Here is a 57,671-nt window from a genome sequence, read left to right as displayed (position 1 = left end):
AGACGTTTATCTGGGGTGATCTCCCCTTGATGAGCGAGGTTTTCAGCGTCGCTGCCGAGGGCTTTGACGCCGCGCTTTTCGTGATCGATCAACCGAATCCGAGCCTTTGCGATGTGGCGAGTTTCGAGCCTGCCTTTAACGCGATGATAGGCGCGCGCGCGGCGACCGGGCGACCTGTCTTCGCGGTTTCGACGCTTCAGGAAACGATTGACGAAGGGCTTTCCGGCAGGCTTTTCGAGGGGGGTGTCACGCCGCTTCTGGGGATTGACGATGCTTTGGCCGCCCTGTCGGCTGCTGGTGTGCCCGCGGGGGCGCAAGGCTGGCTGCCGTGGCCCGTCTCGGGCCTGCGGGACGCTGTCTTGTTGGACGAGGTCGCGGCCAAGGCCCGACTGAAGGCTGCAGGGATTGCCGTTCCCAAAGGTGTGCAGGCGGCGGAATTGAGCGGGCTCGACGCGTCTGCTCTGAGCGCGCCTTTTGCTTTGAAGGGGCTTGGGTTTGCGCACAAGTCCGAAGCGGGCGCGGTGCGATTGAATGTCCATTCGCTGGAGCGCCAGGCTCCGATGAGCGGTGCATCGGGTTACCTGTTGGAAGAAATGGTCATCGGCGGGGTTGCGGAAATTCTGATCGGGGGAGCGCGGGATCCGGTCTATGGTGCGACGTTGACGCTTGGTTTCGGCGGAGTTCGCGCAGAGCTCCTGAAAGACACGGTGACACTGGTGGCCCCTGTCACCACGGCCGAGGTCGAGACCGCCTTGCGCCGTCTGGCGCTTTGGCCGTTGCTGGATGGGTTCCGAGGTGTTCCCAAGGCGGATGTGGGGGCGATCGTCGAGGTGGTCCTGACCGTGCAGGCGATGTTGGCGGGCGACGAGAGCCTTGTCGACATTGAGATCAACCCCCTTATTGTGCACCAAGGCGGCGCTGTCGCTGTGGATGCACTGATCCGAATGGAGCTGACATGACCAATCCTTCCATCCACACACGCCGTGACGGTGCCATTCTTGAGGTGACTCTGGACCGGCCGAAGGCCAATGCGATTGATCTCAAGACGAGCCGGGTCATGGGGGACGTGTTTCGCGATTTCCGCGACGATCCGGACCTGCGCGTGGCCATCTTAAGGGCTGCGGGCGACAAGTTCTTTTGTGCAGGATGGGATTTGAAGGCAGCCGCGGATGGAGATGCGGTAGACGGCGACTACGGTGTCGGAGGCTTTGGTGGTCTGCAGGAATTGCCCGACATGAACAAGCCGGTGATCTGCGCGGTCAACGGAATATGCTGTGGTGGTGGTTTCGAGTTGGCCTTGTCGTGTGATCTGATCGTTGCGGCGGATACTGCGACTTTTGCTTTGCCGGAAATACGTTCCGGGACTGTTGCGGATGCGGCGTCGATCAAGCTGCCGAAGCGAATTCCCTATCATGTGGCGATGGATTTGCTGCTGACGGGGCGTTGGATGGATGCAAGCGAAGCTGCGGGGCTTGGGCTGCTGCGCGAGATCGTACCGGCCGAGGATTTGGAGCAGACGATTTGGGATCTTGCCCGGTTGCTCGCTTCAGGACCTCCGCTGGTTTATGCAGCGATCAAGGAGATCGTGCGGGATGCGGAGGACGCGAAGTTCCAGGACGCGCTGAATCGGATCACCTCCCGGACCTTGCCGACGGTGGATCGACTTTATGCGTCCGAAGACCAAAAGGAGGGGGCGCGTGCCTTTGCCGAAAAACGCGAACCTGTGTGGAAGGGGCGGTAGCGGTTCATTCACCGGGTATGGCTGAATGCTTTGACGTGGCGCGGACTTGACGGGCGCGATTTTTGGTATTTGAAAAAGGGTGAATGGGTTGGGTATGCGCGAAATAGACGCCATCATTTTCGACAAGGACGGGACCTTGTTTGATTTTGCGGCGAGTTGGGGCGGGTGGGCCGTTCGGGTTCTGGACCACATCGAAAGTGTCGCGCCGCAATCTGTCGACGCGGTCGAGAAAGCGTTCGGGTTCGACAGGCGCTCGGGGCTGTTCAATCGCTCGAGCGTTGTGATCGCCGGGTCGGCATCGGATGTTGCGGCTGTCGCAGAGCCGTTCTTGCCGGCGGGGTTCGATTTGATATCGCTCATGAACCGCTTTGCGGAAGACATGGTGCCCGTTGCGGTTCCGGGGCTGAATAGGGCGCTGGAGGAGCTTGGGCGTCGTCGCATTCTTGGTGTTGTGACGAATGATTCCGAGGCACCTGCGCGGGCACATCTGGCGGCGCATGATATCTCGAAGCACTTCGAGTTTGTTGCAGGGTATGACAGTGGATACGGGGCCAAGCCGGGGCCGGGTCAGCTTTTGGGGTTTTGTGCGGCGACGGGTGCGCGCGCGGAAAAGAGTGCGATGGTCGGTGACAGCCGGCACGATCTTGAAGCGGGGCGGGCGGCTGGAATGACGACCATCGGTGTCCTGACAGGACTGGCTCTGGCTGAGGAACTGGCCGATCTTGCAGATGTGGTATTGCCCGATATCAGCTATATCTCGGACTGGCTGGCATCTGGCTGAGCGCCATTTGTCGAAAACGACAGAATCTGTCGCTGCTACGTCGGCGGCGCGCCATGGTTTTTTCCAATGATGATCCCAACGATGGGAGAGTTTCATGGGCGACGGCACTGAACGCAGACGCAGATCCGGTGGGCGCGCGGGCAATGCGCGGCGTAGCTCCAGCGATGTGATTTCGCAGGCGCCATGGACCTTGCCGATCAACACGGACCGGCCGACCGAGCCCCTTGATGCGGAGGGGGTCGAGGCGATTCACAATGGCGCCATGCGCATTCTCGAAGAGATCGGCATCGACTTTCTGAACGAGGAAGCGCTGGCCTTGCTCAAGGAGATCGGTGCCAGAGTGAACGGCTCGAATGTGCGGATGGACCGCGAGTGGGTTATGGAGATGGTGGCAAAAGCGCCATCGGAGTTCACCATAACACCGCGCAATCCCGACCGTCAGATCACCATCGGCGGGCGTACGATGGTCTTCGGGAATGTCTCGTCGCCGCCAAACTATTTTGACCTTGAGACCGGCAAGGTGCCGGGAACGCGAAAACAGTGTCAGGATCTGCTGAAGTTGACGCAGTATTTCAACTGTATCCATTTCGCGGGTGGCTATCCGGTCGAGCCTGTGGACGTGCACGCGCGTGACCGGCATCTGGATGTGCTTTTTGACAAGCTGACCCTGAGCGACAAGGTGATGCACGCCTATTCTTTGGGACGTGAGCGTGTCGAGGACGTGGTCGAAATGGTTAAGATCGCGGGTGGACTGAGCGAGGAAGACTTCTGCGCGCGCCCGCATATGTACACCAACATCAACTCGACCTCGCCGCTGAAACATGACCATCCGATGATCGATGGCTGCCTGCGTCTGGTGCGCCGCGGGCAGGCGGTTATCGTGACGCCCTTCACGCTTGCCGGGGCCATGGCGCCTGTCACCATGGCCGGCGCGGTTGCGCAATCGATTGCCGAGGCTCTGGCTGCTATCGCGTTGTTTCAATGGGTGAAACCCGGCTGCCCTTGTGTGCTGGGAACGTTCACTTCGAACGTCGACATGAAGTCCGGAGCGCCCGCCTTTGGCACTCCCGAATATATGCGGGCGACGCAGATGACGGGCCAGATGGCGCGCTTTTACGGGCTGCCATTGCGCTCGTCCGGGTCCTGTGCGGCGAATGTGCCTGACGGGCAGGCGATGTGGGAAACCACCGCATCGCTCTGGGCTGCTGTGCAGTCCGGCACGAACGCTGTCTACCATGCTGCGGGTTGGCTGGAAGGGGGGCTGATCGCGAGCCCCGAGAAATTCGTCATGGACTGCGAGGTTCTTGGCCAGATCATCCGCTATTTCGACCCGATGATCACCGCGACCACGCCGGACGATATTGCGGTCGATGCCATCGCCGAAGTAGGTGGCGAGGGTCATTTCTTTGGTATTCAACACACGCAGGACCGCTACGAGACCGCGTTTTACCAGCCTTTCCTGAGCGACTGGCGCAACTTCGAGGGTTGGGAGCTTGCGGGTGGGATTTGGACCGCAGAACGCGCGCACCGCCTTTTCAAAGAGATCGTGAACAGCTTTGAGGCACCCCCGATGGACATTGCGATACGCGATGAACTGGCGGATTTCGTGACGCGCCGAAAGGCCGAAGGCGGCGCGCCGACCGATTTCTAGATCGCGCTCCAACGGCAGGAGGTGTCGACCGCATGGAGGAATGACGCGGCCGATGATCGCGCCGACATGAGCCAGAAACGGTCGTCGGCAAGGCGGGCGATCAGCACCCCAAGGTGATCCATGACCGTGCGCGAGGCACTCTCATTCGGAAAGACTTCGAGATCCAGATCGAGCGGGCAAATCCGCTCGAGAGCGGCGATGGAGCCCTTGCCCGAAAGCTCTAGGATGACCCAGGCGTCGGTCTGTACCGTAGTGTATCCAATCCCCTCGAGATCTGCCTGAACAGAGGCTTCTGTTCGCTCGTTTTCGGGCGTGAACGCCAGCAGAAACTGGTCGGCGGTCAAGGGTATCGCGCGCAGGCCATTCGCTTGCGTCATCTTGGTTGCGCCCGGCATGTCGAGCGCCCATCGTGCCGAAATGCCTTGGGTAAGCGCGTCTTTGCCCTGTCGCGGGATTGCTATGGAAATCAATGCAATATCAATGCGTTCTGCCAGGGAGCATGTTGCGAAGGTCTGCTGAAATCCGCCCAGAACCGGGGCGGGAACAAGGGAAATATCAGCCACGTTGACGCTCTCCTTCGGGGTCGATGTGATGTGGTGAGCAGACCTCTACCATGACATCCTGGGCACGGATCGGGCTGAAGCTGCGAAGCGTTTCGCCGTGCCGTTCGCTTCCGCGTTTCAGAAATCCCAGACCGATGGAACACCCCAGCTCCGGCGAATAGGCAACCGAGGTCATCCAACCCTGATCGTGCGCCATATCAGCGGGATCACCGGGGTTCAGGAAATGTGCGCCTGCAGTTAGGTTGACGTTTGCGTCAATCGGGCGAAGGCCGACCAGTTGAAGTCCGTCATCGCGGGTTTGCTCGGGTCGGTCAAGCAAGGCGGCGCCAATGAAGTCCTTGTTGCGCGATATCATTTTTCCAAGTCCGATCATCCGTGCATCGGTCTGTCCGTTCAGCTCGTTTCCGGCAACGTGACCCTTCTCGATGCGCATGACACCCAGTGCTTCCGTGCCGTAAGGCGTCAGGTTGAATTCTTCGCCCGCGGCCATCATCGCACGGATCATCGCGTCACCGTATCGCGCCGGAACAGCGATTTCATAGGCCAATTCGCCGGAAAACGAGATGCGGAACAAACGTGCCGGGGTGCCCCCAAATACCGTGCAGGCTGCACAGGCCATGAAGGGAAATGCTTCGTTCGACAGATCCAGATCGTCTACCGCTTTTTGCATCAAGGCGCGGGATTTCGGGCCCGCGACCGAGAATTGCGCCCAAGCGTCGGTCGTTGAAATCAGATGGACATCAAGGTCCGGCCAGAGGCACTGACGTGCAAATTCAAGGTTGCGGAAAACCAAGACCGCGTTGGCCGTGGTCGTCGTCATCACAAAGTGTGTTTCCGACAGGCGTGCGGTTGTTCCGTCGTCGTAGACGGTCCCGTCTTCCCGCAGCATAAGGCCATATCGGACCTTGCCGACCGGTAGTTTCAGGAACGCGTTGGCATATATTTTATTAAGAAATTCAGCGGTATCGCGGCCTTGTATGTCGATCTTACCGAGTGTGGTGACGTCGCAAATCCCGACGCCCGTGCGGGTTGCCTTGACCTCGCGATCGACACTGTCGCGCCACCCTCTTTCGCCGGGGCGCGCATACCATTCAGCGCGAAGCCACGCGCCGGTTTCGACGAAACTGGCACCGTTTTCGCTAGCCCAGTCATGGCTGGGAGTCCGTCGTGTCGGGCGGAAATCCTTACCCCGCGCGCGTCCAGCGAAGGCTCCGATGGGGACCGGGCTATAGGGCGGGCGGAAGATGGTTGTGCCGGTTTCCGGAATAGTCTTGCCGGAGGCCTCGGCCATCACGGCAAGACCCAGCATGTTCGATGTCTTGCCCTGATCGGTGGCCATACCCAAGGTGGTGTAGCGTTTCAGATGTTCGACTGACCGGAAACCCTCGCGATGAGACTGGGTGACGTCCTTGGTCGTGACATCGTTTTGAAGATCGACCCAAGCGCGCTGTTTACCTTTGTTAATGTGCCATATCGGGGCCGTCGCAAAGTCTTCGTCGCTGGCTTTGGGGGGCTCGCCTGTGGGGCCGGATTTTCCAAGGTCTGTCGCGATCCTTTGGGCCGTTTCATGAGCTTCTTTCAAGATTGACGCCAACGTCAACGTGCCATTGGCGGCACCTGCGACAATCATGCCTGGCGGCAATTCCCCGCCCGGAACGAATGCAGCGATATCGTCGCGCCAGATAGGCCGACCTCGGTGGTGACTGCTCAAATGCACATTAGGCGACCATCCGCCCGACACTGCCAGGCAGTCGGCTTCAATCCTGCGACCGTTGTTCAGATGCACGCTTTTCAGACCTTTTCGGCCGGTTGTATTCACCAGGTAATCGCCCTTGCGCGCATCTATGACGGCTGAGACCTCGATGCCTTTGGCGCGCAGATCATCCACTGTGCGAAGGCCGTCGTTATTGTTTGTTAACACGGCCACCCTGCGCCCCGGAGCAACTCCAAACCGGTTGACATAAGCGCGCACGGCGCCGGCCAGCATCACGCCCGGGCGGTCGTTGTTGCCGAAGGCAATGGACCGCTCGGTCGCACCGGCGCAGAGAATGGCGCGCTTTGAATAGACGCGCCAAAGAACCTGTCTGGGTTTGTCGCCACTGTCTGAAAGGTGGTCCGTCATCCGCTCGAGCGCGCCGTAAGTGCCGTGGTCATAGGCGCCGTAGACGGTGGTCCGCGTCATGAGTCGGACGTTGTTCATACTCGTTAATTCACCAACCGCCGCCTGTGCCCATGCGGCGCCTTCCATGTCGCCCACAACTTGGGTTTCGGCGTTCAGACGCCCGCCCATCCGAAAGTCTTCGTCCGCAAGAATTACGCGCAGTCCGGCGCGACCCGCCGCCAAGGCTGCGGTCAGGCCTGCGGGGCCGGCACCGATGATCAGAACATCGCAGTGCAGGTAACCGTGGTCATAAGCGTCGGGGTCCGGCTTGCCGGAAAGCCGCCCAAGCCCGGCGGCGGAACGGATAACAGGTTCATAGATCTTTTCCCAGAACGCACGTGGCCACATGAATGTTTTGTAATAGAATCCAGCACTTAGAAATGGAGACAGCAGATCGTTGACCGCGAGAAAATCATACTCCAACGACCCTCGGTGATTTTGGCTGGTGGCGTAAAGCCCGTCGAAAACCTCGACCGTTGTGGCGCGGGTATTGGGCTCGAGTGCTGCGCCCTTGTGCAATTGGACCAGCGCGTTTGGCTCTTCGGACCCGGCGGAAAAAATGCCGCGCGGGCGGTGATATTTGAATGACCGGCCCACCAGACGCACACCATTTGCCAAAAGCGCCGAAGCGAGCGTGTCACCGGGGTGGGCCGTTAACCATCGTTCATTGAATTGGAACTTCAGGGTCGTTGCGCGGTCGATCTGGCCGCCGTCGATACGGTTTGGCTGATTCATCTCGACCGGCCTTTGCTACGGGCCACATCGCGGGCCAATTCAATCGCGGTGATCTCGTGGGTCAGTGTGTTGCGCGTCACCACCAGCCAGGATCGGTCGCCCTGCTCGTGATACCAAAGCTCGCGGTGCTGACCGGCGGGATTGTCGCGCAGGTAGACGTAGTCATACATCGCGTCTTCGGCGTTCTCGCCAAAACCATCAGGGCGTTCGATCAGGCTGGCATCGCCAAGATAGACGAACTCGGCGGCGTCGCGTGGACCAAGAAGAGGGTGATTAATAATCATGAACGCTTCCCGTCAGTGCAAGTTCGGTTGCGGGCCTGCGCCCTTTTCATCGATGGGCGCACCGCGCCGGAACCGATCGAGACGCAATCGAGTGGCGACCGGATGGGGGGCGTCCTTAGACAATAGATGCGCGTAGCAAAAGCCAGACGCCGGCGTGGCCTTGAAGCCGCCATAGCACCAGCCGCCGTTGAAATAGAGCCCGTCGATATGCGTCCGGTCGATAAACGGCGACCCGTCCATCGACATATCCATAACGCCGCCCCACATTCGCAGCAGACGCGCGCGGCCAATCATGGGCAGGATCGCCATTCCGCCCTCGCAGACGTCCTCGACGACCGGCAAATTTCCGCGCTGCGCATAAGTGTTATAGCCGTCGATGTCACCGCCAAAAACCAGTCCGCCCTTGTCGGATTGGCTGACATAAAAGTGCCCCGCGCCAAATGTGATCACACTTGGAAGGATCGGCTTTAGTCCCTCTGAAACAAAAGCTTGCAGCACATGGCTTTCAATTGGAAGCCGCATTCCAGCAAGCGACATAACTCGCCCCGAAGATCCCGCGACACAGACCGCGACTTTTCTGGCGCGGATCGCCCCGCGCGAGGTTTCGACCCCCCGACACACTCCGTTTTCGATCTGAAAGCCGGTGACTTCGCAGTTCTGCAGGATATCGACACCTTTTTGGTCCGCCCCGCGCGCAAATCCCCAGGCGACCGCGTCGTGTCGCACGGTTCCGCCGCGTGGTTGCCACAAGGCGCCCTTGATCGGGAACCGCGCGTTGTCGAAGTCGAGGTAGGGACATTTCTCGCGGATCTGCACCTCGTCCAGAAGGGCGCCCCCCGAACCGGTCAGATGCATCGCATTGCCGCGCCGCGCATAGGCGTCGCGCTGTGCGTCCGAGTGGTAAAGGTTCAGAATTCCGCGCTGGCTGACCATGGCGTTGTAGTTGAAATCCTGCTCGAGCCCTTCCCAAAGCTTCAGCGACAATTCATAAAACGGCTGGTTGCCTTCCAGCAGATAATTCGCGCGGATCAGCGTTGTGTTGCGTCCGACATTGCCGGACCCGATCCACCCTTTTTCAACCACGGCGATGTTTGTCATGCCGAACTTGTTGGACAGGTAATAGGCTGTCGCCAGACCATGCCCGCCTCCGCCGACAATGACGATGTCATATTCGGGTTTCGGGTCAGGCTCGCGCCAGACCGGAGTCCAGCCCTTGTTGCCTGTCAGGCCCTCTTTCAGGATTTTCAGCGCGTTGTATCGCATCGGGGATCGCCTTGTTTGACACCTCAGCCTACTGCGGTGCAGAGTGAATGGAGATGCAAAAAACAGACGCTGTCATATTAAATAAAGACAATAGCAAACGCCCTTTCCGGGTCGGGATCGTTCCGGTGCCGGGCTTTGCGATCATGTCCTATGCCAGCGTCGCCGATCCCCTGCGGGCGGCCAATCTGTTATCCGGCCTGCGGCTCTATGACATTGTGCATTTCGCCCATGGCCGCCAAGCGCAAAGCTCGGGGTCGGCGGAAATTTCGGGCTGCGAACCCATCGGTTCAAACGCACCGCTGGACCTTCTTCTGGTGATCGCGGGCGGTGACCCGTTTGCTGTGAAGGACCGCGCTTTGTTCGACTGGCTGAAGCGCCGTGCGCGATCGGGGCTGTGGCTGGGCGGTGTGTCGGGCGGGCCGGTGATCCTTGCCAGCGCCGGGTTGATGGAGGGCCGTCGCATGACGGTTCACTGGGAACACGCTGGCGAAATGACAGGCCGTTTCCCTGATCTGATCGTCGAAAAGCGGCTGTACATCATCGACCGGGATCGCGTCACTTGCGGAGGTGGGACGGCGCCTTTGGACTTCATCTACGCGCTCTTATCCGATCACCACGGATCAGGCTTTGCCCGGCGCGTCAGTGACTGGTTTCTGCATACGGAAATCCGTGCGGCGACCAGTCCGCAACAGTCCGGGGCGCTTGCCGGAGCGACCACGCGCTCACCGCATATCCAGCCGGTGGTCGCTGCGATGCAGGACCATATTGGCGACCCGCTGTCACTGGAACAACTGGCGCTGATCGCAGGGATCAGCGCGCGCCAACTGAACCGGATTTTCGTTCAGGTTCTGAAGGTTAGCGCGATGACATACTATCGCCGCCTGCGTCTGGATATTGCGCAAAGGCTGGTGCGAGGCTCGGCGATGAGCGTGGCGGCCATCGCCGAGGCCACGGGGTTTTCCAACGCCGCGCATTTCTCGACCGCCTATGCGGAGCATTTCGGGCGTCGCCCTTCGGCGGATCGAAAATCAGCTGTTTGATCTGAGTCACAGACAAAGCGCACCCCATACCCGAAACTGTCGCGAAATGATGCGACACGAGGACGACATGACCGATGCTTTGGCCAAATACGCGACCCGCAACGTGCCGCGCTATACCAGCTATCCGACCGCCCCGCATTTTTCGGACACCGTTGGTCCGAAGGATTATGCCGCATGGCTGGCGACGCTTACGGATTATGATCCGGTGTCGCTCTATTTGCATGTGCCGTTTTGCCGTCAGCTTTGTTGGTACTGCGGATGCAACATGAAACTTGCGACCCGCGAGGCCCCTATCGCGCAATACGCCGCGACGCTGTGCCGGGAAATCGAACTGGTCGCGTCGCATCTGCCGAACCGCAAGGCGATCTCGCATCTGCACTGGGGCGGGGGGACGCCGACGGCCCTAGTGCCGGACGATCTGGAACTTGCGATGGAGGCCGTGCGACTGGCCTTCGATGTGACCCCATCGGCGGAACTTGCTATCGAAAGTGACCCGCGCACTCTGACGCCCGAGATGATCGCGCGCATAGGTCAACTGGGTTTCACGCGCGCCAGTTTCGGGGTGCAGGAGTTCGATCCAAAGGTGCAGGCGGCAATCAACCGGGTGCAGCCGCCTGACATGGTCCGTGCTTCGGTCGAGGGTTTGCGCGAGGCGGGCGTCGGGGGGATCAACTTCGATCTGATCTATGGGTTGCCGCATCAAACGGTCGGCACGCTTTTGGAGACGGTGCGCCTTTGCGTCGAAATGCGCCCGGACCGGATCGCACTTTTTGGCTATGCGCATGTGCCGTGGATGGCGAAAAAGCAGCGCCTTATCGACGAGGCCGCCTTGCCGGGGCCTGCCGAGCGGCTGCGTCAGGCCGAATTGTCCGCCGAGGCTCTGGTTGCGGCCGGGTATGTCCCGATTGGCCTCGACCACTTTGCGCTGCCCAACGACAGCATGGCCATCGCGTCAACGTCAGGCGAATTGCGCCGGAATTTCCAAGGCTACACCACAGATCGTGCCGATACGATGCTGGGCGTCGGGGCGACCTCGATCGGGAAAACGCCCATGGGCTTTGTTCAGAACACCACCGAAACCGGCGCATGGGCGCGCGCGGTCGAGGGCGGAGTCCTGCCAACCGCCAAAGGCTATGCCCTTCAGGGCGAGGACCGCCTGCGCGCCTATGTGATCGAGCAAGTGATGTGTTCGGGCACGGTCGATCTGGACGAGGCGACACAAAGGTTCGACGCCGACCCCGACTGGTACGTGGAAACGGCGGATGACCTGGCCGAGATGCAGCGCGATGGGTTGATCACCCGCACCGGCAATCGTTTGACGATCACCCGCAAGGGTGGGGTCTATGTGCGGGTTATCGCGGCGGTATTTGATGCCTATCTTGCCACGTCCCGCGCCCGACACGCGGTCACTGTATAGACCCGCAAGGTTCTGGATCGCAGCGCGGCGCGTGGGCGGCGCATCATCGGTGCGAAACAAGATACCATTCACCGATGTTTTCGCGTGTGATGTAGCCGAGGAAAATGCCGTTGCGATCCGTCACGGCGACAGCGGGCGGGCTGCTAAGTGACATTGCGTCCAAAACGTCTTTCATCGGGGCATCAAGTGCCACAATGGGGGCTTCGGATATCATTCTGTCCTGTACCTTGATTCCGCTGCGCGCGTGCTCAGGGGCTGAAAGAATGGCGTTTCGCGTCAGAAATCCGAGAAATCTGCCGTGGTGGTCAAGCACCGGAAATTCCGCCTGCGTGGTCCGGATCACTGATATGGAAGCGGCTTCCAGAGTTTGTTCCGGCGTCACGGTTTCGAACAGGGAAATCATCGCATCGCGTGCTTTGGCGTTTGTGGCGATGCTTCTGAGACTGGCATCTGCACCTTCTGCACCGGCGGCGAAGAAGATGAAAATAGCGATCAGGACCAGAATAGGGCTGCCCCCTATGAGGCCGAGAAACCCGAACAGAAAAGCCATGACCTGACCCATGGATGCCGCGATGCTGGTTGCGCGTGCGCGGTCCATGAACATCGCGAGAGCCGCGCGAAAGATACGCCCGCCGTCCATCGGAAATGCCGGGATCATGTTGAAGACGACAAGCACAAGGTTGACTGACGCAAGTCGCGCAAGGAACGTTTCGGACGGGTCCTCCAGCGAGCTTATGATACCAAGCGAGACGTTTGCATTCAGAAAGAAGGTCAAGACGAACCAGATCATGACGTTGACAGCCGGACCGGCGATGGCGATCAGGATCTCTTCGCTGGGCGCTTCGGGAAAGCGTTCAAGACGCGCCATGCCCCCGATGGGCAACAGCGTAATGTCCGGCGTCTTGATGCCGAAGCGGCGGGCCATTGCCGCGTGACCAAACTCGTGCAGAACAACACAGGCGAATATCGCGATGATGAGGACAGCGTTTTCCAGCGCCGCCCCAAGCCCTTCGGCAATCGAACCCGCAACGACGATCCAGACAAGCAACAGAAAAAACGTGGCATGCACTCTCAGTTGCGTGCCAGCCACGGTTCCCAATGTGACCGACCAGCTCATGTCGTCGGGCCGACGCGACGCCCCTCGGCGTCGAACCAAAGCGCGTCGTCATCGTCGAAGTCCAATGTGACCGGTGCGTCGATCCCGAATTCCTGTTGCCCGACCAGTCGCGCAATAACCGGTGCGCTGCGACCGACATCCAGAACTAGATGCGTGTCGCTGCCAAGCCGCTCGAAATGAAGGATGCGCCCCTTCAGGCGACCCGCTGTGGCAAGCCGCAGGTGTTGCGGTCGCAAACCCACAATCGCGGCGCCGGAAACCGAAAGCAGGTCAGAATCAATGAAGTTCATGGCCGGCGAGCCGAGAAAACCTGCAACGAACTGGTTGACCGGATCATTATACAGCTCGAGAGGAGACCCCACCTGTTCGATCCGCCCTCTGCGCATGACCACGATCCTGTCTGCAAGAGTCATGGCTTCCGTCTGATCATGCGTCACATAGAGGATGCTTGTGCCAAGCGTTCGGTGGATATTGGCGATTTCGATCCTTGTGTTCATTCTGAGAGCGGCGTCGAGATTGGAGAGGGGTTCATCGAACAGGAACAGCTTCGGTTTTCGGACCAGCGCACGCCCCAACGCTACCCTCTGGCGCTGGCCGCCCGACAACTCGGATGGTTTGCGATCACCATACTCGGCGAGCGAAAGCATCCGGAAGACTTCGTCGATACGGTCGCTGATTTCGACCCGCGTGAGGCCCTCGAGTTCCAGCGAAAACGCAAGGTTTTCGGTGACCGTCATGTGGGGATAAAGCGCATAGCTTTGGAAGACCATCGCGACGTTTCGACTGGCCGAGGGCAGGTCGTTCACTACCACGCCGTCCATTTCGATTGTGCCATCGTCAATCTGTTCGAGACCCGCGATAACTCGAAGCAACGTGGTTTTGCCACACCCCGACGGACCGACGATGACGACGAATTCGCCTCCCGGAATGGTCAGGTTGATATCGCAAAGCACATGGTTTTCGCCGTAGAACTTGTCTACCGACGTCAAGCAGAGATCCATCATGAGGACCGTTCCCGCGCCGCGGTGGGATCAATCATTCGGTGCGTGAACGCAGCAGACAAGATATAAACATGCATTACGCTTCTCCTTTTGAGCGCAGTTTAACCAGTCGGATCGTGGTAATCTTGATCTGGGTCACCTCCCGGTTGCGATCCTGATGAAGGGCGAATGGAAAGCGCAATCGCTTCTTGATGCGCAGGTCTACTGTCCTTGGGCGACACACCCGCCGGGGCCGTCCGCAAAGCGTCGACGCCACGATATTCCGACCTGAATCTCTGCGAGAACCGCGTCGGGGCCTGCGCTTGCCGCACGCCGCGAGGCTCAGGCGCGCCACTCGACAGCGGGGCGTGCGCCGTTCAGAGCATAAGCAATCGCCTGAAGAACCACGCCGTTGGTATTGACGTCACTGTAGGAACCGATCTTGACGGTTGGGACGGAAGGCACGCCAGGTGCGAAGCCCAATGACGGGATTGCGGCGTTCTGGCGCACGTGATCGACAAGCTTCGACGTATAGTCGCCGGGGCGCACAAAGTGCCAAAGATACGCGGACTTGGTGTTGACCATGGAAACAGCGCGGCGAAATCCCCGCGTTTTGAATCTGGGCGAGGGGTCCAGTGTTTCGACGGTCCAAGGCACTTCGACGTCGCCTAGCTGGAAGCCCTGATAGATAAACCAGGGTTCCCGGTTGATGGGTGCCTCTGACACGCAGACAAGTTGTCCGGTCTTCTGGTATTCAGCGAATTGCGCGGCAAACAAAGCCTCGCTCATCGAATATGCAGGTTCCGAAAACCCCATTTCCACGGCCTCGAGAAGGTGGGGTTCGGTTCCGATCGGTCCCATCCGTGCGGCCGCATGAAGTACCGCGACTTGGGCATCGAGACCCGACAGACCAGTGCTCACGTCGTAGGGCGAAGCGATTTCAAACCCCCACTGATCAAATCCACGGCCCAGATAGCTCGCATAATTCGAGCGAAACGCGCTTTTGAAACGTAGACCGGACGCCGTTTGCGGCACCCCGTCGCGCAAAGTCATTGCCAGGTCCCATCGCGACACGATCTCCTCAATCGGGAAATCATCGGGCGAATACCCAGCCAGTACCTTAAGCGCCGTCAGAAGCCGCGAAGTGTCGCTTGCATCATAGAGCTTGTCGCCCAGCGAGGTGTCCCTCGTAGAAGAAAGACCCGCCGGAAGGTTCAGGCCCGCAAAAGGCTGATCGGCAAGACTGGCCAGCAAAAGTGTCAGTCTTGAACGGAACTCGACAGTGTCGATCAGCCCGAGGCTATGTGCACTGATCGTGGCCAGAATAACGCTGGCCGTATCCCACATGGTCGCAAAATCGTAGCTTTGGACATTGCCGTCCTCAAGCCAGGCGGTCGCCGGTACCAGTCCGGTGCTGGGATCGGTCAGCCGGTCAAAATACGACCAGGCAAGCCGGGCGTCGCGCATCAGGCTTTCGGTCGAACCGTCGCCTGCCACGTCCGAAATCAGCTTGGTTGGGATGCGTCTTGCCGCCTTCAGCAACGCGGCAGCCTGATCCCGAACGGTGACTGCTTCCACATATCCGGCAACATCCGTGACAGTGACATCCTCGCTTGCGCTGAGGGACTTCAGGGCCGAAACGGCGGTCTCAATCTCCTGCGCGCTGTTGAACGCATCGCTTTGCAGAAGGATGATTGCATCGCGCAACGGTTCGAATGCGTCGCCGTCCAGCAGGCCAAGTCTTCGCATTGTTCCGCCCGCGACAAGCTGCATCTGTGCAGGAAGGCGCAGGATGCCGTTGGCATCAAGCCCCAAAGCTCCATGCCTTTCGGGGACCAAGTCGATCAATACATCAAGGCCCTGAAGCGGTTCTGTGTCCGTGGCGCTGGTACTCTCGCCAATTGCGAGACAGGAGAGGTCCAGTCGGTCTGCTTCACGGGCGGTGCCCGCCGCGCGGGCAATCACGGCATCGAGCAATTCTTCTGGTGTTTGCTGACGATCCGACGCCGCAAGCCAGCACGTTGGCGCGCTGCCAGAGGTGTCCGGACTCTGGTCGCCGTTATGTTCAAGATCCCGCAGCAAGGTGTATTTCAGCCCCTGCGCGGTCAATGCGTCGGTCAGCGATTGCGCCCCTTCATCCGTTCCGGAATCGCGCACGCAAAGGACAATGAATCGCCGGAAGAGGTCTCCCGATTTCAGCACAAGATCGGATGGCAAAGTCTGAAATGCTCCGCCATTGGCCAAGGCAAGTGACACTCCGTCGCCCAATGTAGCACCTGCCCGGAAATAGCCATCGTCGCTCAGGTCGCGTTCTTTGGGAAACCCCGCGACAACAACCACCGTGTCGGACGTCTCGATCTCGCGCAGGACAGCCTCGGTGATTGCGGTCCGGCCCGGATTAGCCGCAAGACGCAGTCCACCCTGGACCTGCTGCACACCATCCGCATTCAACCAAATGCTCGATGCGGACGCGGTCCGGGGAAGCAGCAAGACGCTGCGAAAGCCCGCCGAACGGACACCGCGAATGACCGGAAGCGTTCCGTCCGGCAGATCAGTGGCAATCGTCAACAATGGGTCGGGGGGTATGTCGCCCGATAAAGGTTCAACAAGGCGCAGGTAGGCGGATTGGACATCGCCGGCCAGACGCATTTGCATATATCCGGTCTGCGCACCCAGATCAGGGGCATAGGGGATCAGTTGCGTCAGGCCGGGATAGTCAGCCGTCAGCGTGAGCAATTGTGCCAGCAACTCCGGGTTCTCTTGCAGGGCCAGTTGTGACCTTGCGTCGAGACGAACGAGGCAACCAACGGCGATGTTCAGCGACAGGATCGGATCGAGGAACGAAAACAACTGCGAAGCCGAGGTGTCTGGCGGGATGTCGTCCAGCAAGACCATAACAGGCTTTGATCCCGCCGAAAGCGCACGTCCGGGCGGGATCGCCAGCCCCAGCGTTGCCCCCGAAAGGGCTGTTCCCATGAAGTGGCGGCGCGTAAATATCAATCGATCCTGCATAGATGCCCTCCACAACGGCGCATTTCGTCCCTTCGCCTTTGCAAAGATAGACGCAATAGACGTCCGGCAATTTGATACAAAGCAATTTGGCTTGGATTTGATTTGGTTAGAATTGACGCCTGTCCTTGAAAAACTGGACCCACGTCCACCGCGGAGAGACCTTGAAGAAACCTGACCAGCCTGGAAACCACCGAAAGGTGCGACCCGTCTTTTTCGATCCGACGTCGCACAGGCTGACGGTTGTCTCGGTCTTGTTCTTCGCTTTCATTATCCTTGTGCTGGTCTGGGCATTTTCCTTCTCGAAATCGCTTTATGATGCAAGGCTGCCAGCCCTTCCAGGCCAGTTCGAGGTCGGCGCGCCGACCGACAAGGCTGCCGCCGATAGCATCGCGGCCCTGACACGATCAGAACCGCCCGAGGCGCCTATGGTCATTCCCGGACCGCGCATCACGCGCTTCCCCAAAGCCCCTGTCGCGTCTGCGCCGTCAGTTGAAATTCATGCGTTCTTTCCGTTCTGGTCACGCCAGGCGCTCGACATTGCGAAAGCGCGCATCGACGACATCGACGTGCTTTTGCCGGAGTTGTTCGCGATCGATCCCGAGCAAGCGGGCATCGCTGAATTGACCGCAGACCACACACGGGATCTGCGGCTTTTCATCGATTTCAATCGTGATACCAAGCGGCTGCTGCCCGTCGTCCGCTTGTCGGGACCAGACAGTAACCGTTGGAATACCTGGCTGGAGAGTGACGCGCAAAGACGTGCCGTCGCAACCTCGGCTGCCGGAATCGTGGAGCAAAACAACTTCGACGGGCTGTGCTTCGATGTGACCGGAGCACCGCAGCACCACCTCGGCAACGTCGTGGAATTCCTGACCACGGCGCGTGACGCGCTGGCCGGTATCGGCGGCGAAAGCTGTCTTGTCGCCAGTCTTTTCGATCCGCTGTGGGACAGTCCGGACGCCGCGGACCTTGCCGACCGTCTGATTGCTCTTGGTTTTCAGTTGCCCGGTCCTTTCAGCGCGCCCGGCCCCCTGGCACCTCAGGACGCTGTCGATGAGAAATTCGCCTCGCTTTTCAACCGGTTCGACGCGCAAAAAGTCGTCGTCGGACTTGGAAGTCTGGGAGTGAACTGGACAAGCGGGAACCCCATCCCTGAAGAGATCGGGTATTTCGACCTGACAACCAATGCCAGCCTGTTCGCGGCAACGGTCCGTCTGGACCCGCACAGTCTGAATACAACCACCGCCTTCACAGACGCTGAGGGCCGCCTGCACCAGATGTGGGTTCTTGATGCCGTCGCGGCGCACAATACCCTGAAGGGCCTCAAAGGGCGATCCACCGGAGGTTTCGCCTTATGGCCGCTGGGTGGCGAAGATCCGGCCATTTGGACATTGCTGGTCGATGACGCCGACGAAGGCGCTTCCAGCGCCGTTGCCGCCTACCGGGTAAATGCACCGGACTTCGTTCGTTATGAAGGCAAGGGCGCTTTGCTGTCCATTCGGATTGGTGCCCATGACGGATTGCGCAGACTGACGCTTGACCAAGGCTCGGGCCGCATCGTGGGCATGCATTATCCGGTCCTGCCGACAGCATATACTTTGACGCGACACGGCGGACAGCAAGTCGGCGGCGTTGTGCTGACATTCGATGACGGGCCGGACCCGAAATACACGCCTGAAATCCTCGACATCCTCGATGTCCACGACACGCCTGCGGTGTTCTTCCTGATCGGCTCGAAAGTCCTCGAATACCCCGAAATTGCACGACGTATCGTGGCCGAAGGTCATGAGATCGGCGCTCACACCTACAGCCACCCGAATCTGGCCGATATCGGCGCGCTCCGCCTCAGGATGGAAATGCACGCCACGCAGCAATTGCTGGCCGAAGTTACCGGCACAAACACGCTTTTGTTTCGCGCGCCCTACGGGCTGGACGAAGATCCCAAGACCATCGGGGAAGCCAATGCCCTTCGCACAATCCTTTCGGGAGGGTATGTTGTCGTCGGAATAGAACATGACTCGTTTGACTGGTCGCGAAGGGGCGTGGCGAATATCACCGACGCGCTGGTAGGGTCGTTCTTGGCCAAAGGCGGCGGAGTTGCGCTGTTGCACGATGGAGGCGGTGACCGATCACAGACGGTGCGCGCCCTTCCGGACGTCATTGCCGCCACCCGGCAACAGGGGTTCGAGTTCGTGTCGCTGGCAAGCCTTTACCCGGCGCTGGAGCAACTGGTCATTGTGTCGCCTCAAGCAGAAACCGATCCGCTCCGTCATTTCTCATTTGCCGGCATTCGCGCGTTCCAGACCGCACTGACCACAATTTTCTTCGTGACGATCCTTGCGGGGGTCTTCCGTTCGACACTGATCGTCCTTTTGGCGTTGCGCCAGCACCGGCACCTTCGGTCCCCATCCGACTATCGCCCTGCCGTCACCGTCGCCATTCCCGCTTATTGCGAAGAGCCGGTGATTGTGCGGACAATCAGCGCCGTTCTGGCATCGGATTACCCGATCGAAGAAGTGATCGTGGTCGACGATGGCTCGCTTGACGGTACTGCCGATGCGGTCAGGCAGGCTTTTGGGCCTGACGACCGGGTGCGGTTGGTGGTGCAGGAAAACCGCGGCAAAGCTGAGGCCCTGAACCACATCCACGCGCTTGCTACCACTCCCATCATCGTAGCAGTCGATGCGGACACGATCCTCGCACCCGACGCCATACGTTTTCTTGTCAGTCACTTTGCGGACCCGAAAGTCGGCGCTGTCGCGGGCAACGTGAAGGTCGGCAATCGACGCAATCTTCTGACCTTGTTGCAGGCAATCGAGTACATCACCGCGCAGAACCTCGATCGTCGCGCCTATGAGACTCTGAACGGGATCATGGTTGTTCCCGGCGCCATCGGCGCTTGGCGCGCGGAAGCGGTCGATGCTGCGGCGGGATATTCGTCGGAAACCCTGGTCGAGGACGCGGATCTGACGATCAGCATCATTCGTGCCGGGTATCAGGTAAACTACGAACCGAATGCAAAGGCCTTTACCGAAGCACCCGAAACGATCCGCCAGTTCATCCGCCAGCGCATTCGCTGGACCTTTGGAATGCTGCAAGCCGCGTGGAAACACAAGACTGCTATCCGCGAGCGCTGGGCGGTGGGGCTTGTCGCAATTCCCGATATGCTCGTATTCGGCATTCTGTTTTCACTGTTTGCTCCACTTGCCGATATCGTCCTGATCGTGAACCTGGCCCAGATCCTCTCGGGCCTTATGTCCGCAGGCGAAAATGGTGTTTCGCCGCTTTCCATGTCGATCGTGGTTGGCTATTTGGCCTACCTTTTTTCGGACATGCTGCTTGCCGCAATCGCCATGTCCCTTGAACGCGACGAAGACAGGCGGATACTGCCCGCCGTTCTGACCCAGCGGTTTTTCTATCGTCAGATATTCTGGTTCGTCGTGCTCTGGTCGGTTGCGCGTGCGCTGACAGGGCGTTTCGGAGGGTGGCGCAAAGTCACCCGCACTGCCACGGTTAGCCCCGAGGAAGCGCTGTCAATGCCGCGCAGCAAGCGCCGGATTGTCGAGGACATCCGCAACGGTAGAGAAAGCTCATCGCCCAGCCTGGAGTGAGAGCGCGAATTGCGCAGTCCCTAGACCTGCATGAGGCGCGTCTATCTCGGGCGCGTCAGCGGCAGACCTGAAAATTCACCTGGCCCGAGCCGGAACCAAACCGCTGCATGGTGTATTTTTCAATGTCGATGAGGTAACCGTCACCACCAAGGTTGTTGGTGCAGCAACCGTTGCAGTCCGAGTCGGAGCACAAGTCGAGCACCTTGACGAAGATCTCCCGGCTCCCTTTGCGAAGCCGCAAAGTCTTGCCGCCGTATTCACGCCAATGCTTCTGATGGACCGCAGCGATATTGTTGCGGGCAACCCACGTCTCGGATTTCTTGCCGTTCACGCCATAAAACTGTCCGGCCCATTTGCAGCCGTTATACTTTACGCACTCGACGCCGCCGGGGTCCGGATAACTCTCGTAGTTGGTCAATGCCGCACTTCGCCATTCTCCCTTGCAAGTCACCTGCGCCGCGGCGGCGGACGCGAAAAACAACAATACCAGGATCAAGATCGGCTTTGCCGCATTTCCTATGGTCATGGTTCTCTCCTCATCGTCTCAATGCGGGCCATCTGGTCATTTCCCGCTGAATCGCCGCGGTGCGCTCAGGGCGACGTGCGGCCTTCGTGTGCTGTTTCCATGGACTGCGTTTGGACCAAGCGCAGTCGACATGCGGGCGGCCAAAGCAACAACGGCCGCAGATAAACCAACTCTAAATTCCAGGAACTGCGTTTTCGATCTGTCCCGGTCATCGTCTCCTTTTTCGCGCACGGCACATTCGACAACAAAACCGGAGCCGCGCCGCCCATTTCTTTAAGATCGAAAGCGTTCGATATTATGTTCACATTATGATTTCCATATGAATTGAGATTTTTGGCGGATTCCCGCTCGCGGAGTTGCCAGACAGACGGGCACGCCGAAAACCCGATCCTCCTGCAACCGGTACCGGAGGAACAAGGAGGCCCCGGTATGGCGGGGTGCGGCTTGCAGAAAGCGCCAGGTCAGGCGCTTCAAAATCTGTCGTAGGTCCGTATAAATGGAAAAAAACGTGCCCCATTTCTTAAGGCGTTCCGGAAAGATCGAATGAGCACACCGAAAATGGCAGCGGGATTTGCCGCGGCACTTGCCGAATTTGCCGTCGAAAGGGGGGCGGATCGCGCCTACTTGTTGCAGGCAAGTGGCTTGAGCGAGGCTGATCTGAGCGATCAGGACAACCGTATCCCCGTTTCATCCTATCAGGCGTTGATTGCCGCCGGGATCAAGGAAACCGGCGACACCGCTCTCTTGCTGCGCCACACCTTCGAGTCCGAGTTGCAGATGATCTCGGTCGTCGGTCAGATCGTGCACACCTCGGCGTCGCTTGCGCATTCGATCGAACAACTCAACCGCTACATCCGCCTGATGACAGATGTCAGTCCCGGCAGTGCAGGGGACCGCTATGAGCTTTTGCAGACACCCGCGGGTTTATGGATCGTCGATCACCTGATCGCGCCGGCCACGGAATATCTTGGCACAGAAGCCTCGTTTGCGCGGTTTATCAGCGAATTTCGCAGGTCTTTCCCGGATGTCACCTTTGCGATCGAGATGGAGGTCACGTACGCCGCGCCACCGCATGTGGCTGAATATCCCGACCTGTTCCGTATTCCGGTGCGCTTTGAGGCACCGCGCAACGCGCTGCGCATCGACCCGGTCTGGGTGTCGGAAAGTTCCGATTTCGAACCAGGGCACGCCTATGCTTTTGGAGTGTTCACCCGACATGCAGACGCGCTGCTGAAGGATCTCGAAGCCGATACAACCGCGCGGGGTCTTGTGGAGGCGCAGATACTTCCGCGACTGCACGAGGGCAGTATATCGATGGATGGCGTGGCACGGGACGTGGGAATGAGCCGCCAGACGCTCTATCGTCGCCTCAAGGAGGAAGGCCTCACTTTTGGCGAGGTTCATGATGATCTGCGCAAGCGAATGGCGCTGGATTACCTCGAGGCGCAGAAAGTGACGGTGAACGAAACCGCCTATCTCCTCGGGTTCTCCGAAGCCTCGTCATTCGTGCGGGCCTTCAAGCGGTGGACCGGTCACAGCCCGACGGCCTATCTCAGCAAGGTCGCCTGAGGCGCAATCTGTTACGAAGTGTCAATTCAGTGGTACGAGCGGTCATGCATGGACGCGCCGAGTTTGCCTATCTCCTCTTTCATCAGATTGACGAGAAAGCTCAGACCATGAAAACAGAAACGATCATCGCCATTGCAAGCGCCGGGCTTCTGGCTGCCTGCGCCGATACTGGCGCGTCTTACACACCCATTCTGGATGGCGCGCCAACGGCAGAGTTCCAAAGCGATCTCTCCGCCTGCCAGTTGCTGGCGCGCGCGCAGGACCAGTTCGATCACGAAACGATCGCGGCCACCGTGATGGGAGCCGGCGCGGGTGCGCTTCTGGGAGAGGCTGACAGCGGTGACGCCCTTGGTGGGGCTGTCGCAGGCGCTTTGGTGGGCGGAGTTGCAAGCGCCGTCGATGTATCCGAGCGTCGAAAGTCGATCGTGATCGAATGTCTGCGCGGCCGTGGCCACGCGGTTGTCGGATAGACCCCGGGCAAAAAGGAAAGACCATAACATGAGCCAGATCATCCGTTGCCGCTCCCAGCGTTTTGCCGCACTCCATGCGCTTTTGACCGGGCAGTTCGCACAAGTCGAAAAGCACGCCATCGCGCGGTCCAGCAACTCGGGACGTGACGCCGGACTTGTTGACGCGCAGGCGTTTACCACGACGAACGGTGTTTTCCCCACATTGGGGGACGGGCAATCTCGGGGCTGACCCGTTACCGTTCCAAGACAGGAGACGAGATATGACGCCCTTCATCGCAGCCTGCATCTATGCCGTTTCTGCGGCCATGCCGATCGCGATGCAAATCGCGCTTGCCCTTGGCGCCCCTTTGGGCCGCTTCGCCAACGGCGGACGGTTTCCCGGCGCCTTGCCACCCCTGTGGAGGGGGTTGGCCGTCGTGCAGGGAGCCATTCTGGTTGCGATGATCTGGAGCGTTCTGGCCCGTGGCGGTGTCATCGCGGCACAGGTGGCACCGGCGCTTTTTTGGGCCACGGTCGGGATTTCCGTCCTGACGATGATCGCAAACGCTATCAGCCCGTCGCGTCCCGAACGACTGCTCTGGACTCCGGTAACCGGCGTCATGGTTGCTGCCGCCCTCTGCGTTGCGTTTCTTTGATCCCAGGAGTCCAGACCATGAAAACCGTCCTCATCGCAGGCGCGACCGGGTATCTTGGCCGCTTTCTGTGTGAAGAATATCAACGCCGCGGGTGGTATGTGACGGCCGTTGTACGGAATGCCGCGCGCGCCAGATCATTGTGCGCTGATCAACTGATCGAAGCACAAGCCACCGAGCCGAAGTCCCTGGTGGGCATCATGGAAGGTATTGATCTTGTGATTTCTGCGCTTGGGATCACGCGACAGGTCGATGGGCTGGGGTATTGGGATGTGGATTATCAAGCCAATCTGAACCTGTTGCGGGAAGCCGAAAAGGCTCAGGTGACACGCTTTGCATATGTTCATGTCCTCAAAGGCGACAAGTTGCACAACGTGCCCATGGTCGCAGCCAAGGCGGCCTTCGTTGACAAGCTGCTCGAAAGTCCGCTGGAGGCGACCTTGATCGCACCGTCGGGGTATTTTTCGGATATGGGCGATATTCTCTCGATGGCGAAAGCCGGGCGGGTTTGGCTTTTCGGGGATGGAACGCAGCGGATCAACCCGATCCACGGAGCGGATCTGGCGGCGGCGACGGCCGATGCGATTGAGCAGGAAAAAACCTGGCTTGATGTCGGTGGCCCCGAGGTTTTCAGTTTGCGCGAGGTTGCAGAACTGGCCTTTGCCTGCAGTGCGATGCCAATCCGCATAACATACCTGCCGGATGCGCTGCGCCGGGCCGCGCTTTGCCTGCTGCCGCTGCTGACGCCGCGACGGATCTACGGACCGGCCCAGTTCTTCTTGTCGGCAATGGCGCTCGATATGGTGGGAGAGTGCCACGGCACGCACCGCCTCAAGGATCACTTCAAGGGCATCGCTATTTCATCCAACACAACCGAGACGCTGCTCCGGTTTCCCAACGAAGGAAAAAAAATCATGACTTTACAATCCACTGGCGGTCTTGCCGCGCTGGTCTGTGCCGGCACGTATATTTTCGGGTTCACTCTGCTCGTCACGGTTCTGGCCGGGTTGGGTTATGGCACGAGCGACATTGATGTCGTGGCTGTCGTGGAGTTCATCCGCACCGATCAAGGAGTGATGATCGCATGGAACACAGGAATTTACATCATCAACGCGCTGACATTGTTGGTCTTGGTCGTTGCCTTGAGCGTTCGTCTGAAGGGCGCCTCGCCGGACTGGGCGCCTGTGACGCTGGGTTTTGGCGTGATCTGGTCGACACTGGTGCTGGGCGTCGGGATGCTCGCGAATGTCGCGGTCGAGCGGGTCGCCACCCTGGCCGAAACCGATCCCGAGCGCGCCCTGCAGGTCTGGGAAATGCTCCATGCTGTCGAACTTGGACTGGGGGGTGGCAATGAGATTGCCGGTGGAGTCTGGATTCTCACTGTCAGCCTTGCGGCATGGTCTGGACGGTCTCTGGGCAAGGTGACCATCGGATTGGGCGTGCTTACCGGCGCGTCAGGATTGGCGACCATTTTACCGGCACTGGGGGATGTGACAGGTGCGGTTTTCGGCCTTGGTGGCATCGCATGGTTCATTGCCGTCGGCGTCAATCTGTTGTGGGCGAGACCTGTTTCACAAAGCTGAGCGAAGTCGCGCATCGCGGCTATCAAGGGGCCTGCGGACCATGAGGTCAGAGAACCGGGTGGCGCACCGGAGGACCACCCCCCGCGCCACCCGGTCCTTTCAAGCCAACGCTGAGAGGGGCGTCCACCTGCAAACCGGATCACATTTGCTGGCTTTGTGTCTGCGTGATCCAGAGCAGCCCGAACATCAACAGCGCCGCTGAAAGCGCAGAAGCCGCCGTGCGGACCGAGTTCCAGAACGTCCAGCGCGGGACGTATGTCTGAAGCCAGTAATCGCGGGTTCCATCCGAGCCGAGTTCCATACCCGCCAGGGCTTCGTTCATCGGAACGTTGAAAAAGACCGTGACGCCGAAACAGCCGATGAAATAGACGAGACCGGCGGTCGCTATCAGTTTGCCCGGATTGCCGCCTACGAAGTAGCCGCCGTAGATCGCGATGATCAACGAAAGGGCTGCCATACCCAGAAAGAGGGCCATGAACACCCAGCGGAATACCTCGCGATTGATGACCTGCATGGCTTCCACCCCGCCGTCGCCGCCGGTGTGGGCTAGTGAGCGCATGATGAAATCCGAAAAGGCCAGGAAGACGCCCGCGACCAGCGCATAGGCGAGAATAGAGAACTGTAGGAAGAAAAAGACAGGGGTCGACATAAGAGTATCCTTTTTGAAGAGGACGACATGCGCGCGCATCCGGTAGCCCGAACGCGCGCGCTTTGCAGTCAGTGCATGATTGAGTGGATGACAATGGTTTCGCAGTGGCTATCGGCCCAAAGATCGACAACGGACAGCTTGTCTTGCCACCGGTCGATGATCTGATCGGCGCATGCGTCGCGCACCTCCTCCATCGTCATCCGATAGGCGAGGTTGCCGTGCTGGAATTCGGTAAGCTCCATGTTGGCCATGAAGCGGTCCATGAAGCCGGGCCAAAGCATGCCCACCGTATCCCGGACGTCGAAGGCATAATCCCGAGCAATTTCAACGTCTGCGCGATTGCCAAGGATCGAGACATGCCCCGATAGGAGATGCTCGAAGTCATAGGACAACAAGGTCTCGAAATTCTGCATGTATCCATCAAGGTTGCTAGTCGCGCCGAAGTTCATGAACGGAGCTTCGCCGGGCGTGATCGTGTCCACAGCCATGAGGAATTGATGATCCGGCAGGTAGATCATCACGTCCGTATCCGTCGAATGGAAATTGGCGGTCTGCAATTCGATCGGCACATCCCCGATGGTCAGGGACAATTCTTCCTCGAACACGTCCGTCGGCATCAGAACGCCGCGCAGCGGATTGGTCGCCAGGCTTTCGGCGATGGCTTGCGCCCCGATCACGGTCAATCCCTCGATGTCTGCAAAGGCAAATCCGCCGCCGTTGTGGTCGGCGTGCTTGTGGCTCAGGATGAAATGCGTGATCGGCACGTTTGGTGCTGTCATTTCGATGACCGTCCGCAGGCGCTCACCCATGCTGGGCGGTGCGTCGAACACGACGACGCCCTCATCCGTCACAAGAAACGCAGACTGATAGATCATATCGGTGACGAAAAAGAGCCCGGCGTCGATCTCGCTGACATGAAGGCCGACGTTGGTGTTCACTTCTGGCACCCGCGCCCGCATCTGCGGCAGTTCGGGCGCGAAATGACGGAAACTGTCAGGGTGGTCGACTTCGGTTGAAATCGTATTGGACGGATTATGAGAATGGTCACCCGCAGCCATAGCCGGTTGGAATTGTCCCAGAGCGGCAAGACAGGCGATGGTTGAAATGGTCGTGATAGGTCGCATCGGATATCTCCCTTGTTAAGCGATGAAGGGGGGATATCGGGTAGAGCGTGTCTTGATCTTGACCGGCGCTGCCAGCGTTTTGACAGATCCTGCCAATCAGCCGTTTGGGCCGTGTTTTCGGTAGGTCGCCGGGGTTTTCCCGGTCCAGCGTTTGAAGGCTCTACTAAAGGCGCTTTGTTCGGAGAAACCCGTCATGAAGGCAATCTCGGACAGGGAATACCTGTGATCGCGCAGCATACCGACCGCAATCTCGCGCTGCGTGTCTTCAGTCAAAGCCCGAAAACTCACCCCGTTTTCGGAAAGACGCCGATGAAACGACCGCACGCTCAGTCCAAGCCCACGCGCAACGTCATCGACCTTGGGAAACCCCTCGCTCAGTGCCCGGGCGATGGCGTTCTTGGTCTTGTCTTCCAACGTGTCCTCGTCCTTGATCTCGGCAAGCTCCTGATCAAGATGCGACACCAGAAACTGCGTGATCCCCGGGTCCCCCAGCAGATTTGGGCGCAACAGGGATTCCTTCGACAACAACATGGCGTCCATGTCCGAGCCGAAATATACCGGGCAGCCGAAAAAGGCCTCGTGATGCCGCACTGTTTGTGGCGAGGGATGCATGAAATGAACGGCGCGTGGCGCAAAAGACGAGTCCGTGACCTGTCTGCCAAGGGAGACGCCGCTGGCCAAATCCGCCTCAATCGAAAGACGCATTCCCAGTCGTCGTGCGCCTTTGCGATCCTCAATGAACAGCACACCCTGATCGGTGTCCCGGACCTCGTATTGCACGATGCTGGTCCAAAGACGGGCGTATCGCGCAACGCGGGAAAATGATCCAAGCAGGTTTGGCGCGGCCTTCCACGCAAGGCCAAGCGCGCCGTATTCGTCCGGGCGCATCGTGTCGCCGACCCTCAGCGGCAGCGAAGTGGTGGCATCCCCCATCTGCGTCGCCATCAGTTCCAGCATGTCGTAATAGACCGCCTCATCAAGCATGACCGATGGATCCCACGGACCATCGGGGTCAAGACCCACAGAGTTAAGCACATCGCGCGCGTCGATCGCCTCGCCCGCCACGGCGACCATTTTTCGTGCAAAAAGAGACGTCACCTCGCCCATGAAACCCAGTTTAATAGCCCTTTTATCGCAAACCAAGCCCTTGGGATGTCGTGCTGTTTTCGGTATGTGCGGCAACGCTAACACCATGCCTGTGCAGGGCGTGGTGCCGCGTCTGCGGAATAAACCGGCGCGGGTCAGGCTGCCTCAATCGGAAAAACACAGCTTGTTGCCATCGAGGTCCCTGACATAGGCCGAAAAACGAGGCCCCCTTTGATCCGGAAGACCTTCGCAGGTCCCGCCGATTTCAAGCGCCAAAGCGTGTAGCCGCCTGACTTCGGCCTCTGAACCAACGCAGAATCCAACCATCGTGCCATTCCCGTTAGTGGCTGGCCTTGTGTCGAACGGTATCGCGGCTGCAAAGGCGAAATCTTCGCCAAGCCAGTAGGTCATGCGCTCGGATGGAGCCACTCCGTGCAGACCCACCTGCTCAAAAAGAGCGTCATAAAACGTTCTGGCCGCGTCCATGTTGTTTGTCCCGACGACAAAGTAGTTCATTCTCATAAGGTGATCTCCTTTAAGCCGATGTTTGCCAATGAGGGTCGGTCGGCTGGTTTCTGGTGATCCTCCTGATATTGATAAATATGACATTTTATGTCCTATTTGTTTCATGGCACGGGCAAATGCGCATGATCGACTAAGAAGAATGGAACTGCTTGCAGTCCAACTCAAACAGGACACGCATTGCACCGTTCGCGATCTGGCGCGTCACTACAGCGTCAGTACACGAACAATTTCGCGCGATCTGGCTCTGATGCGGGAGCAGGGTATGCAGATCGACGCCGATCGCGGGCGGGGCGGCGGCGTACGGCTTGACCGCAACTGGGGCGTTGGCCGGGTCAATCTGGACTATTCCGAAGCCGTCGATCTGCTCATCAGCATTGCGGTCGCAGAACAGATGAATTCGCCTCTGTTTCTGGCAAACCTCGGATCGGTCAGGCGACAATTGGTGGCTTCGTTTTCGCCCGAAAAGCGCGCATCGGTAAACCGGCTGAAATCCCGCATACTGATTGGCGTGACCGCATCGACCTACGTCCAGGCAAGTGCCAAGGCACCACCGAAAAGGGTTGTGCAGGCTTTGCATCAGGCCTTTGTCGATCGTGAGGTCCTCGACGTCCGATACCAGAGAGAGGACGGCGCAACCTCCGAAAGGCAGATCGAACCACATTACCTGTTGCTGAAGTATCCCATCTGGTACGTCGTCGCCTTCGATCATCTCAGGCAGGAGCCGAGAACCTTCCGGTGTGATCGGTTGCTTGCCGCCCAAAAGACGGGAACGCGTTTCCATTTGTTGTCAAAAGAGGCCTTCCAACCGTCACTCAGCCACGATGACCTATCGGTGTGAGGCCATAACAGGACCGTCCCGCATCGAATTCACGCGCTGCTGACATCAAGGGTGGGAGGCTGTTCAGTCCAACGCGTTTTTGCGGTTTCGCACAGCGCCTTGCACTGAACGTTTCGTGGCTTCAGGCCTTCGCCTTGGGGTTGTGCCGTTCGGCCTTACAAACTGATACAATTCTCCTCGTGAAATCAGATGGTTGAGGGCGTACTATGTGACGTATCCGGCCTGATAAAGCCGATCCCACTTCAACAATATCTGGAGGAAACCATGTCTCGTCTTTGGATTTGCGCTGTGTTTTTTGCAACACCGGTTCTCGCCGACCCGGATGGTTACGGTCACATGTCGGGGTGGGGAAGCGGCGTGGGGATGATGTTCGGCCCGATCCTCTGGATTATCGTATTGGGTCTGGTGGTTGCGGGTGTGATCTTTTTTGTGCGCCGGATGGACGACAATGGGCCTCAACGAGGCAAACCCGATGCGGTTGCGGAACTTGACCTTCGCCTTGCGCGTGGCGAGATTGACGCGGACGACTACTCGGCAAGAAAGAAGCTTTTGATGGAAAACCGGTAATAACCCCGGTAAAGATCAAACGCCGGATGCTACTTCTGCAAAGGGCATAGCTGTTCAAAAGTACCGAGACGTTCAGACATGCTGACAAGACGACATTTCATATCGACCACGGGCGCGCTTTTCTCGGCGCCGTTGGCAAGTGCTGCTTGGGCTCAGGCCGAAGACCAGGGCGGCGAAGTGACACCGTTGGGCGAGGCCGGGGAGCCACCGGCAAGAAAACCGATCTCTGATCGCAGTATGTGGTCCGCATGGGATGCGCGCGTCACGCCCGCCAATTATGACCCCGCCACATCGAATCCCTGGGGTTTTCATCAAAGATTTCTTCCGCAACGTGTTGAGGCGAACGACGGATTGGTGCCGGGTGACATTCATGTCGATGCGGTGGCGCGATATCTCTACCGCATCAACCCGGATGGAACCGCGATGCGATACGGCGTCGCGATCGCCAAAGGTAACCTCTATGAACCCGGCACTTACACAATCAGGCTGAAACGGAAATGGCCGACATGGCGTCCCACGGACGAAATGATTGAGCGCGAACCCCAAGCCTTCGAGCAATTTGCCGACGGAATGGATGGCGGACCGCGAAATCCTCTGGGATCAAGAGCGTTTTATCTGTTTGTGGGCAATCGGGACACATATCTGCGTATTCACGGCACGCCTTATCCGCGATCCATCGGCGGGCGCGCAAGTTCGGGATGTGTGCGAATGGTCATGGCGCACATCATCGGCCTGTACGACCAGGTCGATGTAGGTGCGACGGCATATCTCTATTCGGCCTGAGTTCTCCGGTGTCGCGCGTGCGAAAGAACCGCGACACAAAGACATTTTATTGAGTTAGATTTCCCGCTGAACGCAAATGCGCCGTCCGCGATTACTGAGCAGGGGTAGCATGGTCGTCTCAACCGGGCCGACGTGCTGATACCAATAGCAATTGTCGTCTTCGGGCAACTCGACCGCCTGAAGGTTCTGATTTGGCGCAGCCAGTGCGATGGCTTCTTCCGGTAGCTCGCGGATAAATCCGTTATTGTCCGTTGCGCTTGCATCGCAAGCCGACAAAATCGCGCATAGTCCGAAACAGCGGAAGATATTCTTCATTGGGTGGGTTCCTGCAAAGCGATGACTGGTCTGGCGTGAAAGATAGGGCACATGGCTACCATTCTCCACCCGGCATTCGCAAATCGGCGGGTGCAAATCCTCAGCTCTGCAAGACGACCAAAAACCTCGCACCAACCGTCAATAGCGCGACAGCCAGCAAAAACCAACAAACCGAAAGCAAAGCCGCGCCCATGCCAAGCGGAACCAAAGCCGCCAGCGGCCGCAGCCGTCGCGACCGTCCGATGACCGATGCATAGAGAGGCAACGCGCTCACCAGCGTTGCATAAAGATACACCCCCGAGATGTTCTGAAAAAGTGCGGACTGCGCAAGGGTTGGCCCGACGACACGTAAGGCAGTCGTGCGACTGCCACCGAACGAGCCGAACCAATCGGCAGACAACACATAGATGACCGCGTGAAGTCCGACGAAGAGCGTCAGTCTGCCGATCAAGTCCAGAACCAGGTAGACTGAGGGATCGCGTTCTTTTGCAGACGTCCGCCGCGTAAGGGCGAATAAGAAGAACCCGACATAGTTCACCACGAAAACCACAGGAAGCCCGTTGGTCATCACCTGCCGCGCGAAACGGCGAAATGATGGTCCTCCCTCCATGAGTGCAGGGGCAAATCCGGGCGACAATGCCACGTAAAGCGCCAGAACCGGAAGCAATCCCGCAAGACTGAACACCAGAACATTCCTGAGGAACTGCACCCCGGGCATGTCGACAGAAAAAAACCGATCCAAAGAGTTTGCTCAGTCCTTTGTGTTGATCTTCATCTTGTATCACAAATGACATCGAGTCTTGAACTCAGACGCGTTTTTCGAGTGGCTGTTGGTCCCAATAAAGGTCCGCGCTTGATCGTGCATCTTCGAAACGCGTTCTGTTGCGAATGATTCAATGGGTGCGCTCCTACGTCGGGGCCGCGCTCCTAGAGCGGTCTCTGGGGGGCATTGCCGGCAAAGACCGTTAGGGGCTTATGTCGACCGTATTCACGTATTTCCGGTCGCATAGACGATTGGCAAAGCCACCGGCATTTTGCCGGAAGTACTTTAGAAATAATGTGTTGCGTGGGGGGAGTGGTAGCCCGTAGGGGAGCAATATTTTTGCGGTAAGAGCATGAAATATAATTATTAAAATAGCGCCCTAAAAATAAGTACCACAAAAAATACCACCATGCGATGTCGTCTGCGTCCTTTTTGCCTCGTGTATCAAATCGCACAGAGCAAGATGCTGAGTGAGGTCGCTATGTCCGCATTGCTGACATTCGTGTGTTCCGCAGCGAGTGGCAGCTTCGTGCCCAAAGCTGTCGAATGCTGCAAATCGCTCGAGCGGCCGCAAAGTGCGCAAAGCCCAGATCGTCGCAGAGATAGAGTCCTCGTGCCCGTCTCTGAGATGTAGCACTGAGGCACGGTCGCAGAGTCCGTAGGCTGTGAACAACAAGCATGCTGTCCTGATCTGAAGTTTTTCAGCGGATCAGCGGCGCTCTCGCCAGCTTCTTTCTCTCGATTTCCAGCTCATCAATTCCTGCATCTCGGCGCATTCGGGCTGTCAGATGGGTTGGATCGTTGAGTGATTGAAACGACGGGATGATTGCGGCTAAGCATTTTTCCAATAGGCCAATCCGACCGAGGTGTTGTTGCGCAACCTGCGCTTCGCGCATTTCAAACTCTTTTTCATTGATGGGTTTCAATGTCGCCTCCAGGTTATTCTCACGACAACCCTGCATGATGGTGACTGCCGCACTCAAACGTCGTTCCTTGACACTTATTGTTCCAAAAAGTCACAATGCGGTATGCCGAGACTTTTGCCCCCTCTAAACGCATTGCGCGCCTTTGAAGCGGCGGGTCGATTGGGGAGTTTCACCAAGGCCGCCGGAGAGCTGAACGTCTCCCACTCAGCGATTTCCCGGCATGTTCGGGGGCTGGAAGCGCGTCTTAACGTTCATCTCTTCCAAACCCAGAAAAGCGGCGTGGCACTGACTGATCAAGGTCGCGCATACTTGACCGAGATCACGCCGGCCTTCGACCGGATCGCCGAAGCGACTGAGGTACTTTCGATCCCACCCAAAGGCGCCGTGACCCTAACGACAGAAAACACTGTTGCTCAGAAGTGGCTCATCCCGCGGTTTGCGAGCCTCAAGGCACGCCACCCCGAAATTGATCTGAAGTTGTCGGTCACAACAGAGGTCATGGATATCGAGGCCCATGATTTTGACATTGGCGTTCGCTACCTTCGAACACAGCCAGTTAAAGGGTACCATCTACTGTTTCAATCTGCAGTTCGCGCTTATGCGGCGCCTGGTTTTGCTCCGACTTCAAATGGCAATTTGGATCTTGAGGCCCTTGCCTCGGGCCCTTTGATTGAGGAAGCGACGTTCCGCCTGTGGCCGGACTGGTTCAAGCGGGCCGGACTTGAAGAGGTCCCGGACCTCGCATTGCCCCACCCGCTCGGCGCGCTACTCGCAATCCAATCGGCGGTCGCGGGTCTTGGAGCGGTGCTGATGGATAAGAACCTCTGTGAACCAGAACGTCAGTCGGGCGCGTTGGTAGAGCTCGCCGACTTCGAGATCCCGTTTGGAGGGTACTATCTTGCTGTCAACAATAGAGCCGGACGCCGCAAAGCCGTTCGCGCTGTCAGCCAATGGCTGCTTGACGAATGCGCAAGTCATTGAGGGATAGAGAATCTTACGTACGCGATAAACTGACAAATTGCCTGTCACAAAAGACTGAAACGAACCAATCGACTGATGCTGTAGATCAATTATGCCTCTGTTGTTCGTTCCTGGCTGGCCCTCAACAAAAGAAGACCAATCCAAAAACCGCAGTTTGACCGCTTAATTGCACTGAGAAACCAGAAAGGGCTTTCCAGAGTTTCGCTACGGCAGCGAAGTACCAATAGCTGACATCCAATTTGATGCACCGAAAGGTCGCTTCGGCTTGCATAGCAGTCATTCGTTTTGAGGCGCATCAATGTCCGCTATGCGGACGAAGCGGACGTGCTCCCGCCCAATTGACAGGGATCAAACTTCGATAGAGCCATGGAGTGTGTTAGGACACGTCTCTGTATCGTTCAAATGGGAGACTGCCCAATAACGGAATGTTGATTTCCTTATGGCCATCTATGTCTTGGACTTGCCCATTCTTAAGCGTCATGAACGGTTCATACCCCAGCCATCCTAAGTGCTGACCGCTCGCCATCACTGCTACCTTGTCTCCAAGTCCAACGGACCAACTTCCCTTCAAGAAGTGGTCTTTAGGAATGGTGATGCGCTCTATCTGTCCATCTGCCCCGATGTGAATCTGTGCCTCGAACCCTCGCTCCAGCATGATGCCAGACACAATTTTGACCCAACCGACGGGCGTGTCCGGGTGTAGCATAGTGTCCAAAGCGACTTCGTTCGCGAGCTTAGAGATAAGATGGAACGGAAAGATGGCGTTATGAATGCTGGCGACAAATGCCATTTCTGGAGGCGCCTCGAGAATGCTCACAGCCTGATCGCCGCGGGCCAGAACTGATTGCGTACTTCCAGAACCTATAGATCCATCCGTCGAACAGGCCAGAAATCCAGCATCCATATCGGGGTACATTGCGATGACCTGATCAACTGCAGCCTGCGGATGCAAACCCGATTTCATCTTAGCGAGGACCAGAGCATTCAAAGCAATTCCATTATCAACGCGTGTTTGCGGCATGCGGTGTCCGGTGACAATCCCGACGCCGGGTTCTGCGGCAATGAAATCAGACAACGGTTCGGGCCGATTGGGACCACTGGAAATCAGGCCAACGAGTTTTGCCCGTCCAATCTCCGTCGGCACATCCGTCCCAAACAGCGCTTTGGAGCCGCCGTCTTGAATGCTTGCACGCAGCAGCCTGCCATCTTCGGTGAACGCCGCGAGACTTACAAAGCCTCCAATGGCCCCCCGCCCATTCTTTTCGACAGTGTTCAGGCCAGCAACGATACCGGCTCCTGCATTGGGGCCAAATGCGACGATGCCAATTGTCATAGGGCCACCCAGTGACCGGGGGCGGCCTCGATAAGGGGCGTCATAGGGAAAGTATCGAGGGCGTGCGCGCGCGCGGAGCGTTTGCGGCTTGGGTCTGGCACCGGTGCGGCATCAATTAAGGCTTTGGTATAGGGATGGCGCGGCGAAGCCCAGACCGCTTCCGTCGGTCCAAACTCCAATATCCTACCGGCGCGCATGACGGCGATGCGGTCTGCAACCTGCCGGACAACGGCAAGATCATGTGAGATGAAGAGCATTGTCAGCCCGTTTTCAGATTTCAGATCAGATAAAAGATCAAGAATTTGCGCCTGAATGGACACATCCAGAGCGGATGTCGGCTCGTCAGCAATGATCAACTCGGGCCCTGCAGCGATCGCGCGGGCAATCGAAACGCGTTGTCGTTGGCCGCCCGAGAATTCATGCGGGAAACGGCTTGCCATATCGGGGGTGAGCCCAACACGCGACAACAATTGAGCAACCCGTTTCGCACGATCTGCTTTCGATAACGTCGTTTGAATCTTGATTGGCTCTGCAATGGCCGCCCCGACGCTTTGGCGCGGATCAAGCGAAGCATAGGGATCCTGAAAAATCATCTGAATCTTGCGTCGTTCCTGCCGGAGCGGCGCACCCTCCAATGAAAGTAGATCGGTTCCCGCCAGCGTCACGTTACCCTTATCCGCTTTGGTCAGGCGGGCGAGGATGCGGCCTAGGGTGGACTTCCCGGAGCCACTTTCTCCGACCAAAGCCAGCGTCTCGCCCGGCATGATGTCGAGCGAAACATCGTCGACCGCTCTGGTCACTGAAGCCGCGATGCCAAAAGCGCGGCCGCCGGAAAACGTCTTTGACAAGTGTCTTATGGACAAAAGCGCTTGGCTGTCGGTGGGTTTGGAATCAACAGATGCGGTTTCGACCGATGGGACTGCATCCAAAAGGGCGCGGGTATACGCGTCACCTGGTGCCTGGAATATCTGGTGAACCGAACCGGCCTCGACCACGCGTCCGGCTTTCATTACCATGACATCTTCTGCCATCTCTGCCACGACCCCCATATCATGGGTAATCAGGATCAGGCCGACATCTGTGTCCCGCACAATATCACGCAACAGGTCCAGAATTTGCGCCTGCACCGTGACGTCCAATGCGGTGGTCGGCTCGTCCGCAATCAGGATATCAGGTTCCAGTAACATCATCATGGCAATCATCACCCTTTGGCGCATGCCACCAGAAAGTTCATGCGGATATTGAGTCATTCGCTGTTTAGGGTTGGGGATGCCGACCCGTTCTAACATTTGGATGGCGCGGGCTTTGGCGTCGCGAGCGTCCGCCAACCCATGCACGACCATGGCTTCGGTCAACTGCATGCCAATCGTCAGAACCGGGGTCAGCGCCGTCATTGGTTCTTGAAAAATAAGGCCGATACCAGTCCCACGCGGGGGTGCGATGTTTTTGTCCAACAGGTTGGCCCCGCGAAACTGCGCCTCACCTGTTGCCGTGACGTTAGGCGGCAACAGCCCCATCAGCGCCTTGGAGGTCATGCTTTTGCCAGACCCGCTTTCGCCGACAATTGACAGAATTTGTCCGCGGGCCAGATCAAAATTGACGCTGTGCACTAAAGGAACCGCCCGCGTGCCAGATCCATGCGTGACCGAAAGATCGCGCACTGAAAGCAAGACGCTGCTCATCGGCGCTCTACCGGATCGAGGCTGGTTCGAAGTCCGTCTCCTAGCAGATTGAAACCCAACACAGTAATTGCGATGGCAAGACCCGGTATTGTCATCAACCAGGGCGCGCGATTGATGTAGTCCCGTGAACCGGCAAGCATGTAGCCCCATTCTGAGGTCGGTGGCTGTGCACCAAGCCCCAGAAAACTCAGCCCAGCCGCTGCAAGAATAGCGGTCGAGACGCCCAATGTTGCGACAACGATCATTGTGGGCAAGACATTCGGCAAAAGATGCACAAACACAAGGCGTGCAGGGCCTGCACCTGCGGCGATGCTGGCCTCGAAATATGGCTTAGAGGTCTCAACCAACGCGGCCGAATAACAGGTTCGTGCATAAAACGGAATACCAGCCACTCCGACCGCAATCACTGCGTTCTGCAGGCTTGGGCCCAAGACGGCGACAAAACTGAGCGCGATGAGTGTTTCGGTAAAGGAAAACAGCACGTCGGTGCTACGCATCAAAACCGCTTCGACCCAACCGCGCCAGAATGCAGCGATCATGCCGACAAGCATTCCTGTCGTTAGTGATATTCCCACAGCAACCGCGCCGACCAACAGCGTGATACGGCTGCCATGCAGAATGCGCGATAGCATGTCTCTGCCGAACTCGTCCGTTCCCAGAAAGAAATCCCCTCCGGGGGGTAGAAACCGTCCGCCGGTGCCCATCTTGGATGGGTTGTGAGGCGCGAGCACTTCGGCAAACATGGCGCAGAACACGAGACCCAATACAATGGTCAATCCGACAACCCCATTAGGTGAGCGTAGCAACCTGCGCCAAAATCCGTGAGGCGCAGAGCGGGTCGGGACATCGGATAAAATGCCCATCTCATGCCCTCCGGATACGTGGATCAAGGACGGCGTATAAGGCGTCAACCGCGATTGCCACAACAACGACCACAACAGAGAAAGTCAGGATAAACCCCTGAATAATGGGGTAATCTCTCTGGAAAATCGCCTCGACGGCCATACGACCGACGCCATTCCACGAGAAAATATTCTCGACCACGATGGCACCCCCCATCATAAAGGCAAATTGCAGCCCCATCATGGTGACGACCGGCAAGAGACCTGCGCGCAACACGTGGCGGCGCAGAACGATCGCTTTAGGAAGACCCTTTGCAAACGCGGTCTGAACAAAATCCTGGTTCATCACGTCGATCATCGAGGATCGGGTCAGACGTGCAAAGATTGCCGCGTTTGACAGTCCCAGCGTTAGCGCAGGCAGGATCAGATTCATAGGGCCGTTGCCGCTGACGGGCAGCCAACCCAATTCGAGCGCAAAAAAGAACAGTAGCATAAGCCCAAGCCAGAAGTGGGGCATAGAGATGCCTGCAATGGCCAGCACCATCAGGCCGATATCGACTATTGTTCCTTCGCGATATGCGGCCAGAAAGCCGATAGGCACACCGATGACGATTGCAATGAACATCGACGCCACAGCCAAAACCAGAGTGTTGGGAAGGCGTTGCATGATCACCTCAAGCACCGGTTGACCGCCGCGGATCGTATTGCCCAAATCGCCTTGAAAAAGACGTTCAAGATACATCAGGTATTGAACTGGGATAGAACGGTCGAGTCCAAGCGAACGGCGGACCTGTTCGATCTGCTCGGGAGTTGTACCCTGACTTTGGGCGTACATGATCTGGACAGGGTCGCCTGGCACGGCGTGAATCAACAATGTCACCAACATCGTTGTAACCCAAATTGTCAAAGCACCCATCGCAACGCGAGTGCCGATAAAGCGCCACATGGCAAGACCTTATTTTCGGGGTGCGCCGCCCGCATTAATGCGGGCAGCGCATTCGGTATCAGCCGCCGATCTTGATGTCGCTAAAGATCGGATAGACGAACGGAGCCACTTTGAAGCCCTCGACTTCGGGACGGACCGCAAAGACCCACTCCCAACCCGGCGTATAAAGTGGCACATGGATGGCGTTTTCAAGCAGGTACTTCATCGCTTCTTGCACCTTCGCTTTGCGCGCATCGGGGTCGGTCAACACACGGGTTTCGTCCAGGATCGCGTCAAGCTCTGGCGAGGTATAGCCTCGATAGGCTCCTGGTGTATGCCACAGCGCATAAAGGATATCTGGATCGTACCAGGACCAAGTCATCATATCCATGGAACCGGTAGTGCCTTCGGTATTCTCGTTCTCCTGACGCACGCGTGCGTTCAAAGACCCGATATCCATGATCTCAATGGTTGCTTTGATCCCAACTTCGGCCAACTGAGCCTGAAAGACTTCGCCCAGTTTCTGGCGGTTGCCGCCGGTCCAGACCAGCAAGGCGGTCTCGAGTGGCTTGTCCATGCTGTAGCCAAGTTCGGCCAGCAATTCCTTGGACTTTTCAGGATCATAGGCCGGGCGGTATTGGGCGCAGAAGTCCTGATCGTTGCCAAACACGCCACGCGAGATCGGACAATTTTCAGGGATCGAGAGATCGCCATAAATCAGGCTGATTGCAGTCGCCGCATCCGTGGCATGGGCAACCGCCAAACGCGCACGCACGTCATTAAAGGGCGGGCGGTGCACCGCGAATTCCCAAAAGACGTTTTGGCCCGTGTTCTCTGCGACGATGATGTCAAGTTCGCCACTATCTTTGATTGCAGGCACATCGTCAAAGGGCGGTTCGGCAATATGCACCTCTCCAGTCGTCAAAGCCGCATAACGGGCCTGCGGTTCGGGTACAACGGTGATGATCAAGCCGTCCTCATAAGGCGCACCGGGGTTATCGGCCAATTTGCCAAAGTTCGTGTAATCCGCGTTTTTTTCAAAGACGAGCCGGTCGCCCTTGGTCCAGGACACAAGCTTCCATGGGCCCGAGCCGATGGCGGTCGTTGTGCCGAAGCCTTCGCCATTCGTGTCACAAATGATGGAGGAAAAGCTGTCCGCCAGAAAGGGGATCATCGCGACAAATGGTGACTCCAATGTCAGTTTGATCGTCAACGGATCAATAACTTCGGCCGCTGTGATGGGCCCCCAGCTGCCCTTTGTGAGGCTTGGGGTTGTTTCGTCAAATGCAGCGTCGATTGTGTATTTGACATCATTAGCATCAAGCGGCGTGCCGTCATGGCACATCACACCGCCTTCAAGATTGAATGTATACTCGGTCCCGGCATCATTGGCTGTCCAGGACTTCGCAAAATGGGGCACGGGATTGCCTTCGGCGTCCATGGCAAGCAGCGTGTCATACATCAGGCTCCAAACCTGCAAAGAAAGGGTGCTTGTCGCGCGATGCGGATCGAGCGAGTCGATATCCCCATAGCGCGCCCAAACGATGTCTTCGGCGGTGGCGGGCCCTGCTAATGCAAAAACGGCGCCAAGTGCAGCCGCCGTTTGCTTTAGCGCTAGTCGATTCATAATCATCTCATTCTCCAAGTTGCTGGACGTGTTTTGCCGGCTCTTGCCGATTGGACCTGACGTCACTCAAGGGCCAGCGCGTGCGGCTGTCTTTGCGGAATCCATTCAACGCAAGCATGATCGGCTTAATCTATTCGGTGATTGGTTCACCCAGTTTCCGAGGCTAGGGAAGCTTCACAGGTGGGTCAAAACGAATTCAGTTTTGATACATTTAATTTCAGAATTGACGAGTTTTTCGCCTCATTGTTACGCTTTGCGCGCTACGAGGAGTCATCTGAACTATCCAGCATCACCCCATTCCGTGTGGATGCTGTCGATATAGCGCAATCTGTCCACCGCAGTTTGACCAATCCGTTTTGCCACAGCCATGCAAAGATACGTCACGACAGACACAGGAGCCGAGAGCGAGTCGAAATAGGATAGGCCATGCGTGCGGCATCGTAGGGTCACATCGGCAAGCTCGGGATTGCCAGAACTGGCCTGATCTGTCAGCGACACCGTATGCGCGCCTGCCAATCTTGCTGTCTGCAATATGGACCGCATGGTTTTGCTGCGCCTTCCGATGCACAAGGCCAAAACCGTGTCTGATGGCGTGATCGATGCAAATTCTTCAGGTACAGAAAAACCTCCAAGCGGGATCATCCGAATATCCGGCTTTACCTTGATCAACTGGGCGCGCGCAAAATGTGCCAACGGGTAATTGTCACCAAAGCCAATCACCCAAAGCTTTTCAGCGCGAACGAGACTCAGGGCTGCCGCGTTCAATTCGTCACTTCGGATGGATTCGAATGTCCGAATCAAGTTTTGTACGTCTGACGCCAGATGATCTGCCAAATCACCGCGACCGCTGCGATGCTGCACTGGCGCTGAAAAGACCCTTTTTCCGGAGTCAGAACTGGCATCGCCAGACCGCGCCATCCGTTGCGCGGTCTTGAAACTGGGAAACCCAAGTCGCTTGAAGAATCGAGCTGTTGTCGCCTTTGACACCGCAGCACGGCGCGAGATCTCCTCGGCGGTATGCAGCGCCAAACTGTCAGGATTTTCGAGGAAATGATCCGCAAGCAAACGCTCAGCACGGGTCAAATCGTCAAAAATCTCAAGTATACGCTCGGATAACCGTGCTGTTTCCATGGCGCAAACCTTTCAGAACTGATGACATTTGTTCTGCATTGAAACAAAGTCTTCAAAGGTAAGTAAAGGCGGCTCTGATATGACAATCTCGATTCTGGTACGCGATCCCGAGACTGGCGTTCTCGGAGGAGCCGCCGCGACAGGTAACTTGTGCGTGGGCGGTTGGGTCTTGCGTGGTGATATCCGTGCGGGGCTCAGTGCATCGCAAGGCAAGACACCAAGTACTCTATGGGGGGAAGATGTCTTGGATGAGATGCGGAACGGTCGAAGCGCGGTACAAGCCGTCGCAAATGTCGTAGGCGCAGACCAGGGGCGGGCGACCCGTCAGTTGCTTGCAATTGATCGAAATGGACGCGCAGCGGCTTTTTCAGGGAATCAGAACGTAGCCGAGGTTTCAGAAATCAAATCGCACAATCTTGTCGTTGGCGGCAATATGCTAAGAGATCGCGCCGTGATAGAGGCCTGTCGAACCGGTTTTATGGTCAGCCATGGACCAATAGCAGCCCGCCTTTTGGTGGCTCTGGAACATGCTGCTGCTGCTGGGGGCGACCTGCGCGGACTGCAATCTGCTGCCATCCTGATAATGTCTGAAAAGGCACCTCCGGTTGATCTTAGGATTGATTACAGCGAGACGCCGTTGGAGGACTTAGGTCAGCTCGTTGCGCGCGCCCAAAACGCTACGTATCTGGCATGGAGAAATACACTCCCAACACGCCAAGATCCCGAAATTTGACTTTGGCTGTGAAAGTCATCAATGAGTGCAGCACGTTTCGCGTTATGTTTAGACTTTCGAGGTGCTATCGCCTCAAACATATTACATTTCCCAATTGCGAACTTTCATGCTTGTTGAAGAATCCGTAACTTTGGGCTCAAAACAACCGTTCGCTGCAAGGCGCACGGACGGCAGCAACGCGGACAAATCGGACGCCCGTTTGTAGTCACTTCTTCCATTCAAGACTGGCCATAGAGGTCACTGTTCAAAGACTGATCCGCTTTTGTCGCCAAGCTACAAGAGCAGCGTAGCCACGCCGCTGGATCTCCCATCTCTCTTGCGGAGGTAGCGACTTGAACTCAGCGATGTCGACTTCCGGAAGAAGTGAGAGTTTTAACAGCAGGAAGGTTTCAGAACACCGCGTCGCCTCTTCCAAAGAAAGAAGTCGGACTTCTGCTGCATGAGAGCAGTCCTCATAAGCTGAAAGCAGGTTAGCATCCGGAGCTATGATCTGCTGGCGATTGGTTCTTTCTTCAGTGTTCCCAATCGGCGCATAGGAAACGGCTGCGGCAAGGGTCCAAATTCCGATAGCCGCTGATGTAAGTCCTGCAATGCCAAGATTGTGCATTCTGTCCTCCAATCGTTGCGTCGCTTTAGATCGGGGAGCAATAGATTTTCTTTGAGAATTGCCCAACGCGACGTAAGCTGAGACTCTGACGCCGCTGGCGATTTGCGAAACGAAATACCATGAAATCTTCCGAAATCAGACTTGGATCGTTTACGCTCGATCTGGATTCCGGGCATCTTAAAGATGGTGGCGGAAAGGATTGTGATCTTCGCCATCAAACTCGAAATGTGTTGTTAATGTTGGCAGAGAAGCCAGGGGAAGCGGTGTCAAAGACCGTCTTTTTTGAAAAGGTCTGGGATGGCGCGCACGTCTCTGAAGACAGCCTCGTCCAGTGCATAGCAGAGATACGGCGGGCCATTGATGATGAGACGAAATCCATCATCCAGACAATTCCCCGCAAAGGATACCGCTTAGTTCCCACGCAAAGCGAACCGCCAATTCAGAGGGGCTTCTGGCGCCGAATTGCCCCTGCGATGGTCGTTGCATGTCTGATTGCAGCATCCTATTTCCTTGCAGCGCCGTCGGACAAGCCGTCTCGAGTGATCGCCGTTTTGCCGTTCCAAGACGATAGCGTAGAACCAGACAAAGGAAGGCTTGGAGATCTCCTGAGCGGACAGATTCTCGCCAATCTTGCGCGCTTCCCGGAATTGACAGTGATTGCGCGAAACTCCAGCTTCCGCTTTCGCGATGAAGATCGCGACATTTCTGAGATCGCCCAAGAACTGGGCGCAAATCTGATCATTGAAGGCAGCCAACAAGTCGAAGGGTCTAGACTCCGTGTCAACGTCCAACTGATCAATGTGAGGAACGGCAGCCGGGTCTGGTCGGATCAGATTGACGCCGAGATTCATGACTTGTTGACGGTGTCTTCGCAAATCAGTAGCCGCGTCGCACATTCTGTTGAGGCATTTGTCGCCGAGGCCCAAGTGAAAGCGGGTGGTTCAGATGAAGTTGACGCGCTCCTTATGAACCTGAAGGCGAGGCGGCTGTTGCAGAGCGGTCTCTCAAAAGAAAATATCGCGGGCGCAATCGCGATTGGCACCGAAGCTATCAATCTTTATCCGGATCAAGCCTGGGGCCACGTTATCATTGCCTTCGCACTGCGCACGAAACTACGGTTCGGTTGGGCGGACAATCCGGAGGATGATCTAGAAAAGGCCATTAGCCACGCACAGAAAGCAGTGAGCTTGGCGCCAGACAATTACGTTGCCCATTTCGCGCTCGGGCGCGTGAGGATGCAGCAAGGCAATCAGACCAGTGCAATCTTAGCCTTTGACACTGCACTTATGTTAAATCCCTCGTCGGCCGATACGCTGAACGCGTTGGCGCAGTCCTACTTCTACATTGGGCAGAACGAACGTGCATTGGAAGCGCTTGCCGAGTCTGCCCGTATAGACCCGCTGCCAGGCTTTATTCATCCTTGGATGAGCGCTTGGACACTTTGGCAGGATCAAAGATGCGACGACGCATTGAACAACTTCTCCCGTATCGCCGCACCACCGCCTCCAGCGCACAAACTGCTGGCTGTCATTCATGTCTGCCGAGGCGAGATCGAGAAAGCGTCCGATGCCCTAGCGAACTTCCTGTCGTCTGAGCCAGATTGGACGGCTTCTCGGGAAAGAGAACTCCACACAGATCAGTGGATAGCAGACGGCGCCCTGGAAAGATGGATTGATGACCTTACCGCGGCGGGCCTGCCTGGATAGTAGAACATTGAGGGGCATTTTGCTCAGATTGCGAGCGTCCGCTCCGGGCTCAATGCCGTCATTCGCTGCGCTTTGCACCAATGTCCGCCTTGCGGGACGAAGTGGCCGTTCGCTGCAAGCGCACCGACGGTCAGGCCCCAGTTCCTGCCCGCGGGCGAAGCGGAGTATCGGAGAGACTGGAAGCCTCCCGGTCAGATATATGACAGGAGCCTTGCCACATAGGGACCTGCGATCCCTGTGAAAGTGTAAAAATCCAATTCGTCTTCCAGTGTTTCCAGTTCAGCTTTTGAAAAGCTGCGCAAGCGTGAACGCATGTGCTCAATAGCGAATATCGGGTGAACTGGGTCAGTGAGAGTTTCTGAAGCACCATCTTGGCAAGAAAAGCTCTGATCGGATCTGACTACGGACGTCATTATACTCATAAGGGCACCTAGAATTAAAAAATCGTTACATATAAAATATGGCATATGAAACTGTCGAAAATACGGCCCAAAATGAGCAATTGAGCATTCATTGTTTGTCATGAGAAATTCAGTCTGCTTTGGGCGCAAAGCCGTCGTTTGCTGCAGCCTTCGTCAATGACCGCTACGCGAACGATGCGGCTCTTGAAAGCACACTTTGCCGGGCCGGTGAGCGCAATTCGACAGAATTAAAAGTGTCTTACCTGTTCCAAGAAGTGTCCGTGTGCATTGAGCGCTGCTTCGACGGCGCGTTCTACAACATGCTCGATGGTTCTTGAGTCAAGCGGATCGATCGTGCTGTAGATGGCGGTGCAAGTCAGGGCTTGCCCCATTAGGGTCGCCATATGTCCAGCATTAACTTCTTCGATACCTTCGTCCCGAAGCAGTTCGCCAGCCAAAAGCCATAGCTTCTCGCTAGGTGATTTTTCCTCTAAGGGTAGGTTTCTGAGGGTCAAAGAAACACCCCCATAGCCGCAGTAATTATCGCAATACCTATTGCTGCCGTCACATATGGATTGACGATTGGAGGCTTTACATGCCTGACCGTGAATAACCACAGGGCGTCAATGATGGGATTTTGCGAGAACCGCTTTCTGGCGGTGTGCTTCGATGCTGGCTCAGGTCGCACGAGAGGCGGAAACAAAGTCGCTTTTGAAGTCACGCGTTCACTGGACATAGGGAACCTCTTACACAACGACTGTCGCAAATCGAAAAAGCGTCCAGTCAGAACTTATTACAAAAAAGCCCGGGCAAACATTTCCCGTACAAGCCATTTGTACCAGAACATACGACGTCAGCAAATTTGCGGCCTCGATTGATGCCGCATTGTGTATAATCTGCTGCATACGCGCTGTTTGCATCTAATTCTTTGTTAATCGAGTTGATTTTGATGTTGGTGCTCGCAGTGACATAGAGAGTATTACCACCGCCGCATTGGATTGATTCCGGAGCTTAAACCGTCAAGTAGACTGTGCCGACCCTTAGGGAATCTAGATCAGTCTCACAGCAACGAGTGCGGCAGGATTGGATGTTATCGGATAAACCCTAGTTTTGAAAATCTTGTTTTGTTTGACGCCTGGCAGGAGCAAGCCCAAATAGAATTGAGCCGCCCCGAAGGGCGGCCCAGATGGTTCTGCAATTATTTGCGGAGAGGCAAATGATCAGCTTAGGTGCGATCGAAAAAGAGACACGATTTCCGATCGAGATGTGCCGCCGACTTCCCAGCAAGTTTTGGCAAAGGGATTGGGTTCACCTGCTCGCACCCAGTCGGAATAGCTCCACATCTTGAGGCTTGAGAGGGTGAAGAAAATATAGCGAAGTAAAGAAGGCTTGCGCACAAAAGAAGATACGAGGCACTTTCGCATTGGATACTCATCACACTTGTTAACACTTACTACACGATCTTTATGACTGAAGGTTCTGGCGCTTTTGGGGCGTCAACGGACAAATATTAAGAAGTCGACTTATGAAGCGTGAACAGTCCGCCCTATTTATCTGATGATGTTCACGCTCAGGACACAACTCGCTCGAAATCTTCCAATGCTAAGGCTGCGGACTGCGTAAAGAACGCCTGCTTTGGGCTCAGAGCAGTCATTCGCTGCAGGAAGCGCCAATGACCGCAATGCGGACAAACCGGACTTGTGCAGGTGCAGCTATTGCTGGAGCAGCATCACTTTTCGGGTGCAGAACGTTCCCCAGGGCGTTGCAGCCAAGGTCGTCAGAGCGGTCATTCAACACGGCTTCATGTCGTTAAATCCAAACTGCACTTTCGCTGCAGGGTGTGGGAACTATAGAGACACGGGACTGAGCGGGTATGCCACCGCCAAGAGCCACATGTCTTGTATGACGGCGTTTCTAGGCCAGACGTCATAATCATGCCGCAAAATGCCCGTTGATACGTTGCAAAATTTGACGACGACTAATCTCAGGTCCTGGCTGAGGGTCACGTCGATTGTTCGAAGCTCGGCACCACAACATCCGATTGCAGGCACCGAACTCATGAAGTGTCTGTCATTTCAGAGGGAAACCCACTGCCTGTTCGCATGCGATTGTTGCATGGCTTCAACGGCTCTTTGAACCTCATAGGCCTCGCGAAAATCCGGGCTGCATGTCCCGCCACTACTATGAGCAGTCAGCAATTCGGCCACCTCGATCACCTTGAGGTCGTTGAAACCCAAGTGATGGCCCGGCGCCGGACAGAACTGACCATATGGTGGATGTGCCGGGCCTGCCTCTATTTTCGTGTAACCGTTACGTCCGGGACGACCGGACCAGAACGAAAGTTCGTTCATTCGCTCTTGGGTAAATGCCAGAGCCCCCCTTGTACCGGTGATTTCCCAGGATAAATCCATCGTGCGCGCGGTGGCGGCCCAATTGGCTTCAAGACTGCCGCGCACCCCGGATTCAAAACGCACCAGCGCATGGGTCATATCATCGACTTCAACAGGCGCACGTTCGGTCGAGTTACGGGTTTTGGGACGGGTCGAATGAATCGTTTGGCAATCTGCCTGCACTTCCGCCATTGGTCCCAAAAGATAACGCGCCATCGAGATAATATGGCTGCCGATGTCGGCCAAAGCACCGCCTCCATGAACATCCGTGCGGAATGAATGGGGGACATTGGGATCGGCCATGTAGTTTTCGGCGTGACGACCGCGAAAACCTGTGACCTCACCGAGCTCGCCCGAGGCGATGATCTCGCGCGCAAATTTGACCATTGGATTGCGCTGAAAATTGAAGCCGACCATTGTGACAATGCCCGCCGCCTCTGCGGCTTCGGTCATTTCCTGAGCGATGGCTGCCGTGGTCGAAAGTGGCTTCTCGCAATACACGGTCTTGCCAGCCTTGATCGCAGCAAGGGCAATCGGCGCATGCAGAATATTCGGTGCGGTAATCGCGACAATGTCGACATCGTCATCATTGACGAGCGTTTCCCAATCTCCGGTCGCCCGCTCAAAGCCCAGAGTTTGCGCCGCATCGCGTGCGATTTCACCACTGGCGTCGGCAAGCAGCCGCAAACGCGGTTCGACAGGGACATCAAACAGGCCTGAAACGGAGCGGAACGCATTTGCATGGCAACGTCCCATAAAGCCAGACCCAACAAGTCCTATCCCGGTTTCCGATTTGCCCATGACCTGTCCCCTTATCTCTCCGGTTTAGGCCGCGTCGGGCGCACGATGATGCGAGACGGCATCGATCAGGTTTTCCTCCGTCATGTCGGCCCCTTTGAACTCCGCCACAACAGCACCCTCGGACATGGTCAGGACACGGTGGCTGACACCCAGCACTTCAGGCATTTCCGAGGAGATCACGATGACGGCAAGCCCCTGTTCCGCCAGCTCAGCGATCAGTTCGTGGATTGCCGATTTGGACCCCACATCAATGCCCCGTGTCGGCTCATCAAGGATGATCAGCTTTGGATTGGCGCAAAGCCATTTCGCCAACACGAATTTCTGCTGATTCCCGCCAGACAGTTGCGACATTGCCTGATCCGGGCCCGTCGTCTTGATCGCGAGCGCCGATTGGTATTTCTCGTAAGTGACCAATTCCTTAGATCTGTTCATTACCGCCATGCCGGAGAAGAGTTTCAGATGTGGCAACGAGGTGTTTTCCCGCCCTCCCATCATCAGCACCAAACCCTGCTCTTTGCGGCTTTCGGGCACCAGGGCCATTCCCATGTCGATGGCCTGACGCGGGGTGGGTAGATCGATCGGCGCACCTTTCCAGTGAACCTGGCCAGCGTCAGCACGACGCACACCAAAGATGGTTTCAACCACTTCCGAGCGTCCGGCACCAACAAGACCATAGAGCCCCAGAACTTCGCCTTCGCGGACCGAGAATGAAACATCGCTGAAATGGCCGCTCTTACTGAGGCCATCGACACGTAGCACTTCTGTACCAAATTCTTCCTTTGCCTTGACGAAATAGGTATCAAGCGTCCGCCCAATCATCATGCGTGTGACCTGGTTCAGATCCGTGTCCTGGGTCTCAAGCGTGCCTTGCACCCGCCCGTCGCGCAGCACGGTGACCCTGTCCGTGATGTCAAAAATCTCGTCCATCTTGTGCGAGATATAGACAATCCCTACGCCCTGCGCTTTCAGGCCGCGAATGGTATGAAATAACTGATCTTTCTCAGTATCCGTCAACGACGCGGTCGGTTCATCAAAGATCACGACATTTGCGCTGAAGGCCTCGGCGCGCGCGATCTCAACCATTTGTTGCATCGCAACCGATAACGTCCCGACGCGCACATCTGGCCCGAATCCGCAACCCAATGCATCGAGAGCGCTGGCCGCATTGCGGCGCAGCTCGCGTTTCTTCAGCACACCAAACCGGTTGGTGGGCCATGCGCCAAGATAGATATTCTCCGCAACAGACAGTTCCGGCGAAAGAGACAGTTCCTGATGAATTAGGAGGATCCCCTTCTGTCTGGCGTCCAGCGGCCCTGCCACCTGCATCGGTTCCCCCTGATAGATGATCTCGCCGCCGTCAGGCTGGTGCAGCCCGGCGAGAACCTTCATCAGGGTCGATTTCCCGGCGCCGTTTTCTCCGACCAAGGCGTGCACTTCTCCCGGGCGGATGTCAAAGCTGACCTCATCCAGCGCCTTGACCCCGGGAAAGGTCTTGGTGATCTCACTGACCTTCAAAATTGCGGCAGTCATTGTCCGTCTCCCCCATGGTTCAGCAATTTGTCCAACACCAGAGCCAGAACAAGCACCGCGCCCATCACCATCAGTTCAACATAGTTGGGTGTGTTGAGCAGCCGCAGACCGTTGCGAAGAACGGCCAATGTAAGCACGCCACCAATGGTCATCCACATGCTGCCAAACCCGCCTTGCAGGCGTATGCCGCCCAGGACTACCGCGATGATTGTCCAAAGCTCCCAAACCTTGCCGGCATTGGGTTCGGCTGTGCCAAGCCGCATCGACAGGAGGATGCCGCAGACAGCCGCAAGCGTGCCACATATGGTGAAATTGATGATCTTGTGCCGCTTGACATTGATGCCTGCGTCATGCGCGGCCTCGATGTTATCGCCCACCGCATAGGTTTCGCGCCCGTGCCGTGTGCTTGATAGAACCCATTGGAAAAACAGCGCCGTCGCAAAAAAGATGATCGCTGTCAACGAGATCGGACCAATGTAGATTTCAGGTATCTCGGTGTAGCTGAAATCCTGCACCATCAGAGCATTTTCACCGGTGTAGACAAACACGAGCCCGCGAATGCCGATAAGTCCGCCGAGTGTCACAACAAAGGAGTGCATCCCCGACAGAGCGACCAGCGTCCCATTAACAAACCCAAGCGCGGCCCCGGACAACAGTCCAAGACAGATAGCGGGCCAAACGCCCATATGATCCTGCAGCCCGATGGCCAATGCCGATGCAAGTGCGAGAATTGCCCCTACGGACAGGTCAATTTCGCCATCGATCATGACCATGGTCATGCCAATGGCAAGTATGCCGATAAATGCTCCCTGCGTCAGGATATTGCCGATATTGTTGACGGTCAGAAAATAAGGACTGGCCAGCGAAAACACGGTCACTGTCAGCGCAAGAAACACCCAGATGTGGTTTCTCAGAAGCCAGGTCAACACGGTGTTCATCGGCCCCGTCGTAGGTACATCCGTTACGTGGCTCATGCGAAAATCCTCCCGCGTTTTGCGCCAAGGTCGATCCAGACCGCAATGATGATGACTGCCCAGGTCACGAGCCACTGCACGTAGTAGGCAAACCCAAGCAGTAGCAGGCCATTCTGGATAAAACCAAGCATGGAGATGCCAATGACCGTCCGCCAGATACTGCCTGAGCCACCCAGAAGCGAGGTGCCGCCAAGGATCACACCGGCCAGAACCGTCAACTCATAACCTTGCCCGATCGTGTTTTGCGCCCCCATCACACGGCTGCCCATGATGATGGCCGCAACCCCGGTGGTGAGGCCGGAGAGGACATAGGCCGCAAACACCGTCCAACGGGCATTCACGCCTGAAAAGACACTTGCAGTTTCATTCCCGCCGACAGCGTAAACGCGGCGTCCGAAAGTTGTGTATTGCAGCACCAGGCCGGCAATGATCGCGCCCAGAATGAAAAGGAACACTGGCACGGGAACACCCAGAAAATCACCGCGCCCGAAAACGGCGAACCATGTGTTCTGTGCGTCGTTGACATTGACGTTGGACCCACCTGAGTAAAACAGCACAAGTCCTTGTAAAAATGACAGCATTGCCAGTGTTACAATCAGCGCATTCAATCCGATAAAGCCCACAAGAAAGCCATTGAATGCGCCGACAAGCACGCCTGCACCTATGGTCATGACGATCGCCGGAAAGGGCCCCACGATGTTGTGCTGATCCACCACAATCACGGTCAGAAGGGTCAGAAGCGACCCCACCGACAGGTCCAGACGCCCCGTCAACACAACGAATGTCACACCGAGCGCCATCATGCCTGTGATTGAAACCTGCCGCAGGACATCAAGTATGTTGCCCGGCGTTAGAAACGCCTCTGCATTGACGGCAACCATTGCCAGAAAAATCAGAAAGGCCAAGACTAAACCGTGGCGCCGCAATATGCTGTTAATCGATTTCCGCATGTTGAAGTGTTCTCCCTGAACCGACGATAGCAATCCGCTTTGCACGTGATACGGCAGATAAATCCAAAATGAATCTTTCTGCGTTTCTTGCGGGGCGCGTGCTTCCCAGTACACCGCGAGCGCTGCAAATCGAAAAATCAGATTTGGACATTTCAGCGATTGAGCACTGGCGTCATCTGCAGAACACTTTGGAACAAGCACCCCGCAATGCTGCTAACGGGTGTCGCGCAATGGATTAATGGCAGCGTTCAGAGGAGGAAATCATGAAGAATATGACCAAAGCACTCGGTCTCGCGACCGCCGTGGCGTTTGCCGCAGGCGCGGCGATGGCACAGGATGCGCCGGATTGGCTTGGCGGAGAATTGAAAAAACCGTTGTCGGAAACCCGCATAGGCATCACCGTGCTTTATCCAGGCTCAAACGCCTACCAGGCGAAATACGCCGAAACGGCCGAAGCCTATACCAAAGAGCTGGGCATCCAGGCGACTGTCATGGATCCGCAGGGCGATCCGGCGGTTCAATTCGACCAGATTCAGGACATGGCATCCCAGAATATGGACGCGCTTGTCGTTTGGCCGACATCACAAAACGCTCTGATCCCTGCCATTCGCAGCGCGTCGCGCAGCGGCATCCCGGTGATCACGTCAAACTCGCCAATCGGTGAAGCTGGTCGTCGCTACATTGTCGGCCACACAGGCCCGGATGATTGTGCGCAGGCGGAACAATCCGCCGAAATGCTGGCAGACTCGCTTGGTGGCGAAGGCGATATCGTGGTCGTCGAGGGTACGCCGGGTTATTCGGTTTCGATCCTGCGCAAAAATTGCTTCCTCGACAAAATGGCCGACGACTATCCCAACATCAATATTCTGGCCAGCCAGACGGCCGAGTGGAACCGTGAGAAAGCACAGACTGTGATGGAAACTTTTCTGACCCAGTACGGCGATCAGATTGACGGCGTATATGCGTTTGATGATGGCATGGGGCTTGGCGTTATCAGTGCGCTGCAAGGGGCCGGCAAAGCGCCTGGCGATGTCAAGGTTGTGACATGTAACCAGTTCGGCGAAGGCTGGGATGCGATGAAGTCCGGCTGGCATTCCGGATCGAACAAGCAAAGCCCCGTCGATGACGCCATTCTTGCGATCCAGACCGCTATCAAGGTCGCCAACGGGATCGACGTGCCGATCCTGCAGGGCATTGAAACGCCAAAAGTCCTGCCTGAAAACGTGGACGAATTCGAGCGCCCTTCCTGGTAAGGCCAGTCTCGTGACAACCAAGGCCGCGTTCTCGGACGCGGCCTTTTTCGTTCAGTAGTGACCCTTGTTGCGCATAATTGCATCGATCTGGTTCTGAGATCTGCTCAGCGCCTCTTTCACCGACTGCCCGCCCTGAAGCATCAAGTGGATTTCGTCTCCCAGAACACTCAGAAGATTACTGAACTCCGGGATCGGAGGCCGCGGCCAGGTTTGCAGTTCGCCGCGGCGCTCCATGGCGTCCATCTCGCTAATCAATGACGAACTGGCCTGAACTTCGGGGTCGGCACTGGTTGAAAACCGCGGGCTGGTGAGATTGCCGTGGAGCACATACCATTTGAGCATCTCCGGACGGGTCAGATATTCCATCATCTTCCAGGATGCCTTCTTGCGCGTGATGTCCAGCCCTGCTGGCACCGCCAGAGAAAAGCCTCCGATCGGTGACACGGTGCGTGCGCCCGGCCCGTGCGGATGGGGCGCGAATTTAACATTGCCGTGGGCTGGTGACGTCGGGTCCAGCTCAAAGGCAGCAGCGCGGATACTCCAGCCGTAGGTCATTGCCGCTTCGCCCTTCGAGAAGATGCTGATCCGCTTGTCCCAATTGCATTTGAGGCTTTCCTTGTGCGCGAACCCGCCAAGCTCCAGCAAGAATTCAGCCGTTTCATGTGCCGCATCACTGTCCAGCCGAGGACGGTAGTTTTCTTTCTCGATCATAGAAACATTGAAGTCGTCACCCAACGGGTCGAGATTGATGATCGGCTGACCAAAATCCGCCAACGTCTGAATGAAGCTATGGGCCACGGGAGTGCCGCGCCCGAAGTTCATTACTATGCCCGACATGCTGAAGCTGGAGCGATGCAATACGCGCGCCGCAAGCAAAAGCTCATCTGTTGTTGTCGGTATGGCCAATCCGGCCTCTGCAAACAGGTCGGACCGGCAGAACAACAGTTCCGCAGTGGGCTGGATGGGCAGACCATACTGGCTGTTGTTCCAAGATGAGCCCTTGTACGCCGCGTTGTGAAAATCCGATGGGTTATAGCGTTCTTCCCCCATGATCTCGTCCAGGGGGTCGATTACACCTTCGGTGGCCAGCTGCCCGATCCAGGGCAAATCGACAGCCATCAGGTCATATTTCGAGACCGGTTGCTGCGCGTTCGACATAATTTCCCCGTGCAGTTCATCCAGGGGCAGATTGACGATTTCAATATTGGCACCACAGAGTTCGTCCAGATTGGATGAAAACTCGCCCAGTGTTTTGAAGGTCGGATCAACGGGGCTGAGAATTCGAAACGTTCGATCAACGCCTATACCGGTACGCATCGCATTGGGATAGGGTAGCGTTTTGGAGGCCATGTAGTAGCCCCCGAAATAGAAATCGCCCATTTCACCATCACCGGTTGTAAAGCCGAAAGTATTGCCAACCATCGCTTTCAATTGCATCGCGAAGCTTTCGAATTCGGCAATCAGTGCGCGCGTCGGGTGCAAGGAAAAGGATTTTCCTGTGCGGGATTTAGGGCGCTTGAGCAACAGCCCTTCTTCTATGAGTTCTGAAATACGCCGCATTGCAGTGCCGTAGGGGACGTCCGCCGCCATTGCCGCAGAGGTCACAGTCAAAAGGTGACCCTCCAGATGGCGGCGCATCGCATAAGACACAATGTTCCAGCGGGGATCCACCGTTGCAAGGCTTGTGCGCTTTTCGGACAGTTCGCGGTTCGAATCCACAAAGGTCAGAATTCTCAGCAACTCCTCACGCGTCATAGATCTCCCCTTTCGCCCGAAACATACGGTTCGGGTATGTTTTCAGTTCTGAATGAGAGCGCCAGTGGCAATTTCATCCAAAACTGACATTTTGCGTGTTCAGCAATGCGCGCGCCGGGTGCACCATTGAGCAGGCAAGACACATCGGTGGAGGCAGACATGACGCATGCAGAATACGACTACATCGTCATTGGCGCTGGTTCCGCAGGGTGTGCTGTCGCTGGACGGCTGGGTGAAGCAGGCCATTCCGTTCTGTTGCTGGAGGCAGGCGGAAAAGACCGCAATCCCTTCATCCATATTCCGCTAGGCTATTCGATGCTTTACGCCAATCCATCGGTGAACTGGTGCTATGAAAGCGCGCCTGAACCGCATTTGAACAATCGCCGACTTTTCCAGCCAAGGGGCAAGGTCTTGGGCGGCACTGGCGCGATCAACGGTATGATCTACATGCGCGGCCAGCCTCAGGACTTTGATGGCTGGGAACAGGATGGTTGCACCGGATGGGGGTGGGACGGCGTATTGCCGTTTTTCAAGTCCTGCGAAGATCAGGAGCGTGGCGCGGATGAATTTCACGGCACAGGGGGGCCGGTTTCCGTTTCCGACATTCGTACCGAACATGAACTGGGTGAGGCATTCCACGCTGCATCCGAGGCACTTGGCGTGCCTAAGAATGACGATTTCAACGGCGCGCAGCAGGAAGGCACTGGGTACGTGCAGACGACCACGAAAAACGGCATGCGTTGGAGTACCGCAGCGGGCTATCTGAAGGGCAAAGCGAAAGAAAATATCGACCTGAAACTCAACGCAATGGTGGAATCGATTACGCTGGAGGGCCGCCGTGCCACGGGCGTGAATTGGACTGACAGGCGCGGAAACCAACAAGCCCAGGCGCGCCGCGAGATCATCCTGAGCGGCGGTACATTCAACTCGCCACAGCTGTTGCAGTTGTCCGGCATTGGCCCTGCCCCCCTATTGCGGGAACACGGGATCGACGTGAAACACCAAATGTCCGGTGTCGGCGAAAACCTGCAAGATCATTTTGGCATTGGCGCCGAATACCGTTCAACCGTGCGTTCGACAGTCAACGATCTATACAACAACAAGCTCAAAGGCGGGCTGCAGCTTTTGCGCCACCTGATATTTCGCACCGGACCATTTGCGGACAACGGCAATTATTCCAACACCTTCATCTGCTCAGGCCCTGAAATTAACCGCCCCGATATGATGGTCACTTTCATGGCATGGTGCACCGATGAGCAGTTAAAGCCGCATCCCTTCCCCGGCTTCACCATATTAGCAGAACACATGCGCCCGTCCTCCCGCGGGCATGTCAGGATCTCCGGTGCGTCTGCGCAGGACAAGCCGGAGATCCAGTTCAACTTTTTCGCGGACGAGGCCGATCAGCGCGCCGCAATCGCCGGCCTGAAATTCGGGCGCAAAATCGCCGAAACGGCCCCAATGTCAGATTGCGTGGAATGCGAACTGTCCCCCGGCCAAGATGTGCAATCGGATGCTGACCTGCTGGAATATTGCCGAACAAATGGCTTGTCGCTGTTGCACCCGGTTGGCACCTGCAAAATGGGCACAGGCACCGAGGCCGTGGTTGATCCACGCCTGCGTGTCCACGGGATCGACGGGCTGCGCGTCGCTGATGCCTCGATCATGCCGCGCATCGTGACAGGCAATACCAATGCAGCTTCAATCATGATCGGCGAAAAGGCAGCAGCGATGATCCTTGAAGATGCGCGGGGGAATGCATGATGAAAACCCTGGGATTGGCACTGATGGGAACGGGTCGAATGGCCCACGTTTACGGCCCGAAGATCAACGCACACCCCGGGTTGCGGCTGGAGGTGGTGTTCAATCCGCGTATCGCATCAGCCCAAAAGGCGGTGGAGCTCTACGGCGGACGTGCGATGGATGACCTTGTGGCCGTATTGGCTGATCCTGCGGTCGATGCCGTCGTTATTGCAACGCCAACTAACACGCATGTCGACTATATCGAGGCGGCCGCAAATGCCGGTAAACCGATCTATTGCGAAAAGCCTCTGGATCAGTCGCTTGATCGTGTGGACCGCGCCATGGCTGCACTCGATGCGAATCCCGTGCCCTTCATGCTCGGCTTCAACCGAAGGTTTGACCCGGACAACAATGCGCTGCGCGAAGCCGTCAGGAATGGCGAGATTGGGCGGCTGAACATGCTGATGAGCTGGTCCAGAGAACCCAGCCCGCCACCCATTGAATATGTCCGGGCCTCTGGCGGCTATTTCGTTGACGCCACGATCCACGATATCGACCTGTTATGCTGGATCGCCGGGGAACGCCCAATAGAAGTGCAGGCTTTGGGGTCCTGCATGTTCGACGACCAGATCGGTGCCGAAGGTGATTTCGATATGACCATGACGACGTTGAAAATGCCATCTGGCGCACTTGTTCACATCAACAACTCCCGCTCATGTGCCTATGGGTTTGATCAACGACTGGAAGCGTTCGGTGATGGGGGCATGGTGCAAACACTGAACAAGCGTTACGACAACTTGGTGCGTTGGGACAATCGCCGCACGGTTGCGCGCGAACCGCTCAAACACTTTTTCCTCGAACGCTATGACCGTTCTTTTTTCAGAGCTCTGGACGAATTCCACAACGCAGTCACAACAAACCGCACGCCATCGGCCACAGCCCAGGACGGTCGCGCAGCATTGGCGATCTCTCTGGCATGCAAAGAGTCTGCTTTGTCTGGACGCGTTGTCAGACTGAACTAAGAAAAATATTCGGGCTAAAAAACCTAACTCCAAAACCCCATTGCTGTGCTCAAGCTTCGAGTTTCGCATAGGCCCGCTGCCATCAAACTACCTGCCGACCTTTCGGCGGAGCAATTTTTCCACCTTGGCGCCACCGCGGCGAATTTGAGCTTCGTCCCGCGAACTGTGAGTTTTCACCTTGATCCTTACTACACTCGGAACGAATGGCGGGTTTTCCCGCCGCGCAGCAGCAACGAGTTTTACGCTCGCGCAGCATTTTCTACGCTGCGTGCGCCCGCAGCTAACAAATCGAATTCACAGATCGGGCTCTGAGCTGCCATTCGCCGCGCTTTGCGCCAATGAACCCAATGCGGACGAAGCAGTCACAGACTGGCCGACTCAAGGCTAAGGGCGCGCTTCATGCGGGCCGCGCCCCCTTCGAACCAGCCGTGAAGATAATCCATCGCTTCAGCGCGTATCGCCTCTGCGTTGGATTGAGCCATGTCCTGTCCTTCTCAGAATTTCACAAAAGCTCTGACAGCATTTGGGCTGCGCGTTTTGCACCACCGGCGGCGACTGGATGCGGCACACGTGGGG

49 protein-coding genes (1 of these 49 running past the window's edge) are annotated in these 57,671 nt (G+C 57.0%); 21 read left to right on the top strand and 28 right to left on the bottom strand.

Annotated elements, in window-relative coordinates:
• The 4 genes from BOA8489_RS03195 to BOA8489_RS03180 all read left to right on the top strand — a co-directional run.
• Positions 1-959: the end of an acetate--CoA ligase family protein gene (locus BOA8489_RS03195; protein WP_093972556.1), read on the top strand. 1,033 nt of this gene lie to the left of the window's left edge; only the last 959 of its 1,992 coding nucleotides appear in the window; the start codon falls outside the window, past its left edge; the stop codon is at positions 957-959.
• Positions 956-1,741: a carnitinyl-CoA dehydratase gene (locus BOA8489_RS03190; protein ID WP_093972555.1), complete on the top strand. Its 786-nt coding sequence runs from the start codon at positions 956-958 to the stop codon at positions 1,739-1,741. Before BOA8489_RS03195 ends, BOA8489_RS03190 begins: the two co-directional genes overlap by 4 nt.
• 94 nt (positions 1,742-1,835) lie before the next feature.
• A complete protein-coding gene (locus BOA8489_RS03185) occupies positions 1,836-2,522 on the top strand; it encodes an HAD family hydrolase (protein WP_093972554.1) in 687 nt (228 codons plus the stop codon).
• Between the two features lie 94 nt (positions 2,523-2,616).
• Positions 2,617-4,173: a trimethylamine methyltransferase family protein gene (locus BOA8489_RS03180; RefSeq protein WP_093972553.1), complete on the top strand. Its 1,557-nt coding sequence runs from the start codon at positions 2,617-2,619 to the stop codon at positions 4,171-4,173.
• Here BOA8489_RS03180 and BOA8489_RS03175 read toward each other — a convergent pair.
• Genes BOA8489_RS03175 through BOA8489_RS03160 form a run of 4 tightly spaced genes read right to left on the bottom strand, consistent with a single transcriptional unit; the run spans position 4,170 to position 9,179 of the window.
• Positions 4,170-4,736 carry a sarcosine oxidase subunit gamma gene (locus BOA8489_RS03175; protein ID WP_093972552.1) on the bottom strand — a complete coding sequence of 189 codons (567 nt, stop codon included), beginning with the start codon at positions 4,734-4,736 and terminating at the stop codon, positions 4,170-4,172. The two genes, BOA8489_RS03180 and BOA8489_RS03175, sit on opposite strands and share 4 nt — an antisense overlap.
• Entirely contained in the window at positions 4,729-7,632 is a 2,904-nt protein-coding gene (locus BOA8489_RS03170) for a sarcosine oxidase subunit alpha family protein (protein WP_093972551.1), read from the bottom strand. Before BOA8489_RS03170 ends, BOA8489_RS03175 begins: the two co-directional genes overlap by 8 nt.
• Positions 7,629-7,916, bottom strand: coding sequence for a sarcosine oxidase subunit delta (locus BOA8489_RS03165; protein WP_093972550.1), 288 nt, complete (start codon positions 7,914-7,916; stop codon positions 7,629-7,631). The genes BOA8489_RS03170 and BOA8489_RS03165 overlap by 4 nt, the downstream gene beginning before the upstream one ends.
• A 12-nt stretch (positions 7,917-7,928) precedes the next feature.
• Positions 7,929-9,179, bottom strand: coding sequence for a sarcosine oxidase subunit beta family protein (locus BOA8489_RS03160; protein ID WP_093972549.1), 1,251 nt, complete (start codon positions 9,177-9,179; stop codon positions 7,929-7,931).
• A 53-nt stretch (positions 9,180-9,232) separates the two neighbouring features.
• Here BOA8489_RS03160 and BOA8489_RS03155 point away from each other — a divergent pair, with 53 nt between their 5' ends.
• Both BOA8489_RS03155 and hemN read left to right on the top strand, forming a co-directional pair.
• Positions 9,233-10,219: a GlxA family transcriptional regulator gene (locus BOA8489_RS03155; RefSeq protein WP_176440195.1), complete on the top strand. Its 987-nt coding sequence runs from the start codon at positions 9,233-9,235 to the stop codon at positions 10,217-10,219.
• Positions 10,220-10,286: 67 nt separating this feature from the next.
• Positions 10,287-11,636, top strand: a complete 1,350-nt coding sequence (hemN, locus tag BOA8489_RS03150) for an oxygen-independent coproporphyrinogen III oxidase (RefSeq protein WP_093973015.1) — start codon at positions 10,287-10,289, stop codon at positions 11,634-11,636.
• Positions 11,637-11,679: 43 nt separating this feature from the next.
• Here hemN and BOA8489_RS03145 read toward each other — a convergent pair whose 3' ends face one another.
• The 3 genes from BOA8489_RS03145 to BOA8489_RS03135 all read right to left on the bottom strand — a co-directional run bounded on the left by BOA8489_RS03145 (position 11,680) and on the right by BOA8489_RS03135 (position 16,745).
• Complete coding sequence (locus BOA8489_RS03145) at positions 11,680-12,753, bottom strand: site-2 protease family protein (RefSeq protein WP_093972547.1); 1,074 nt, start codon at positions 12,751-12,753, stop codon at positions 11,680-11,682.
• Positions 12,750-13,757, bottom strand: coding sequence for an ABC transporter ATP-binding protein (locus BOA8489_RS03140; protein WP_093972546.1), 1,008 nt, complete (start codon positions 13,755-13,757; stop codon positions 12,750-12,752). The genes BOA8489_RS03145 and BOA8489_RS03140 overlap by 4 nt, the downstream gene beginning before the upstream one ends.
• Before the next feature lie 318 nt (positions 13,758-14,075).
• Entirely contained in the window at positions 14,076-16,745 is a 2,670-nt protein-coding gene (locus BOA8489_RS03135) for a DUF3131 domain-containing protein (protein ID WP_093972545.1), read from the bottom strand.
• A gap of 161 nt (positions 16,746-16,906) precedes the next feature.
• Between BOA8489_RS03135 and BOA8489_RS03130 the strand changes: the two genes are divergently transcribed.
• Positions 16,907-20,356 (top strand): trifunctional glycoside hydrolase family 18/polysaccharide deacetylase/glycosyltransferase family 2 protein, encoded by a 3,450-nt coding sequence (locus BOA8489_RS03130; RefSeq protein ID WP_093972544.1) that lies wholly within the window; start codon positions 16,907-16,909, stop codon positions 20,354-20,356.
• Between the two features lie 55 nt (positions 20,357-20,411).
• Here BOA8489_RS03130 and BOA8489_RS03125 read toward each other — a convergent pair whose 3' ends face one another.
• On the bottom strand, positions 20,412-20,882 hold the full coding sequence (locus BOA8489_RS03125) for a hypothetical protein (RefSeq protein WP_093972543.1): 471 nt from the start codon (positions 20,880-20,882) through the stop codon (positions 20,412-20,414).
• A gap of 543 nt (positions 20,883-21,425) precedes the next feature.
• Here BOA8489_RS03125 and BOA8489_RS03115 point away from each other — a divergent pair.
• The 5 genes from BOA8489_RS03115 (at position 21,426) to BOA8489_RS20700 (ending at position 25,136) form a co-directional block, all read left to right on the top strand.
• Complete coding sequence (locus tag BOA8489_RS03115; protein WP_093972541.1) at positions 21,426-22,451, top strand: AraC family transcriptional regulator; 1,026 nt, start codon at positions 21,426-21,428, stop codon at positions 22,449-22,451.
• Between the two features lie 107 nt (positions 22,452-22,558).
• Entirely contained in the window at positions 22,559-22,921 is a 363-nt protein-coding gene (locus BOA8489_RS03110) for a glycine zipper family protein (RefSeq protein ID WP_093973014.1), read from the top strand.
• 28 nt (positions 22,922-22,949) lie between these two features.
• Positions 22,950-23,150 carry a hypothetical protein gene (locus BOA8489_RS03105; protein ID WP_093972540.1) on the top strand — a complete coding sequence of 67 codons (201 nt, stop codon included), beginning with the start codon at positions 22,950-22,952 and terminating at the stop codon, positions 23,148-23,150.
• A 31-nt stretch (positions 23,151-23,181) separates the two neighbouring features.
• Entirely contained in the window at positions 23,182-23,556 is a 375-nt protein-coding gene (locus BOA8489_RS03100) for a hypothetical protein (RefSeq protein ID WP_093972539.1), read from the top strand.
• A 17-nt stretch (positions 23,557-23,573) separates the two neighbouring features.
• Complete coding sequence (locus BOA8489_RS20700) at positions 23,574-25,136, top strand: SDR family oxidoreductase (RefSeq protein WP_245813646.1); 1,563 nt, start codon at positions 23,574-23,576, stop codon at positions 25,134-25,136.
• 139 nt (positions 25,137-25,275) lie between these two features.
• Here the strand turns inward: BOA8489_RS20700 and BOA8489_RS03085 are convergent, their stop codons facing one another.
• From BOA8489_RS03085 to BOA8489_RS03070, 4 genes are all read right to left on the bottom strand, one after another.
• Positions 25,276-25,785: an anthrone oxygenase family protein gene (locus BOA8489_RS03085; RefSeq protein ID WP_093973012.1), complete on the bottom strand. Its 510-nt coding sequence runs from the start codon at positions 25,783-25,785 to the stop codon at positions 25,276-25,278.
• A 68-nt stretch (positions 25,786-25,853) separates the two neighbouring features.
• Positions 25,854-26,909 (bottom strand): MBL fold metallo-hydrolase, encoded by a 1,056-nt coding sequence (locus BOA8489_RS03080; RefSeq protein ID WP_093972538.1) that lies wholly within the window; start codon positions 26,907-26,909, stop codon positions 25,854-25,856.
• A gap of 96 nt (positions 26,910-27,005) precedes the next feature.
• Entirely contained in the window at positions 27,006-28,016 is a 1,011-nt protein-coding gene (locus BOA8489_RS03075; RefSeq protein ID WP_093972537.1) for an AraC family transcriptional regulator, read from the bottom strand.
• Between the two features lie 144 nt (positions 28,017-28,160).
• Positions 28,161-28,517, bottom strand: coding sequence for a VOC family protein (locus tag BOA8489_RS03070; protein ID WP_093972536.1), 357 nt, complete (start codon positions 28,515-28,517; stop codon positions 28,161-28,163).
• 142 nt (positions 28,518-28,659) lie between these two features.
• Between BOA8489_RS03070 and BOA8489_RS03065 the strand changes: the two genes are divergently transcribed.
• The 3 genes from BOA8489_RS03065 (at position 28,660) to BOA8489_RS03055 (ending at position 30,708) form a co-directional block, all read left to right on the top strand.
• On the top strand, positions 28,660-29,358 hold the full coding sequence (locus BOA8489_RS03065) for a helix-turn-helix transcriptional regulator (RefSeq protein ID WP_093972535.1): 699 nt from the start codon (positions 28,660-28,662) through the stop codon (positions 29,356-29,358).
• Between the two features lie 264 nt (positions 29,359-29,622).
• Complete coding sequence (locus BOA8489_RS03060; protein ID WP_093973011.1) at positions 29,623-29,925, top strand: SHOCT domain-containing protein; 303 nt, start codon at positions 29,623-29,625, stop codon at positions 29,923-29,925.
• Positions 29,926-30,003: 78 nt separating this feature from the next.
• Positions 30,004-30,708: a L,D-transpeptidase gene (locus BOA8489_RS03055; protein WP_093972534.1), complete on the top strand. Its 705-nt coding sequence runs from the start codon at positions 30,004-30,006 to the stop codon at positions 30,706-30,708.
• A gap of 54 nt (positions 30,709-30,762) precedes the next feature.
• Here the strand turns inward: BOA8489_RS03055 and BOA8489_RS03050 are convergent, their stop codons facing one another.
• The 3 genes from BOA8489_RS03050 to BOA8489_RS03040 form a co-directional block, all read right to left on the bottom strand.
• Positions 30,763-31,023: a hypothetical protein gene (locus tag BOA8489_RS03050; RefSeq protein ID WP_093972533.1), complete on the bottom strand. Its 261-nt coding sequence runs from the start codon at positions 31,021-31,023 to the stop codon at positions 30,763-30,765.
• A 100-nt stretch (positions 31,024-31,123) separates the two neighbouring features.
• Positions 31,124-31,765 carry a hypothetical protein gene (locus tag BOA8489_RS03045; protein ID WP_093972532.1) on the bottom strand — a complete coding sequence of 214 codons (642 nt, stop codon included), beginning with the start codon at positions 31,763-31,765 and terminating at the stop codon, positions 31,124-31,126.
• A 722-nt stretch (positions 31,766-32,487) separates the two neighbouring features.
• On the bottom strand, positions 32,488-32,769 hold the full coding sequence (locus tag BOA8489_RS03040; RefSeq protein ID WP_141138228.1) for a hypothetical protein: 282 nt from the start codon (positions 32,767-32,769) through the stop codon (positions 32,488-32,490).
• Between the two features lie 45 nt (positions 32,770-32,814).
• Here BOA8489_RS03040 and BOA8489_RS03035 point away from each other — a divergent pair, with 45 nt between their 5' ends.
• Positions 32,815-33,693: a LysR substrate-binding domain-containing protein gene (locus BOA8489_RS03035; protein WP_093972530.1), complete on the top strand. Its 879-nt coding sequence runs from the start codon at positions 32,815-32,817 to the stop codon at positions 33,691-33,693.
• Positions 33,694-34,069: 376 nt separating this feature from the next.
• Here the strand turns inward: BOA8489_RS03035 and BOA8489_RS03030 are convergent, their stop codons facing one another.
• The 6 genes from BOA8489_RS03030 to BOA8489_RS03005 all read right to left on the bottom strand — a co-directional run bounded on the left by BOA8489_RS03030 (position 34,070) and on the right by BOA8489_RS03005 (position 41,233).
• On the bottom strand, positions 34,070-35,026 hold the full coding sequence (locus BOA8489_RS03030) for a DUF6963 family protein (RefSeq protein WP_093972529.1): 957 nt from the start codon (positions 35,024-35,026) through the stop codon (positions 34,070-34,072).
• Positions 35,023-36,708: an ABC transporter ATP-binding protein gene (locus BOA8489_RS03025; RefSeq protein ID WP_093972528.1), complete on the bottom strand. Its 1,686-nt coding sequence runs from the start codon at positions 36,706-36,708 to the stop codon at positions 35,023-35,025. The genes BOA8489_RS03030 and BOA8489_RS03025 overlap by 4 nt, the downstream gene beginning before the upstream one ends.
• Positions 36,705-37,571 carry an ABC transporter permease gene (locus BOA8489_RS03020; RefSeq protein WP_093972527.1) on the bottom strand — a complete coding sequence of 289 codons (867 nt, stop codon included), beginning with the start codon at positions 37,569-37,571 and terminating at the stop codon, positions 36,705-36,707. The genes BOA8489_RS03025 and BOA8489_RS03020 overlap by 4 nt, the downstream gene beginning before the upstream one ends.
• Position 37,572: 1 nt before the next feature.
• On the bottom strand, positions 37,573-38,496 hold the full coding sequence (locus BOA8489_RS03015) for an ABC transporter permease (RefSeq protein WP_093972526.1): 924 nt from the start codon (positions 38,494-38,496) through the stop codon (positions 37,573-37,575).
• Between the two features lie 58 nt (positions 38,497-38,554).
• Positions 38,555-40,102 carry an ABC transporter substrate-binding protein gene (locus BOA8489_RS03010; RefSeq protein WP_093973010.1) on the bottom strand — a complete coding sequence of 516 codons (1,548 nt, stop codon included), beginning with the start codon at positions 40,100-40,102 and terminating at the stop codon, positions 38,555-38,557.
• A gap of 279 nt (positions 40,103-40,381) precedes the next feature.
• Positions 40,382-41,233 carry a MurR/RpiR family transcriptional regulator gene (locus tag BOA8489_RS03005; protein WP_093972525.1) on the bottom strand — a complete coding sequence of 284 codons (852 nt, stop codon included), beginning with the start codon at positions 41,231-41,233 and terminating at the stop codon, positions 40,382-40,384.
• Between the two features lie 79 nt (positions 41,234-41,312).
• Between BOA8489_RS03005 and BOA8489_RS03000 the strand changes: the two genes are divergently transcribed.
• Complete coding sequence (locus BOA8489_RS03000) at positions 41,313-41,966, top strand: DUF1028 domain-containing protein (RefSeq protein ID WP_093972524.1); 654 nt, start codon at positions 41,313-41,315, stop codon at positions 41,964-41,966.
• Between the two features lie 244 nt (positions 41,967-42,210).
• Here the strand turns inward: BOA8489_RS03000 and BOA8489_RS02995 are convergent, their stop codons facing one another.
• A complete protein-coding gene (locus BOA8489_RS02995; RefSeq protein WP_093972523.1) occupies positions 42,211-42,573 on the bottom strand; it encodes a hypothetical protein in 363 nt (120 codons plus the stop codon).
• A gap of 119 nt (positions 42,574-42,692) precedes the next feature.
• On the opposite strand from BOA8489_RS02995, the gene BOA8489_RS02990 reads away from it, so the two are divergent.
• Positions 42,693-44,279 (top strand): winged helix-turn-helix domain-containing protein, encoded by a 1,587-nt coding sequence (locus BOA8489_RS02990; protein WP_093972522.1) that lies wholly within the window; start codon positions 42,693-42,695, stop codon positions 44,277-44,279.
• Between the two features lie 649 nt (positions 44,280-44,928).
• On the opposite strand, the gene BOA8489_RS20115 is transcribed toward BOA8489_RS02990, so the two are convergent.
• The 5 genes from BOA8489_RS20115 to BOA8489_RS02965 all read right to left on the bottom strand — a co-directional run bounded on the left by BOA8489_RS20115 (position 44,929) and on the right by BOA8489_RS02965 (position 51,325).
• Complete coding sequence (locus tag BOA8489_RS20115) at positions 44,929-45,195, bottom strand: hypothetical protein (RefSeq protein ID WP_141138227.1); 267 nt, start codon at positions 45,193-45,195, stop codon at positions 44,929-44,931.
• A gap of 1,560 nt (positions 45,196-46,755) precedes the next feature.
• The gene (locus BOA8489_RS02980) at positions 46,756-47,871 is read right to left on the bottom strand and encodes a Gfo/Idh/MocA family protein (RefSeq protein ID WP_093972520.1); all 1,116 of its coding nucleotides are present in this window, start codon (positions 47,869-47,871) and stop codon (positions 46,756-46,758) included.
• A gap of 24 nt (positions 47,872-47,895) precedes the next feature.
• Positions 47,896-49,401 (bottom strand): sugar ABC transporter ATP-binding protein, encoded by a 1,506-nt coding sequence (locus BOA8489_RS02975; protein WP_093972519.1) that lies wholly within the window; start codon positions 49,399-49,401, stop codon positions 47,896-47,898.
• On the bottom strand, positions 49,398-50,375 hold the full coding sequence (locus tag BOA8489_RS02970) for an ABC transporter permease (protein ID WP_093972518.1): 978 nt from the start codon (positions 50,373-50,375) through the stop codon (positions 49,398-49,400). Before BOA8489_RS02970 ends, BOA8489_RS02975 begins: the two co-directional genes overlap by 4 nt.
• The gene (locus BOA8489_RS02965; RefSeq protein ID WP_093973009.1) at positions 50,372-51,325 is read right to left on the bottom strand and encodes an ABC transporter permease; all 954 of its coding nucleotides are present in this window, start codon (positions 51,323-51,325) and stop codon (positions 50,372-50,374) included. The genes BOA8489_RS02970 and BOA8489_RS02965 overlap by 4 nt, the downstream gene beginning before the upstream one ends.
• Positions 51,326-51,588: 263 nt before the next feature.
• Here BOA8489_RS02965 and BOA8489_RS02960 point away from each other — a divergent pair, with 263 nt between their 5' ends.
• Positions 51,589-52,578, top strand: coding sequence for a sugar ABC transporter substrate-binding protein (locus tag BOA8489_RS02960; protein ID WP_245813643.1), 990 nt, complete (start codon positions 51,589-51,591; stop codon positions 52,576-52,578).
• Positions 52,579-52,629: 51 nt separating this feature from the next.
• Here BOA8489_RS02960 and BOA8489_RS02955 read toward each other — a convergent pair whose 3' ends face one another.
• Positions 52,630-54,333 (bottom strand): extracellular solute-binding protein, encoded by a 1,704-nt coding sequence (locus tag BOA8489_RS02955; RefSeq protein ID WP_093972517.1) that lies wholly within the window; start codon positions 54,331-54,333, stop codon positions 52,630-52,632.
• Between the two features lie 159 nt (positions 54,334-54,492).
• On the opposite strand from BOA8489_RS02955, the gene BOA8489_RS02950 reads away from it, so the two are divergent.
• Together BOA8489_RS02950 and BOA8489_RS02945 are read left to right on the top strand one after the other, a co-directional pair.
• Positions 54,493-56,094, top strand: coding sequence for a GMC family oxidoreductase (locus tag BOA8489_RS02950; protein ID WP_093973007.1), 1,602 nt, complete (start codon positions 54,493-54,495; stop codon positions 56,092-56,094).
• Positions 56,091-57,095, top strand: a complete 1,005-nt coding sequence (locus BOA8489_RS02945; RefSeq protein WP_093972516.1) for a Gfo/Idh/MocA family protein — start codon at positions 56,091-56,093, stop codon at positions 57,093-57,095. Before BOA8489_RS02950 ends, BOA8489_RS02945 begins: the two co-directional genes overlap by 4 nt.
• Positions 57,096-57,671: the final 576 nt, after the last annotated feature.

This window comes from Boseongicola aestuarii, assembly GCF_900184815.1.
Lineage (GTDB): Bacteria > Pseudomonadota > Alphaproteobacteria > Rhodobacterales > Rhodobacteraceae > Boseongicola > Boseongicola aestuarii.
The sequence above is the reverse complement of the archived record's forward strand: the minus strand, read 5'-3'. Positions and strand labels throughout refer to the sequence as shown.

Bases quoted from the DNA above. Each gene is read 5' to 3' on its own strand.
- BOA8489_RS02980 (WP_093972520.1), bottom strand. From the start codon at position 47,871: ATGGGCAAATCGGAAACCGGGATAGGACTTGTTGGGTCTGGCTTTATG.
- BOA8489_RS03000 (WP_093972524.1), top strand. From the start codon at position 41,313: ATGACAATCTCGATTCTGGTACGCGATCCCGAGACTGGCGTTCTCGGA.
- BOA8489_RS02990 (WP_093972522.1), top strand. From the start codon at position 42,693: ATGAAATCTTCCGAAATCAGACTTGGATCGTTTACGCTCGATCTGGAT.
- BOA8489_RS03190 (WP_093972555.1), top strand. From the start codon at position 956: ATGACCAATCCTTCCATCCACACACGCCGTGACGGTGCCATTCTTGAG.
- BOA8489_RS03020 (WP_093972527.1), bottom strand. From the start codon at position 37,571: ATGGGCATTTTATCCGATGTCCCGACCCGCTCTGCGCCTCACGGATTT.
- BOA8489_RS03070 (WP_093972536.1), bottom strand. From the start codon at position 28,517: ATGAGAATGAACTACTTTGTCGTCGGGACAAACAACATGGACGCGGCC.
- BOA8489_RS02960 (WP_245813643.1), top strand. From the start codon at position 51,589: ATGAAGAATATGACCAAAGCACTCGGTCTCGCGACCGCCGTGGCGTTT.
- BOA8489_RS03115 (WP_093972541.1), top strand. From the start codon at position 21,426: ATGAGCACACCGAAAATGGCAGCGGGATTTGCCGCGGCACTTGCCGAA.
- BOA8489_RS03050 (WP_093972533.1), bottom strand. From the start codon at position 31,023: ATGAAGAATATCTTCCGCTGTTTCGGACTATGCGCGATTTTGTCGGCT.
- BOA8489_RS03080 (WP_093972538.1), bottom strand. From the start codon at position 26,909: ATGCGACCTATCACGACCATTTCAACCATCGCCTGTCTTGCCGCTCTG.
- BOA8489_RS03030 (WP_093972529.1), bottom strand. From the start codon at position 35,026: ATGACAATTGGCATCGTCGCATTTGGCCCCAATGCAGGAGCCGGTATC.
- BOA8489_RS03145 (WP_093972547.1), bottom strand. From the start codon at position 12,753: ATGAGCTGGTCGGTCACATTGGGAACCGTGGCTGGCACGCAACTGAGA.
- BOA8489_RS02965 (WP_093973009.1), bottom strand. From the start codon at position 51,325: ATGCGGAAATCGATTAACAGCATATTGCGGCGCCACGGTTTAGTCTTG.
- BOA8489_RS03065 (WP_093972535.1), top strand. From the start codon at position 28,660: ATGGAACTGCTTGCAGTCCAACTCAAACAGGACACGCATTGCACCGTT.
- BOA8489_RS03010 (WP_093973010.1), bottom strand. From the start codon at position 40,102: ATGAATCGACTAGCGCTAAAGCAAACGGCGGCTGCACTTGGCGCCGTT.
- BOA8489_RS03185 (WP_093972554.1), top strand. From the start codon at position 1,836: ATGCGCGAAATAGACGCCATCATTTTCGACAAGGACGGGACCTTGTTT.
- BOA8489_RS03140 (WP_093972546.1), bottom strand. From the start codon at position 13,757: ATGATGGATCTCTGCTTGACGTCGGTAGACAAGTTCTACGGCGAAAAC.
- BOA8489_RS02955 (WP_093972517.1), bottom strand. From the start codon at position 54,333: ATGACGCGTGAGGAGTTGCTGAGAATTCTGACCTTTGTGGATTCGAAC.
- BOA8489_RS20700 (WP_245813646.1), top strand. From the start codon at position 23,574: ATGAAAACCGTCCTCATCGCAGGCGCGACCGGGTATCTTGGCCGCTTT.
- BOA8489_RS03155 (WP_176440195.1), top strand. From the start codon at position 9,233: ATGCAAAAAACAGACGCTGTCATATTAAATAAAGACAATAGCAAACGC.
- BOA8489_RS02950 (WP_093973007.1), top strand. From the start codon at position 54,493: ATGACGCATGCAGAATACGACTACATCGTCATTGGCGCTGGTTCCGCA.
- BOA8489_RS03125 (WP_093972543.1), bottom strand. From the start codon at position 20,882: ATGACCATAGGAAATGCGGCAAAGCCGATCTTGATCCTGGTATTGTTG.
- hemN (WP_093973015.1), top strand. From the start codon at position 10,287: ATGACCGATGCTTTGGCCAAATACGCGACCCGCAACGTGCCGCGCTAT.
- BOA8489_RS03100 (WP_093972539.1), top strand. From the start codon at position 23,182: ATGACGCCCTTCATCGCAGCCTGCATCTATGCCGTTTCTGCGGCCATG.
- BOA8489_RS03170 (WP_093972551.1), bottom strand. From the start codon at position 7,632: ATGAATCAGCCAAACCGTATCGACGGCGGCCAGATCGACCGCGCAACG.
- BOA8489_RS03135 (WP_093972545.1), bottom strand. From the start codon at position 16,745: ATGCAGGATCGATTGATATTTACGCGCCGCCACTTCATGGGAACAGCC.
- BOA8489_RS03075 (WP_093972537.1), bottom strand. From the start codon at position 28,016: ATGGGCGAGGTGACGTCTCTTTTTGCACGAAAAATGGTCGCCGTGGCG.
- BOA8489_RS03085 (WP_093973012.1), bottom strand. From the start codon at position 25,785: ATGTCGACCCCTGTCTTTTTCTTCCTACAGTTCTCTATTCTCGCCTAT.
- BOA8489_RS02945 (WP_093972516.1), top strand. From the start codon at position 56,091: ATGATGAAAACCCTGGGATTGGCACTGATGGGAACGGGTCGAATGGCC.
- BOA8489_RS03025 (WP_093972528.1), bottom strand. From the start codon at position 36,708: ATGAGCAGCGTCTTGCTTTCAGTGCGCGATCTTTCGGTCACGCATGGA.
- BOA8489_RS03110 (WP_093973014.1), top strand. From the start codon at position 22,559: ATGAAAACAGAAACGATCATCGCCATTGCAAGCGCCGGGCTTCTGGCT.
- BOA8489_RS03180 (WP_093972553.1), top strand. From the start codon at position 2,617: ATGGGCGACGGCACTGAACGCAGACGCAGATCCGGTGGGCGCGCGGGC.
- BOA8489_RS03055 (WP_093972534.1), top strand. From the start codon at position 30,004: ATGCTGACAAGACGACATTTCATATCGACCACGGGCGCGCTTTTCTCG.
- BOA8489_RS03035 (WP_093972530.1), top strand. From the start codon at position 32,815: ATGCCGAGACTTTTGCCCCCTCTAAACGCATTGCGCGCCTTTGAAGCG.
- BOA8489_RS03165 (WP_093972550.1), bottom strand. From the start codon at position 7,916: ATGATTATTAATCACCCTCTTCTTGGTCCACGCGACGCCGCCGAGTTC.
- BOA8489_RS02975 (WP_093972519.1), bottom strand. From the start codon at position 49,401: ATGACTGCCGCAATTTTGAAGGTCAGTGAGATCACCAAGACCTTTCCC.
- BOA8489_RS03015 (WP_093972526.1), bottom strand. From the start codon at position 38,496: ATGTGGCGCTTTATCGGCACTCGCGTTGCGATGGGTGCTTTGACAATT.
- BOA8489_RS02995 (WP_093972523.1), bottom strand. From the start codon at position 42,573: ATGCACAATCTTGGCATTGCAGGACTTACATCAGCGGCTATCGGAATT.
- BOA8489_RS03160 (WP_093972549.1), bottom strand. From the start codon at position 9,179: ATGCGATACAACGCGCTGAAAATCCTGAAAGAGGGCCTGACAGGCAAC.
- BOA8489_RS03060 (WP_093973011.1), top strand. From the start codon at position 29,623: ATGTCTCGTCTTTGGATTTGCGCTGTGTTTTTTGCAACACCGGTTCTC.
- BOA8489_RS03105 (WP_093972540.1), top strand. From the start codon at position 22,950: ATGAGCCAGATCATCCGTTGCCGCTCCCAGCGTTTTGCCGCACTCCAT.
- BOA8489_RS03005 (WP_093972525.1), bottom strand. From the start codon at position 41,233: ATGGAAACAGCACGGTTATCCGAGCGTATACTTGAGATTTTTGACGAT.
- BOA8489_RS02970 (WP_093972518.1), bottom strand. From the start codon at position 50,375: ATGAGCCACGTAACGGATGTACCTACGACGGGGCCGATGAACACCGTG.